General features: G+C 62.0%; 45 protein-coding genes, 1 tRNA gene and 6 pseudogenes (2 of these 52 running past the window's edge). 31 read left to right on the top strand and 21 right to left on the bottom strand.

What is annotated here, in order from left to right:
- A protein-coding gene (locus tag AB4N42_RS18735) for a sensor histidine kinase (RefSeq protein ID WP_460115140.1) crosses the window boundary here: on the top strand, positions 1-664 show its 3' portion. 704 nt of this gene lie to the left of the window's left edge; only the last 664 of its 1,368 coding nucleotides appear in the window; the start codon falls outside the window, past its left edge; it ends in the stop codon at positions 662-664.
- 12 nt (positions 665-676) lie between these two features.
- Here the strand turns inward: AB4N42_RS18735 and AB4N42_RS18730 are convergent, their stop codons facing one another.
- The 3 genes from AB4N42_RS18730 to AB4N42_RS18720 all read right to left on the bottom strand — a co-directional run bounded on the left by AB4N42_RS18730 (position 677) and on the right by AB4N42_RS18720 (position 2,714).
- On the bottom strand, positions 677-1,114 hold the full coding sequence (locus AB4N42_RS18730; protein WP_460115139.1) for a DUF6691 family protein: 438 nt from the start codon (positions 1,112-1,114) through the stop codon (positions 677-679).
- Between the two features lie 2 nt (positions 1,115-1,116).
- Complete coding sequence (locus AB4N42_RS18725) at positions 1,117-1,551, bottom strand: YeeE/YedE family protein (protein ID WP_198797320.1); 435 nt, start codon at positions 1,549-1,551, stop codon at positions 1,117-1,119.
- Between the two features lie 239 nt (positions 1,552-1,790).
- Positions 1,791-2,714, bottom strand: a complete 924-nt coding sequence (locus AB4N42_RS18720; RefSeq protein WP_407683711.1) for a universal stress protein — start codon at positions 2,712-2,714, stop codon at positions 1,791-1,793.
- Between AB4N42_RS18720 and AB4N42_RS18715 the strand changes: the two genes are divergently transcribed.
- The 3 genes from AB4N42_RS18715 to AB4N42_RS18705 all read left to right on the top strand — a co-directional run bounded on the left by AB4N42_RS18715 (position 2,707) and on the right by AB4N42_RS18705 (position 4,452).
- Positions 2,707-2,832 (top strand): hypothetical protein, encoded by a 126-nt coding sequence (locus AB4N42_RS18715; protein ID WP_460115138.1) that lies wholly within the window; start codon positions 2,707-2,709, stop codon positions 2,830-2,832. The genes AB4N42_RS18720 and AB4N42_RS18715 overlap by 8 nt on opposite strands.
- 131 nt (positions 2,833-2,963) lie before the next feature.
- Positions 2,964-3,191 (top strand): hypothetical protein, encoded by a 228-nt coding sequence (locus tag AB4N42_RS18710; protein ID WP_460115137.1) that lies wholly within the window; start codon positions 2,964-2,966, stop codon positions 3,189-3,191.
- 10 nt (positions 3,192-3,201) lie between these two features.
- Entirely contained in the window at positions 3,202-4,452 is a 1,251-nt protein-coding gene (locus tag AB4N42_RS18705) for an MgtC/SapB family protein (protein WP_431145553.1), read from the top strand.
- 176 nt (positions 4,453-4,628) lie between these two features.
- Here the strand turns inward: AB4N42_RS18705 and AB4N42_RS18700 are convergent, their stop codons facing one another.
- Positions 4,629-5,192 carry a GNAT family N-acetyltransferase gene (locus AB4N42_RS18700; RefSeq protein WP_431145552.1) on the bottom strand — a complete coding sequence of 188 codons (564 nt, stop codon included), beginning with the start codon at positions 5,190-5,192 and terminating at the stop codon, positions 4,629-4,631.
- Positions 5,193-5,410: 218 nt separating this feature from the next.
- Here AB4N42_RS18700 and AB4N42_RS18695 point away from each other — a divergent pair, with 218 nt between their 5' ends.
- Complete coding sequence (locus tag AB4N42_RS18695) at positions 5,411-6,304, top strand: universal stress protein (RefSeq protein WP_334597576.1); 894 nt, start codon at positions 5,411-5,413, stop codon at positions 6,302-6,304.
- 83 nt (positions 6,305-6,387) lie between these two features.
- Positions 6,388-7,278: a universal stress protein gene (locus tag AB4N42_RS18690; RefSeq protein WP_030138747.1), complete on the top strand. Its 891-nt coding sequence runs from the start codon at positions 6,388-6,390 to the stop codon at positions 7,276-7,278.
- Positions 7,279-7,412: 134 nt separating this feature from the next.
- Here the strand turns inward: AB4N42_RS18690 and fnr are convergent, their stop codons facing one another.
- Positions 7,413-8,165 carry a fumarate/nitrate reduction transcriptional regulator Fnr gene (fnr, locus tag AB4N42_RS18685; protein ID WP_431145551.1) on the bottom strand — a complete coding sequence of 251 codons (753 nt, stop codon included), beginning with the start codon at positions 8,163-8,165 and terminating at the stop codon, positions 7,413-7,415.
- 284 nt (positions 8,166-8,449) lie between these two features.
- Here fnr and AB4N42_RS18680 point away from each other — a divergent pair, with 284 nt between their 5' ends.
- The 8 genes and pseudogenes from AB4N42_RS18680 (at position 8,450) to AB4N42_RS18645 (ending at position 15,250) form a co-directional block, all read left to right on the top strand.
- Complete coding sequence (locus tag AB4N42_RS18680; protein WP_460115136.1) at positions 8,450-9,181, top strand: GntR family transcriptional regulator; 732 nt, start codon at positions 8,450-8,452, stop codon at positions 9,179-9,181.
- Between the two features lie 134 nt (positions 9,182-9,315).
- A pseudogene (locus tag AB4N42_RS18675) lies at positions 9,316-10,606 on the top strand (MFS transporter).
- 30 nt (positions 10,607-10,636) lie between these two features.
- Complete coding sequence (locus tag AB4N42_RS18670; protein ID WP_460115135.1) at positions 10,637-11,467, top strand: amidohydrolase family protein; 831 nt, start codon at positions 10,637-10,639, stop codon at positions 11,465-11,467.
- 190 nt (positions 11,468-11,657) lie between these two features.
- Positions 11,658-12,794, top strand: a pseudogene (locus AB4N42_RS18665) (PAS domain-containing protein); the annotation flags it as partial.
- A gap of 64 nt (positions 12,795-12,858) precedes the next feature.
- Positions 12,859-13,842 (top strand): HWE histidine kinase domain-containing protein, encoded by a 984-nt coding sequence (locus AB4N42_RS18660; RefSeq protein ID WP_460115134.1) that lies wholly within the window; start codon positions 12,859-12,861, stop codon positions 13,840-13,842.
- Positions 13,839-14,225, top strand: a complete 387-nt coding sequence (locus AB4N42_RS18655; RefSeq protein WP_030138752.1) for a response regulator — start codon at positions 13,839-13,841, stop codon at positions 14,223-14,225. Before AB4N42_RS18660 ends, AB4N42_RS18655 begins: the two co-directional genes overlap by 4 nt.
- Positions 14,222-14,665, top strand: a complete 444-nt coding sequence (locus AB4N42_RS18650) for an HIT family protein (protein ID WP_030138753.1) — start codon at positions 14,222-14,224, stop codon at positions 14,663-14,665. Before AB4N42_RS18655 ends, AB4N42_RS18650 begins: the two co-directional genes overlap by 4 nt.
- A 69-nt stretch (positions 14,666-14,734) precedes the next feature.
- Positions 14,735-15,250 (top strand): hypothetical protein, encoded by a 516-nt coding sequence (locus tag AB4N42_RS18645; protein ID WP_198797330.1) that lies wholly within the window; start codon positions 14,735-14,737, stop codon positions 15,248-15,250.
- Positions 15,251-15,268: 18 nt separating this feature from the next.
- On the opposite strand, the gene AB4N42_RS18640 is transcribed toward AB4N42_RS18645, so the two are convergent.
- Positions 15,269-16,138 (bottom strand): AraC family transcriptional regulator, encoded by an 870-nt coding sequence (locus AB4N42_RS18640; protein WP_460115133.1) that lies wholly within the window; start codon positions 16,136-16,138, stop codon positions 15,269-15,271.
- A gap of 250 nt (positions 16,139-16,388) precedes the next feature.
- On the opposite strand from AB4N42_RS18640, the pseudogene AB4N42_RS18635 reads away from it, so the two are divergent.
- Positions 16,389-17,551, top strand: a pseudogene (locus tag AB4N42_RS18635) ((R)-mandelonitrile lyase).
- Here AB4N42_RS18635 and AB4N42_RS18630 read toward each other — a convergent pair.
- From AB4N42_RS18630 to AB4N42_RS18615, 4 genes are all read right to left on the bottom strand, one after another.
- A complete protein-coding gene (locus tag AB4N42_RS18630; protein ID WP_460115132.1) occupies positions 17,539-18,432 on the bottom strand; it encodes a LysR family transcriptional regulator in 894 nt (297 codons plus the stop codon). The pseudogene AB4N42_RS18635 and the gene AB4N42_RS18630 sit on opposite strands and share 13 nt — an antisense overlap.
- 84 nt (positions 18,433-18,516) lie before the next feature.
- The gene (locus AB4N42_RS18625; RefSeq protein WP_460115131.1) at positions 18,517-18,810 is read right to left on the bottom strand and encodes a hypothetical protein; all 294 of its coding nucleotides are present in this window, start codon (positions 18,808-18,810) and stop codon (positions 18,517-18,519) included.
- A gap of 30 nt (positions 18,811-18,840) precedes the next feature.
- Complete coding sequence (locus tag AB4N42_RS18620; protein ID WP_460115130.1) at positions 18,841-19,869, bottom strand: alpha/beta hydrolase; 1,029 nt, start codon at positions 19,867-19,869, stop codon at positions 18,841-18,843.
- Positions 19,870-19,894: 25 nt separating this feature from the next.
- Positions 19,895-20,341: a cyclophilin-like fold protein gene (locus tag AB4N42_RS18615; RefSeq protein ID WP_460115129.1), complete on the bottom strand. Its 447-nt coding sequence runs from the start codon at positions 20,339-20,341 to the stop codon at positions 19,895-19,897.
- A 127-nt stretch (positions 20,342-20,468) separates the two neighbouring features.
- Between AB4N42_RS18615 and AB4N42_RS18610 the strand changes: the two genes are divergently transcribed.
- The 5 genes and pseudogenes from AB4N42_RS18610 (at position 20,469) to AB4N42_RS18590 (ending at position 26,768) form a co-directional block, all read left to right on the top strand.
- Positions 20,469-21,398, top strand: coding sequence for a LysR family transcriptional regulator (locus AB4N42_RS18610; RefSeq protein ID WP_431145543.1), 930 nt, complete (start codon positions 20,469-20,471; stop codon positions 21,396-21,398).
- A gap of 240 nt (positions 21,399-21,638) precedes the next feature.
- Positions 21,639-22,121 (top strand): formate dehydrogenase subunit gamma, encoded by a 483-nt coding sequence (locus AB4N42_RS18605; protein ID WP_030138762.1) that lies wholly within the window; start codon positions 21,639-21,641, stop codon positions 22,119-22,121.
- 24 nt (positions 22,122-22,145) lie between these two features.
- Positions 22,146-23,677, top strand: a pseudogene (locus AB4N42_RS18600) (formate dehydrogenase beta subunit).
- Positions 23,674-26,550: a formate dehydrogenase subunit alpha gene (fdhF, locus tag AB4N42_RS18595; RefSeq protein ID WP_460115128.1), complete on the top strand. Its 2,877-nt coding sequence runs from the start codon at positions 23,674-23,676 to the stop codon at positions 26,548-26,550. The pseudogene AB4N42_RS18600 and the gene fdhF overlap by 4 nt, the downstream one beginning before the upstream one ends.
- Entirely contained in the window at positions 26,547-26,768 is a 222-nt protein-coding gene (locus tag AB4N42_RS18590; RefSeq protein WP_030138765.1) for a formate dehydrogenase subunit delta, read from the top strand. The genes fdhF and AB4N42_RS18590 overlap by 4 nt, the downstream gene beginning before the upstream one ends.
- Positions 26,769-26,971: 203 nt before the next feature.
- Here AB4N42_RS18590 and AB4N42_RS18585 read toward each other — a convergent pair whose 3' ends face one another.
- Positions 26,972-27,292 (bottom strand): isochorismate lyase, encoded by a 321-nt coding sequence (locus AB4N42_RS18585; protein WP_217859355.1) that lies wholly within the window; start codon positions 27,290-27,292, stop codon positions 26,972-26,974.
- Positions 27,293-27,522: 230 nt separating this feature from the next.
- Positions 27,523-27,804: a hypothetical protein gene (locus AB4N42_RS18580; RefSeq protein ID WP_030138768.1), complete on the bottom strand. Its 282-nt coding sequence runs from the start codon at positions 27,802-27,804 to the stop codon at positions 27,523-27,525.
- A 528-nt stretch (positions 27,805-28,332) separates the two neighbouring features.
- Between AB4N42_RS18580 and AB4N42_RS18575 the strand changes: the two genes are divergently transcribed.
- The 3 genes from AB4N42_RS18575 (at position 28,333) to AB4N42_RS18565 (ending at position 30,746) form a co-directional block, all read left to right on the top strand.
- Positions 28,333-28,407, top strand: a tRNA-Lys gene (locus AB4N42_RS18575).
- A 24-nt stretch (positions 28,408-28,431) separates the two neighbouring features.
- Positions 28,432-29,727: a hypothetical protein gene (locus AB4N42_RS18570; protein WP_460115127.1), complete on the top strand. Its 1,296-nt coding sequence runs from the start codon at positions 28,432-28,434 to the stop codon at positions 29,725-29,727.
- A 44-nt stretch (positions 29,728-29,771) separates the two neighbouring features.
- Positions 29,772-30,746, top strand: a complete 975-nt coding sequence (locus tag AB4N42_RS18565) for a hypothetical protein (protein ID WP_460115126.1) — start codon at positions 29,772-29,774, stop codon at positions 30,744-30,746.
- Positions 30,747-30,810: 64 nt separating this feature from the next.
- Here AB4N42_RS18565 and AB4N42_RS18560 read toward each other — a convergent pair whose 3' ends face one another.
- The 3 genes from AB4N42_RS18560 to AB4N42_RS18550 all read right to left on the bottom strand — a co-directional run bounded on the left by AB4N42_RS18560 (position 30,811) and on the right by AB4N42_RS18550 (position 34,074).
- Entirely contained in the window at positions 30,811-31,950 is a 1,140-nt protein-coding gene (locus AB4N42_RS18560) for an epoxide hydrolase family protein (protein WP_460115125.1), read from the bottom strand.
- 21 nt (positions 31,951-31,971) lie between these two features.
- Positions 31,972-32,685 (bottom strand): hypothetical protein, encoded by a 714-nt coding sequence (locus AB4N42_RS18555; RefSeq protein WP_460115124.1) that lies wholly within the window; start codon positions 32,683-32,685, stop codon positions 31,972-31,974.
- A 144-nt stretch (positions 32,686-32,829) separates the two neighbouring features.
- Complete coding sequence (locus AB4N42_RS18550) at positions 32,830-34,074, bottom strand: acyl-CoA dehydrogenase family protein (RefSeq protein ID WP_334597585.1); 1,245 nt, start codon at positions 34,072-34,074, stop codon at positions 32,830-32,832.
- Between the two features lie 382 nt (positions 34,075-34,456).
- Here AB4N42_RS18550 and sfnG point away from each other — a divergent pair, with 382 nt between their 5' ends.
- Positions 34,457-35,554, top strand: coding sequence for a dimethylsulfone monooxygenase SfnG (gene sfnG, locus AB4N42_RS18545; protein WP_323155284.1), 1,098 nt, complete (start codon positions 34,457-34,459; stop codon positions 35,552-35,554).
- Positions 35,555-35,728: 174 nt separating this feature from the next.
- Here the strand turns inward: sfnG and AB4N42_RS18540 are convergent, their stop codons facing one another.
- From AB4N42_RS18540 to AB4N42_RS18520, 5 genes are all read right to left on the bottom strand, one after another.
- Entirely contained in the window at positions 35,729-36,832 is a 1,104-nt protein-coding gene (locus AB4N42_RS18540; protein ID WP_460115123.1) for a sigma-54 interaction domain-containing protein, read from the bottom strand.
- Positions 36,833-37,028: 196 nt separating this feature from the next.
- The gene (locus AB4N42_RS18535) at positions 37,029-38,060 is read right to left on the bottom strand and encodes an HlyD family secretion protein (protein WP_460115122.1); all 1,032 of its coding nucleotides are present in this window, start codon (positions 38,058-38,060) and stop codon (positions 37,029-37,031) included.
- A gap of 6 nt (positions 38,061-38,066) precedes the next feature.
- Positions 38,067-39,632: an MFS transporter gene (locus AB4N42_RS18530; protein ID WP_323155286.1), complete on the bottom strand. Its 1,566-nt coding sequence runs from the start codon at positions 39,630-39,632 to the stop codon at positions 38,067-38,069.
- On the bottom strand, positions 39,629-41,167 hold the full coding sequence (locus AB4N42_RS18525; protein WP_431145535.1) for an efflux transporter outer membrane subunit: 1,539 nt from the start codon (positions 41,165-41,167) through the stop codon (positions 39,629-39,631). The genes AB4N42_RS18530 and AB4N42_RS18525 overlap by 4 nt, the downstream gene beginning before the upstream one ends.
- Positions 41,168-41,302: 135 nt before the next feature.
- Positions 41,303-41,680 carry a response regulator transcription factor gene (locus tag AB4N42_RS18520; protein ID WP_030138778.1) on the bottom strand — a complete coding sequence of 126 codons (378 nt, stop codon included), beginning with the start codon at positions 41,678-41,680 and terminating at the stop codon, positions 41,303-41,305.
- Between the two features lie 437 nt (positions 41,681-42,117).
- On the opposite strand from AB4N42_RS18520, the pseudogene AB4N42_RS18515 reads away from it, so the two are divergent.
- From AB4N42_RS18515 to AB4N42_RS18485, 7 genes and pseudogenes are all read left to right on the top strand, one after another.
- Positions 42,118-47,591: pseudogene (locus AB4N42_RS18515) on the top strand (trifunctional serine/threonine-protein kinase/ATP-binding protein/sensor histidine kinase).
- Between the two features lie 255 nt (positions 47,592-47,846).
- A complete protein-coding gene (locus AB4N42_RS18510; protein WP_030138780.1) occupies positions 47,847-48,446 on the top strand; it encodes a lecithin retinol acyltransferase family protein in 600 nt (199 codons plus the stop codon).
- Between the two features lie 81 nt (positions 48,447-48,527).
- On the top strand, positions 48,528-49,175 hold the full coding sequence (locus tag AB4N42_RS18505; RefSeq protein WP_030138781.1) for a response regulator transcription factor: 648 nt from the start codon (positions 48,528-48,530) through the stop codon (positions 49,173-49,175).
- Between the two features lie 224 nt (positions 49,176-49,399).
- Positions 49,400-50,800, top strand: coding sequence for an amino acid permease (locus AB4N42_RS18500; protein WP_460115121.1), 1,401 nt, complete (start codon positions 49,400-49,402; stop codon positions 50,798-50,800).
- Between the two features lie 360 nt (positions 50,801-51,160).
- Positions 51,161-52,882, top strand: coding sequence for a type I secretion system permease/ATPase (locus AB4N42_RS18495; protein ID WP_217859382.1), 1,722 nt, complete (start codon positions 51,161-51,163; stop codon positions 52,880-52,882).
- On the top strand, positions 52,875-54,245 hold the full coding sequence (locus AB4N42_RS18490) for an HlyD family type I secretion periplasmic adaptor subunit (protein ID WP_431145533.1): 1,371 nt from the start codon (positions 52,875-52,877) through the stop codon (positions 54,243-54,245). Before AB4N42_RS18495 ends, AB4N42_RS18490 begins: the two co-directional genes overlap by 8 nt.
- A gap of 2 nt (positions 54,246-54,247) precedes the next feature.
- Entirely contained in the window at positions 54,248-55,597 is a 1,350-nt protein-coding gene (locus AB4N42_RS18485) for a TolC family outer membrane protein (RefSeq protein ID WP_030138785.1), read from the top strand.
- Positions 55,598-56,036: 439 nt separating this feature from the next.
- Here the strand turns inward: AB4N42_RS18485 and AB4N42_RS18480 are convergent.
- A pseudogene (locus AB4N42_RS18480) lies at positions 56,037-57,671 on the bottom strand (putative Ig domain-containing protein) (it continues 3,979 nt past the right edge of the window).

Raw genomic sequence — 57,671 nt, 5'->3', positions numbered from 1 at the left:
CATGGGTCGTGAGCGGCGTTTCATCGCTGATGCTGCCCATGAGATGCGCACGCCCTTGGCCGTGCTTCGCGTGCATGCGCAGAACCTGATGGAGGCGGGGAGCGAGCAAAGCCGTCGCGAGTCCTTGGAACATCTGGTCGCCGGTGTCGATCGCACCACGCGCCTGGTCAACCAACTGCTCACCATGGCGCGGCTTGAACCGCAGGCGACTGCCGATGCGGCGGTTCCCATCGATCTGCCGGCCACGGTGCGTGAGAGCCTGGTGCAGATGACGCCGTGGTTATTGAGCAAAGGGCTCGAGCCGGTGCTGGACATCAGCGATAACGTCGGTCCTGTTCGTATCGATCCGGTGGCCATCGATATCGCCTTGAACAACCTGGTGACCAATGCCGCGAATTTTTCGCCCGCGAACGGCACGATTACCGTGCGATTGGTCAAGAAGGGCGACCATTACGAGCTGTCCGTTGAAGATCAAGGGCCGGGCATCGACGAGGCCGAGCGTGAACGGCTGTTCGAACGGTTCTACAGCCGTGGCAATGACCAGGGCGCGGGGTTGGGCCTGACCATCGTGCGCACGATCGCCGATCGCCTGGGCGGTCAGGTCCGTTTGAAAAATCGCCCCGAAGGCGGGTTGTCCGCGACGCTGGAGATAGGTCGCTGTTGAGCGCGAAGCAGCCTATCTGCGATTCAGCTCCGTTGGCCCCCGGCGATTTTCCTGCGCGTTGAACACCAGCATCCCGGCCAGCATCGCCACCATGAACACCAGGACTTGCCAATGCCCGGTCAGCAGAATGGCGACAGCCGGGCCAGGACAGATACCGGCGATGCCCCAGCCGATGCCGAACACCAGGCTCCCGCCAATCAGCCGCCGGTCCAATTCGCGCTTGGCCGGTAGTTGCATCGGGTTGCCCAGCACGGAATGAGTGCGTTTGCGCGCCCACGCCAACGGGGCAATGGCGGTGCCAATCGCGCCGATCATCACCAGCGCCAGGGATGGATCCCAGGTGCCGGCAAGGTCCAGGAAACCCAACACTTTTTTCGGGTTGGCCATGCCCGCCAGGAGCAGGCCGAGGCCGAAGAGCAGGCCGGCGATGAGTGCCGTCAGTTTGCGCATGTTCAAAATCCCATCAGGTGGCGCAGGACAAACACAGTCGCAAAACCGCTGAGCATGAAACACGCCGTGGCAACCAACGAGCGCGGTGAAAGGCGTGACAGGCCGCAGACGCCGTGGCCGCTGGTACAGCCCGAACCGTAACGGGTACCGACACCCACCAACAGGCCCGCGACAGCGAGGCCGAACCCTCCACTCTGGAATTCGATCGGCGGCAACGTCGCAAACATCCCCCACAACAGCGGCGCGACGAGCAAGCCCAGCAGAAACAGGGCCTTTTCCCCAAGCCCCTCGCCGCCACGCTGCAGAAGGCTGCCGAGCAGGCCGCTGATGCCGGCGATCCGGCCGTTGGCGACCACGAACAGGCTGGCAGCCAGGCCGATCAACATACCGCCGGCCAGGGATGACCATGGCGTGAAGTTGAGCCAATCAAGATCCATCACCGTCCTCCGGCAACCACTAATCGTTTGCAAGCTGCCTGATGGCCGGCCCGTAAAGCAAGCGGCAAATGCTCAGCGAGGGGAAAAGCACGGCGGTCAGGGGCGAGGGCGGCGAATCGGGACGCGTTCATGGCTCATTTTCCTTGCTGGGGCAGGAAATGGTGGCTATCGGGCCTGCTGCTTATCGGCGGCGTTCCCAGGCGGTCGGAACCGTTGCTCCGCCGACCTTCGTGGCGCTCTCAATCAGTCTGCTGCGGCGCAATCACCCACAGGCTGCACGGCATCTTGTACAGCAGGCTTTCCAAGGTGCTGCCGATCAGTTTGTCCAGGCCGCTATGGCGCACGCGTCCCATGACGATGACGTCGATGTCATGGGCTCCGGCGTAACTGGCGAGCACCCTTGCCGGATCGCCCATGATCATGCGTCGTTGTTCCGGGGCGATGCCGTTGCGTTCAGCCAAGGCGTCGAACGCCTCGCCCTGGGACTCGTAGAGCTGTCGGGCCAGCGTGGATGAGAAGAAGGTCGAGCCGCTGCCAAAGCCGTATTCGGAGGCAGTGATGGAGGAAAGATCGTAGGCGTAGATGACTTCCAGTTCCGCATCGCAGCTCGCCGCCAGTTTGTTGGCTTCACCCAGGATCCGGTCATTGAGGCCTTGGTAGCGGCCGTCGCGATGGAACGGGTCGATGGCCGCGAGGATCTTGCGCGGGCGCGCGTGGGCCACTTTGTTGACGAAGTGCAATGGCACGTTGCACTCGCGCAACAAGTGCACGTCCAGCGGCGTGAACATCAGGCGCGAGAACCAGGATTCGGGATCCACCGTCTTGATCAGCGCCTCCATCGGCGTTTCCTTTAGGTGCACCAGGATTTCCTGCAGGGGACGCTCGACCCACGTCACTTCAGTCGTGACCTGAATGCCGAGCTTGCGCAAGGGCCTGGCTTTCTCTTCCAGCCAGTCGCGATGGCGCTCGATGTAGCCCAGGCGCATCTGTTCCAGCGCCTGCTCATTCACCAGCCCGGCCGTGGCCAGGCCTTCCAGATAATCAAAAGCAACGATGTGCAACGCGGCGCCTTCGGCCTGGGCAAGGGCGGCGGCCCGGTCAAACGCGGGGTTGTGTTCCATCAGTGGCGAAACCACCAGCATCAAGCGAGATTGCATGGACATGACATACCTCCTGGGCAAGGACCTGCCGGCGCGGTACGACGTCCGCGCGGGCATTGACTTGGTATCGATCATGGGCGCGCTGAGCCTTGGTGACTTGACTTGCGTCAAACACTCTTGAAAGCGCCGATCGACCTCGATGTCGAATGCGCCACAGCGAAACATTGATCATGGTCAATCCGCCCGGTTCAATCGGGCGCAGGCTGATGCTTGCTCCTCAAATCCAAGCTCACCCGTGATGAGAGGTTGGTCATGATTATTCGGCTCGAAGAGCAGCAGCCAGGAACGCGCTGCCTGGTGCATTTGGATGACTGGTGCGTGGACTTCAAGAACGTTGATGACGCGCTGTTGTTTACCAGGACGTTGCAGGCTCGAATCGACGCCCCCCATGTCTGGCCACAAGGCATGGTCACGCGCATGAATGGCGCACATATAGTGCAAGCGGCGCCCCTGCGAACGCCTGCTCACGTGTCGCCGTAGCACCACGGCCATGACCGAAGCCCTGGGCTTTGTCAACGCCGGCGCGGCGCTGGGAATCGGCCTGTTGGTGGGCCTTGAGCGGGAGCGGCGCAAGGGGGAAGGGGACAGGCGCGATTCTGCCGGCCTGCGCACGTTTGCGATTACCTCGCTATTGGGGTACGCCACGATCCGGGCCGGTGGCCCTTTATTATTGGGGTTCGTCGCGCTGGCGTTGGGCGCACTGGTCACCCTGGCGTATTGGAAAAACCTCGACAAGGATCCTGGCATCACCAGCGAGGTGGCGTTGTTTGCGGTGTTGGTGTTGGGCGCCCTGTGCGTCAGCGCTCCGGCCTTGGCCACCGCGATAGGCGTAGTGATGTCGGGGCTGCTGGCCAGCCGCCAAGTGCTGCATCACTTTGCTCGCAGCCAATTGACCGCTGTTGAGTTGCGCGATGGCCTGATGCTGTTGATCGCCGCTTTGGTCATATTGCCGCTTGCCCCGGATCGTTACCTGGGGCCTTACAACGCCATCAACCTTCGCACCCTGTGCTCCCTGACGGTCATGTTGATGGCGGTGGGCGCCCTGGGGCACGTTGCGGTTCGCACCCTTGGCACTCGCTATGGCTACGCTCTAGGCGCCATTGCGTCGGGGTTTGCCTCCGCGACGATGACCGTCGCGGCCATGGGGCACCTCGCCGCGAAGGAACCGGCCAATGTGAAAATGCTGAGCGCGGCCGCCCTGTTGGCCAACGTGGCGACCCTTGCGCAAATCGCGTTAATCGTTGGAGCGGTGGAACCTGGCTTGCTGCGTTGGATAGGTTGGCCGCTGCTGTGCGGGTTGCTGACGGTGTCGGTCTATGCCGGCGCGCTGTTGTTTGCTCGACCCAGCGTGCGGGTCGAGGAGGCGATCCAGCACGGCGGGGCCTTCAGCCTGAAACTGGCGTTGACGGTGGTCGTGGCGATGACCTCACTCACCGTTCTGTCGTCGGCAATGCTCGACGAATTCGGGCGGGTTGGCATGATCGTGACTGCCACTTTCAGCGGGTTGGCCGACGCCCATGCGTCTGCGGCTTCCATAGCTTCCCTGGCCAAGTCCGGGCTATTGCCCTTCGATGACGCCGCCATGCCGCTCTTGATGGCAATGAGCAGCAACTCCGTGAGCAAATGCCTGGTTGCCTGGCTCAGCGGTGGAAGGCGGTTTGCCGGGTATGTGATTCCTGGCCAGGTATTGATGACGCTGGCGATCTGGGCGGGGCTACTACTGCCGAACCTGCCACGCTGAATGATGACCGAATGGCCGCTGGCGTTGATCATCGAGGATGCGTAGCCGGAGCCGGCGATGAAACGGGTCTTCTTCACTCCGCAGCGGGCGTCTTACAGCGGCTGGGCGATCAAGCCGCAGGCGTGGCGGTAAACCCTTGCGCGGGACCGCGATGCGGCACCCGCGCAATGTCGCGGCTAAATATAAAGACGATGGATGACCTGTCGAGTGTCGTCGGGGTCGCTGCGGGTTTCGAACCCCAGGCTGTGGGCCAGGTCCCGCATGGGGGCGTTGCTGGCGGCATCGATGGAATACATCTGGCGATAGCCATTTTTTCGAGCTGCGGCGATCAGATGCTCCATCAACAATGTCCCCAATCCTAAATGCTGCCAGTGATCGGCAACGGTCACGGCGCACTCGCATTCATGTTCAGAGGTGGCGCAGTAGCGACTGACGCCGATTTCGATCAATTGGCCATTGTCATGGACTAAGGCAACGTAGGCCAGTCGCGTCTTGCAATCGACGTCCATCAAATGATCGAGCAGGGCTGCTCCGGGTTCGTTGATTTGTGCCAGGAAACGCATGTGCCGCGACTCGGGCGAGAGGCGCTTGATGAAGTCATATTCGCGCTGGCGATCCTCTTCCCGCAGCGGCCTGATCAGCACGTGCCGGCCGTCTTTCAGCGCCTGGATCCAGTGCTTGCCACTGATGCTGGCATACAGCGCGGCGGCGCGTTCGTTGTGGTCCTTGACTGTGAGCATGGAGGCCTCCATCGGGTATGAGCGTACGGTTCGGCAAACCTACGCATTCATCTCTGTTCTACGCCTTTGGCGGCAATCGATTCTGATCTGGATCAGTCCCTGCGTAGCCGTCCGTTGATTGCGCTGTAGTTGATTCAGATCAAACTGCAGGGGGCATCGCCGGGCGCACGCTGCAAAGGGAGTCGCAGATGAATTGAACAAACCGGTGGAGGTGTGCGATGGGCCAGTACCAGCGTCTGCTATTGATCGTCGAGCCCGATTTGCATCCCTCCGCAGCCATGCGCAGGGCCTGCGCCCTGGCCCGTGCCAGCGGGGCGGTGTTGCGCCTGTGCGTGTTTGTCCAACCGCCGCCTCGCACACATCTGTGGGGCGCAAAAAACGACGAGGTGACCATCCAGGGATATTTGCATCGTTATCGGCGCTGGATGGTGGAGGAAGCGACAATGCTCAGGGAGGAGGGGTTGCAAGTGGATACCGAGGTGGTCTGGACCACGCACCCGCTGCTCGACATTCTTCGCCATGTCGAGCAGTTCAAACCCGACCTGTTGATCAAGGACGTGACCTTCGAACCTTTGCTCAAGCGTGTCTTCATCACACCGCTCGATTGTCATCTGCTGCGCGAATGCACGGTACCGGTGCTGCTGGTCAACCAGGCGGAGCATGGCTTGCCACGTCGGGTGGTGGCCGCGGTTGACCCCTCGGATCCTCATGCCAGTGCCTTGAACGAACGAATCGTGCAAACCGCCTCCATGCTGGCCGCACAATGTGACGCCGCGTTGCATCTGTTGTATGCCTGCGACCTGTCGCCTGCAGTCAATGGCGATACCGCGTTGTTGGCTGGCGCCTGGGATGACGAGTTTGCCGATGATTTGCGTGAGTCATTGCACATGGCGTTTATCAACCTGGCCGAGCGCTGTGGCGTGCCGGCCGAGCGTCGACATTTCATCCTTGGCCTGCCGGTGCCAGTTATCCATGAGTTCGTCGACGAGATCGAGGCTGACGTGATGGTGATGGGAACCGCGCACCGCGTCGGCCTGGAGCGGTTGATTGGCAGCACCACGGAGCGGGCGCTCTATGCATTGCCGGGCAGTCTTTTGGCGGTCAGGGGATAAACCCCAGGCCATGGCGGTCGTTCCCTAATCCCGGCATCGAGCGCCAATATGTGGCGTTCGAGTCCGGACCTGGAGATTTCATCATGAGCCAGTACCAACGCTTGTTGTTGATCCTCAACCCGGCGCAACGACACTCCGCCGCGCTTCATCACGCCGCCGCCCTGGCGGCAGCCAGCGAGGCACACTTGCACATCACTGCATTGATTCCTTCGCTGGATATCTTGTCTTTGCTTGAGGAGGGGCATCGTGAAACTGCGCGGCAGCAATATTTCCAGGACCAAAGTGATTGGCTGGAGGGAGAGGCCGACAAAATGCGCCGTCGAGGCCTGGGCGTCACCACGGAGATGGCATGGGTGGACGACATGCGCGAGCAGGTTCTGGAACATGTCGTACGTTTCCAGCCGGACTTGCTGATCAAGCAGGTCCAGCATGAATCCCTGCTCAAGCGCGCGTTCTTCACGCCGCTGGATTGGCATCTGCTACGCGAGTGCCCCATTGCGTTGTACATGGTCGGCGCAGCCGGTCACGCCTTGCCGCGCAAGGTGGTCGCGGCGGTAGACCCCTCCAGTGCGTTTGCACAGAACAGCGGGCTCAACGACCGGGTCATTCGCCAGGCTCTGGGCTTGGCGCTGCAATGTGACGCCGAGTTGCATCTGGTTTACGCCGCTGAGGTGTCCTCGGTCTACCTGAGCGATGTGGGCGGCGGCGGCCTGGCGCTGTCGCAGCTCAGCAAGGAATTGCGGCGAAGACTGGAGAAAACCTTACTCGAACTGGCCAACCTGTTCGGCGTGCCTGCCGAACGCCGGCACTTTCTACTGGGGCACCCGGTGTCGGCGCTCAGCGAGTTTGCCTTGGAGCATGACGTTGATGTGATTGTCATGGGCAGATCCCAGCACAAAGATTCGTTTGGGCTGTTGGGCAGCACGACAGAACACATCCTGTACCAGGCGCAGTGCAGTGTCCTGGCGGTCTGAGGAAACGGCCCTGGCGCAAACGATACGAGGTACCGCGACACCGTGGAGATCTGAGCGAGCGCCTTGCCGCGCTGGCCACATGTCTTGGGGTGGGCTGAAGGTGAGGTAAATCGCAGGTCACGCAAAAACAGGCATCACAGCTCGGCATTACGATTACAACCGGCAACCTTATGCTTGAGGCCGGGCAAATCCAGGATCGTGACATTGCGCCCATGGATGTCCACCAGTTCTTCCTGGCGCAGGTGGGCGATGCACCGACAGATGGTTTCCAGGCGCAGGCCCAGGTAGGAGCCGATGGCCTCGCGGCTCATGCGCAGGACAAATTCCCGGGAGGAATAGCCGCGCATGTTGAGCCGTTGCGACAGGTTCAGCAGGAACGCCGCCAGGCGCTCGTCGGCATTCATGTTGCCGAGCATCAGCAACATGCTGTGGTCGCGCACGATTTCCCGGCTCAGGAGTTTGTTCAGGTTGTGCTGCAACGAGGGCAAGTCATGGGCGAGTTTTTCCAAGAGGTTGAAATGCAACGGGCAGACCTCGCTATCCTCCAACGCAATGGCGTTACAGGCGTAGTGATCGGTGCTGATGGCGTCCAGTCCGAGCATTTCGCCTGGCATCTGGAAGCCGGTAACTTGCTCGCGACCGTCCACTGACAGGACGCTGGTCTTGAAGAAGCCCAATCTCACCGCATACAACGAGCGCAATGGATCGTCGGTGCGATACAACGCTACTCCCTTCTTGACCTTCACCCGCTGCGCGATGAGGGTGTCGAGGCGTTCGACCTCACCGCCGGTCAGGCCAATAGGCAGGCACAGTTCAAGCACGCTGCAGTTCGAGCAAGCGGCCTTGAGGGCCTGCGCCTGTAGAAGTCGCGGTTCGATCTCGGCCATGGCGAAGCTCCTTTGGTTGGGGCAAGCATAGAAGAGCAACGCAGCCGTGCTTGTTTTTCTCAATTCAGGCGACACCCATTGTCGACAGCCACAGCGCAGCTATCCAGGATGGGGCACCTGGGGTGGCTATTCTCCAGCCGCCCTTGGCCGCGACATTGGCGCAAGCGTCGCGACAGCGCCGTTTATCACCTCAACCACCCCCACATTCTTGACAATCGTCGAAGCGAGGCAAATACTCGCCGCCAATATTCATATAGATGACTATATAAAAAGGCCAAAATCTTATGAACCCACTGCCCAGCGATACCCGCCTGCCGCTCTACCAACGTTTGCGCGACCAGTTGGCCGAGCAGATCGCCAACAATCGTTGGCGCCCGGGAGAGGCGATTCCCACTGAGGCGGCGCTTTCAGCCGAATACGGGCTGTCCACCGGGACGGTGCGCAAGGCGATCGACGCGTTGGTTGCCGAGGGCATCCTGGAGCGCCAGCAAGGGCGCGGTACGTTCATTCGCCGGCCGCAGTTCCAATCGTCACTGTTCCGTTTCTTCCGTTTTCAATCCGCCTCCGGTGAACGCCGGGTTCCGGAGAGCCGGATCTTGTCGGTAGAACCTGTGGCCGCGCCGTCGGCGGTGGCCCAGGCGTTGGGGCTGCCGGTGGACGCGCCGGTGATCCGCATTGTCCGGCTGCGTCTGCTGGAGGTGGAGCCGGTGTTGGCCGAGGAGATCTGGCTGCCGCGCACTCGGTTCCAGGCGCTCCTGGAGATCGACCTGAACCAGAAAGGCCCGCTGCTTTATCCGATCTATGAAGAAACCTGCGGGCAGGTCGTGGCCTACGCGCAGGAAACGCTCACCGCCGAGTCGGTCAACGAGGTGTACGCCCGTTTGTTGCAGGTCCCGGTGAACAGCCCGGTGGTAGTGATCGAGCGCCTGGCGCGGGACTACGCCGGCAACCCGCTGGAGTGGCGCCGCTCACGCGGGCATGCCGAGCATTTCCGCTACAGCGTCGAGATCCGCTGACCTTGGCGGGCTAGCGGATCCTGCGGCGACCAGTCGGTCGTCGCTGGCCTTGTCGTTTTGTTGTTCCTGACTGGCCTTGCAGCGGCACGGTACGCGCTCGGCTGCCTTTCGTTCCATTTATAAGGATAAAAATCATGTTCAGCTGGTATCGCCAAATCACTTCGCGGGAGCGTAAAACGTTTTGGGCGTGTTTCGGCGGATGGTCGCTCGACGCGCTGGAAGTCCAGATGTTCGGCCTGGCGATACCGGCGCTGATTGCCGCGTTCGCCTTGTCCAAGGGCGATGCCGGATTGATCAGCGGCGTCACGCTGGTCACCTCGGCCCTGGGCGGTTGGGTCGGCGGCACGTTGTCCGATCGTTACGGTCGGGTGCGCACGCTGCAATGGATGATCTTGTGGTTTTCCTTCTTCACCTTCCTGTCGGCGTTCGTCACCGGTTTCCACTCGTTGTTGATCGTCAAGGCCTTGCAGGGCTTCGGCATCGGTGGCGAGTGGGCCGCGCGGCGCGGTGTTGATGGCCGAGACCATCAACCCGAAATACCGCGGCAAGGTCATGGGCACGGTCCAGAGTGCCTGGGCGGTGGGCTGGGGACTGGCGGTCGGGGTCTTTACGCTGATCTATTCTTTCGTACCGCAGGATATGGCCTGGCGGGTGATGTTCATCGTCGGCCTGCTGCCGTCGTTCCTGATCATCTGGGTACGCCGCAACGTCGAGGAGCCGGACAGCTTCCAGCGCCTGCAAAAGGAACAGGCCATCCCGCAGAGTTTCTTTAAGTCCCTGGCCGGCATCTTTCGTCCCGAGTTGATTCGCGTCACGTTGTTCGGTGGATTGCTCGGGCTGGGCGCCCACGGTGGCTATCACGCGGTGATGACTTGGCTGCCGACCTTCCTCAAGACCGAGCGCAATCTGTCGGTGCTTAACTCGGGTGGCTACCTGGCGGTGATCATCTTTGCCTTCTGGTGCGGTTGCGTGGTCAGTGGCTTGTTGATCGATCGCATCGGCCGACGCAAGAACATCTTGCTCTTCGCGTTGTGCTGCGTGATCACCGTGCAGTGCTACGTGTTCATGCCGCTGAGCAATACCCAGATGCTCTTCCTGGGCTTTCCGCTGGGCTTCTTCGCGGCGGGTATCCCGGCGAGTCTCGGGGCGTTCTTCAATGAGCTGTACCCGGCGGACGTACGCGGTGCCGGCGTCGGTTTCTGCTACAACTTCGGCCGGGTGCTGTCGGCAGTGTTCCCGTTCCTGGTCGGCCACATGAGCGACTCGATGTCCCTGGGCTCGGCCATTGGCATCGACGCCGGCATTGCCTACGGCGTGGCGGTGCTTGCGGCGTTGTGCCTACCGGAAACCCGAGGCCGGAGCCTGGAAGCCACTGCGCCTGCGGCGTCCGACCCGGCACCCGGCGGCGAGCGCGCCCGGGCCTGATTATTTCTCATTTACGCCAGATGAAGACTCATGGTTGATCTCACCAAGACGCCGGTTACCGGCATCGATTGCCACGCTCATGTGTTCTGCCGGGAGCTGGAGTGGGCGACGGTGCGGCGCTACACACCGGACTACGACGCCACGCTCGGGCAGTACCTGGACCACTTGCAAACCCACGGCCTCAGCCACGGCGTGTTGGTGCAGCCGAGCTTTCTCGGCACGGATAACCGCTACCTGCTGGCCGCCCTACGACAAGCGCCGGAGCAGTTGCGCGGGGTTGTGGTGGTGGAGCCGGGTATCGGCCGCGCTACGCTGGAGCACATGGCCCGGCTGGGGGTGGTCGGCGTTCGCTTGAACCTGATGGGCAAGGCCTTGCCCGATTTTCGCGAAGCCGCCTGGAAGGAATTGCTTGGCCATCTCGCGATATTGGGCTGGCACGTGGAATTGCATGCCCCGGTGGCGGAGCTGCCAAGCTTGATTCGTCAGTTGATTCCGTTTGGCGTGCAGGTGGTCATCGACCATTTCGGTCGCCCGGATGCGCGTCTGGGCATCGATCAACCTGGTTTTGCCGAGTTGTTGGCGCTGGGGCTCGGCGGACACGTATGGGTGAAAGTCTCGGGCATTTATCGGCTGGCGGGGACGGACCGGCGGAACCTGGAATTTGCCCGCGCCGCACTGGCCTTGCTTGAGCAGAATTTCGGCCGCCAGCGTCTGGTATGGGGCAGTGACTGGCCCCATACACAACATGAGGCCAGCGTCGGCTTCGATACCGTGATGCAACAGTTGCGGGCGTTGGAGTGTGCGGGTCCGCTCATGCGTGCGCTGATGGTCGAAACACCGCGTGCATTGTTCGGGTTCTGATGCCAGCGGAGGTGCCGTCGAATTTTCCTGAACTCGCGGGTTGGATAGGGATCTAGAATCCATTGCAGCTGCATGAAAAAATCCGCGCCATAGGCGTATGAAAGGATTTATCCGGGCCGGGATCGCGCCTCGGGTTTTGACCGCAAGCGCTGTGTAGCAGGCATCCAGCCAGGCGGATTGAGGATCAGTAATGTCGAATATTGAAGCGTTTCCCCTGGAGACGCGCACGCCGAGCGAGTACGAAAGTCTCGTGTCCATGGGGGCCAACGCGCTCGATGCGATTCCTGGCGCAGTGTATCTCTGCGACCGCCAGGGCTGGCTGGTCCGCTACAACAGCGAGGCAGCAACCCTGTGGGGACGCACGCCAATAGTGGGTGAGGGCGGCGACCGGTTTTGCGGTTCCTATCGTCTCTACCTGCCCGACGGTACGCCGCTGGCGTTCGAAGATTGCCCGATGGCCTCGGCACTTGAAGACGGCGCGGCGACGCGTAACCAGGAAGTGCTCATCGAGCGTCCGGACGGAACGCGGATCGTGGCACTGGTCAACATCCGCGCCTTGAAAGATGGTCATGGAATCATTCAAGGGGCAATCAACTGTTTCCAGGACGTCTCGGCGCACCACGCCCTGGAGCAAGAGCTGCGGCGCAAGAATGCCGACCTGGAAGACTTCTTCGAAAACAGCGCCGTCGGCCTGCACATCGTCAGTGGCGACGGCATCATCCTGCGTGCCAACAAGGCCGAATTGGCCCTGCTGGGGTATTCGGCGGACGAATACATTGGCCGGCCCATCGCTGATTTTCATGTCGATGAGCCGGTGATTGGCGACATCCTGGGCAAATTGAGCAGTGGCGAGTGCCTGGAAAGTTATCCCGCGCGATTGAAGGCCAAGGACGGTTCGATCAAGTACGTCACCATCACCTCCAATGGCCGGTTCGAGGACGGCAAGCTGTTCAATACGCGCTGCTTCACGGTTGACATGACCTGTGTCCACCTGGCCGAGGCGGCGCGCCAGGAGAGCGATGATCGGTTGTCCGCGACGTACGAAGCGGCAACGATTGGCATCGCCGAGGCGGGGGCGGACGGCCGACTGCTGCGCGTGAATGACGCCCTCTGCAACATGCTCGGTCGCTCCCGCGAAGAACTGCTGGACATGACGTTCCTGGACTACACCCACACCGACAGCCACGACCAGGACGCGGCCTTGTATGCGCGCCAGGTGGCGGGCGAGCTGGACCACTATGTGCTGCGCAAGCGCGCCTTCAAGCCTGATGGCGAGACTGTCTACCTGGACATCCACAGCTCCTCCGTGCGGGATACGCATGGCGGATTCCGCTATGGCGTGCGGGTACTCCAGGACGTCACGCTGGCGCGGCGGATGGAAAACCAGGTCCGTGAAAGCGAACGGCACATGCGCAATCTGCTCGAGGCATTGCCGCGCGGCGGTCTACACCACCGACGCCCAAGGACGCATCACTTTTTTCAACCGGGCGGCTATCGAGTTGTCGGGGCGCACGCCTCAATTGGGCGACCTGTGGTGCGTGACCTGGAAATTGTTCAACACCGACGGAAGCTTCCTGCCCCACGACCAATGCCCGATGGCCGTCGCCCTGAAGGAAAACCGACCGATACGCGGGGTCGAGGCCATCGCGGAGCGTCCCGACGGCAGTCGCGTGCCGTTCACACCATACCCGACGCCGCTGCACGATGCCGAGGGCAACCTGGTGGGCGCGATCAACATGTTGGTGGACATCACCGAGCGCAAGCAGGCCGAAGACCGGCAGAAAACCCTGATCGACGAGCTCAACCATCGGGTCAAGAACACCCTCGCCACCGTGCAATCCCTGGCGGCCCAAACCTCACGCAACGCGGAAAGCGCCAAGGAGGGCTACAACCGCTTCGAGGCACGCCTGCTCGCCTTGTCGCGCGCCCACGATCTCCTGACGAGGCGGCATTGGGGACAGACGCCCCTGGCGTCGCTGGCCCAGGAAGTACTGCTGCCGATATTCGGCGCCGAGCCCGGCCGTGTCACGATCGAAGGCGATGCCATTGATGTCGATACCCGCGTAGCGCTCAGCCTCACGATGACCCTCAACGAACTGGCAATCAACGCCCTCAAGTACGGCGCGATGTCCGTCGAGACAGGCAGGCTTTCGGTGAATTGGAACGTCCAGGCGCAATCGAACGGAAACTTGTTGACCTTGGATTGGCGTGAGCAGGGCGGGCCCCCGGTGTCACCGCCGGAACGCGAAGGGCTGGGATCGCGTTTGATGAAGCGCTGCATCGAGCGCGACCTGAGTGGGATATTCGTGCTGACCTATGCCCCAGAGGGCGTTCTCTGTCGCTTCTCGTTCATGGTCACTGAGCATTCGGCATGACCCTTTTTGCAGGTATCAGGGTCCTGCTAGTGGAGGACGAAGGCACGGTCGCGATGTTGATCGAGGAAATGCTTGAGGACCTGGGATGCACAGTGGTGGCGTCCGTGCCACGGCTCGCCCTGGCACGGGAGAAGGCGGGTACGGCGCAAGTCGACCTGGCGATCCTAGACGTCAATCTCGCCGGGGAACGAGTCTTCCCGGTGGCTGAAATCCTGCGTGGGCGTGGGGTTCCGTTCCTGTTCAGCACCGGATACGGCGCGAGCGGCCTGCCCGAGGAGTTTGCGCAAAGTCCGGTTTTGCACAAGCCGTTTTCAGAAAACGAATTACAGCTGAAGATAGCGCTGACATTAAACAAACAAGCACGGTCCAAGGAGCAACCATGAGTTTGAACGGCCAATACGATTCGCAGAATATCTTCGCGATGATTCTTCGCGGTGAAGCACCCGCCTACAAGATTTACGAGGACGCCGATGTATTGGCCTTCCTGGATATTTTCCCTCAGTCGCGCGGCCATGTGCTGGTGATTCCCAAGGCATCCCAGGCTCGCAACATCCTCGAAGTGGAACCCGCGGTTCTCGGCACGTTGATGTCAGCCGTGCAGCGCCTGACCCGCGTCATCGTTGACGAATTGCAGCCGGACGGTGTGCAGATCGCTCAGTTCAACGGCGCACCGGCCGGGCAGACGGTCTATCACATCCATGTGCACATCATTCCGCGCTGGGAAGGCGAGGCGCCTGGCGCCCACGGGCAGGGGAAGGCCGATCCGCAGGAGCTTGAGGCGTTGCAGGCGCGGTTGGTGGAGCGTGTTCGTTCGGCGGGCTGAGGCCGTAGCGCTTGTCTGGTTTGGACGCTAACATCCGCGCTGACCTCCCAACACCGCGGACCCCACTCGATGAAATTGCGCCTGCTCACAGCTGCCTTGTTTTTCGCCTGCACCCTGGCCCACGCCGCCGAGCCGAAAATCCCCAAAGCCCTGGAACAGCAGGTCGGGCACTTGGTGGCGCTGCTCAAGGACAGCTATGCCACCGGCTACCCCGAAGCGACGCTGGTGCAGACCCTGGACACCGGTGAGGACAGCCAGGTCACGCTCGCGGTCTTTACCCTCGAGGGTTTCGGGATGGGTAACAACTACAGCCAGTACCTGGCGGTCTTCAATCCCGAGGAGAACGAAGAAGGCGTGCCGCATTACAGTCTGTTGGACGTGATGCGCATCGGCGGTGACAGCTGGCGGGCGATCGATAAGCTGGACGCCAAGCTGGTCAGCGACCCGGCGGGTGAGCAGACCTTGATCGACATCCCCGTGATGGAAAATACCGACGACGATGCGCCGAATTTCCCCAGCAGGGCGGCGGTCATCCACCTTTCCCTGGATGGCTCACCCTCCCTGCGGTTGATGGAGATCAAATAAGGCGATGTCGTGATGCCGCTATTGCAGCGGAACATACACATCGGTTTGCCATTGATCCTGTGGCGTCTCCGGATAGACGCTCAGGTAGCGGAAGAACAGCGGCTGGTCCCGCAGCTCTTCGCCGCTCGCGGGAAGCCAGTCGCGGTAGATCGGGTAGACCGTTTCGCCGATGTGATCCGGTGACCCCGCGTGGCGAACCACGACATAGCGGCCGCCAGGTATGACGAGCGGCTGGACGCCGAACTCGTTCGGCGCCACTTCCTCGTCAATCTCACCACAGATCGCGAAGCGGAAGGCCTGTGGCGGTGTCGTATCGGGATTGCCGTAAGGGATGCCGAACGTGCGGCTTGTTGCCACCGGCGATTGTCCGCTGCGCACGCGCCACTCGATGAACTGGCGCACGCTTTCATTGACGAGCCCCGGAGGTCCGCGGTGCTCAAGCGTCGCTACCTTGATTTCAGGGCATTCAACGATTCGAACCTGCATGAGGATATTCCTTGAGAAATGGGGGATGGCAAACACCGTATTCCAGACCTGCCAGTTCGGGTTCTTCCTGAACACACTCGGCGCCATGCCGAACGCTCGTCCGAACGCCCGGCTAAAGGCTTCGGGACTTTGAAAGCCTGCATCCAGTGTCGCGTCCAATACCGAGCAATCTGCGTTTGCAATCAGGCGATGTGCCGCGCGTCGCAGCCGCATCAGTTGCACATAACGTGAAACGGGTACGCCCGTGAACGCCGTAAACTGCCGATGGAAGTGAAACACCGAGAAGTTCGCCACATCACTCAGCGCCTTTACCGACAGATCCCCTTCGAGATGGGTATCGATGTAGGCCAGGACGGCGGCGAAGCGTTTTGTGTAAGCGAAATCGCTCGGTTGTTCAGGCACGGGTAAAGGCTCTTGGAGGTGCGGTCGGCGTAGAGTCTTCGATTGGCCATGGGCCTGCCTAGCCGCGTTTGCTCAAAAGAGCGTAGCTCGGCCGTCGAGATTGGGGGCGTTCGCCAACGAGCGTCAATGACGATCAGCGGTTATACGAATTTATGTAGTTTTGATATGAGTCCTATGCCATTGGCACGGTTTATCGATCAATGCTGCGTGGGTAGTTTGTTCTCGACGATATCCATCGAGAGGCAACCCAATGAAGGCAAGCACCTTGTATTTCGCGTTATGCGCGGCGGCGCCTTTGCCGACGCCGCCGGCCAGGAAGGCGCCGGCGGGTCGCGCACGTCACAGCAGATCAGCCGAGCGGGCAGCCAGGCCTCGGCCGCAGGGCCTGAGGATTATTTCACCGGTCGCGTGCGGGTTGATCCGTTGTTTCCTGCCACAGGCGAAATCAATGCCTCCGCGGCCTACGTCAGCTTTGAACCTGGCGCGCGCTCGGCCTGGCATACACATCCCGCCGGCCAGCGATTGGTGGTGGTATCCGGCATTGGCCTGACGCAGGAGTGGGGCAAACCGGTGCAGCAGATTCGCCCGGGAGACGTGATTGTCTGTCCGCCGGGCGTCAAGCATTGGCACGGCGCTGCGCCAGACAGCGCCATGACCCACCTGGCCGTGACCGGCACGGTGGATGGCAAGAATGTGCAATGGATGGAAAAAGTCAGCGAAGAGCAATACGAAACCGGCGCAACACCGACGCCGCCGACCGCGCCGGATAACGTGACGGTTTCACAAACCCTGTCGGCCAAGCAGCAAGCCATCCCGGTGATTGCCGCCGCCATGGCGACGAGCAACATGCCGGCGCTCAATACCGCATTGAATCAAGGGCTGGATGCGGGCCTGACCGTCAGCGAGGCCAAGGAAATCCTGGTGCAGCTCTACGCCTACAGTGGTTTTCCCCGCAGTCTCAACGCGCTGGGTGAACTGATGAAAGTCGTGGAGGCGCGCAAGCAACGTGGCGTGCAGGACGAGCCGGGGCGTGAACCCGCTGGCCCGATTCCCACCGCCGACGCATTGCTGGCGGCAGGCAAGGCCAATCAGACGCGCATTGCCGGCGCCCCCGTCCAGGGGCCGTTGTTCGACTTCGTTCCGGTCATCAACCAATACCTGCAGACGCATTTGTTTGGCGATATTTTCGAACGCGACAATCTGGATTGGCAAAGCCGTGAGCTGGCGACGGTCGCCGCGCTGGCGGTTACCCCAGGCGTGGAGTCACAACTGCGCTCGCACATGGCCGCCAGCCTGCGAGTCGGCCTGAGCGCGGCGCAATTGCGGCAAGTGATCCAGTTATTGGAGGAGCAGGGCGACGCCGCTGCGGCCAAGCGTGCTGCTCAAGCGTTGGACGCCAGTCAGTCCTCGTAGCGCAAGGCGTCGCGCAACAGCGTGAAGGCCGGCGAATTCTGGCGGCGGCTGGGGTAATAGAGGTGATAGCCGGAAAACGGCTCGCACCAATCCTCCAGCACGCGGATCAACCGGCCTTGCGCCACGGCGTCCTCTACCAGATCCTCAGGCATGAACGCCAGGCCCAATCCCTGGATCGCGGCCTCCAGGCGCATGGCAATCGTGTTGAATACCAGTTGGCCCTCCACCCGCACTTGCACTTCCTGAGCGTTTTTCTCGAATTCCCAGACGTAGAGGCCGCCATGAGTCGGCATGCGCAGGTTGATGCAATTGTGGGCCGTAAGGTCATTGGGACTCCGAGGCACGGCGTGCCGGGCGAAATACGCCGGGGAGCCCACGACTGCCATGCGCATGTCCGGGCCGATGCGCAGGGCGATCATGTCCTTGGCGACCTGGGGACCCAGCCGCACCCCGGCGTCGAAACCCTCTGCGACGATATCCGTAAAGCCGTAGTCAACGATGATTTCGATATTGAGGTCGGGATTGTCGGGTAACAGCTTGGCGAGAACGGGCTGCAAAACAGTGATTGCCGAGTGCTCGCCCGTGGTGATGCGCAACTTGCCGGCCGGCTTGTCGCGAAACTCACTGAGCATCGCCATCTCCTGGTCGATCTCCTCAAGCCTCGGCGCGACCACCTGCAATAGTCGTTCGCCCGCTTCGGTCGGCGCGACACTGCGCGTGGTCCGCGACAACAACCTGACCCCCAGCCGCTCCTCCAACTGACGCATCGCCCGGCTCAGCGCTGGTTGCGACATGCCGAGCTTGGCGGCGGCGCGGGTGAAGCTGCGCTCCCGGGCGACGACGGAGAAGATGGCGAGTTGGTCGTAGCGTTCTGTGGTCATTGATCCGCCTCGGGTATGAGCAGGCAGGGATTATGAACAGGAACGACTGGAATGACCCAGCCCCGAATCATCGAAAAGTCAGGGTTACGCACATCCAATATGCACGCGGTACCGGATACACCGGTCAAACCGGTCTTCCGGGTTTTCGTAAGCTTCCAACTTTTCCAGAAAACCCGTGCGCTCAAGAACGGCCAAGTCCTCGAGCGTCCAGTCAAAAGGAAAGTCGCCGGAGAACGTCTTGCCTTGATGTTCAACCCAATGATCGACGGGGAAGGGCAGGTAGCCGAGCCATTCGGATTGATAGGTTATTTCGTCCGAGCCGCCTGCGACCACAACAGCGCGGATCTGTTTTTTGAGGACGGCAACACGTTCATCCATGGCTTTTTTGATCTCGGTTGACGCTCGATATCACTTCAGGTTGTTTTGAAAGAAACTCGTCAACTTGTCAAACGGAATCAGATCGACCCGATCATAAAGATCAACATGCCCAGCCCCAGGAATGATTACCAGTTCCTTGGGCTGGCCGGCGAGCTTGTAGGCCTCTTCGCTGAACTCCCTGGAGTGCGCATTGGCGCCGGCGATGAACAGCATGGGGTGAGGCGAAATGGTCTCGATGTCGTTGAGTGGATAGAAGTTCATGAACTTGATGTTGCTGGTCAGCGTCGGGTGCGTGGTCAGGTCTTTCGACGAGCTGGCCGGCGTGAACTCGCCGCGCGGGGTGCGGTAGAAGTCGTAGAACTCCCGTTGGATCGGGTGGGTATTTTCATCCAGCTCATGCACCGTACCGCTGGTGTACAGAGTTTCGCCGCCGGCGAACTCGACATTACGCTGCTGTGTCGCTTGAGCGATGACGGCCCGGCGTTGATCGAGCGTCTGGGAATGCTTCAACCCGTTGCGATTGACGCCGCCCATGTCATACATGCTCACGGTGGCGATGGCTTTCATGCGCGGGTCGATCTTCGCGGCGCTGATGACGAAGCTGCCGCTGCCACAAATACCGATGGCACCAATGCGCTCCTTGTCGACGAAGGGCTGGGCGCTGAGAAAGTCCACCGCCGCGCTGAAGTCCTCGGCGTAGATATCCGGCGAGACCGCATTGCGCGGCTGGCCCGCGCTTTCGCCCCAGAATGAAAGATCCAGGGAGAGGGCCACGAAGCCTTTTTCCGCCATCTTCGTCGCATATAGATTCGCGCTCTGTTCCTTCACAGCGCCCATTGGATGGCCCACGACAATCGCCGGATTGCTTTTCTTGCCATTGAGGTTCTTCGGAATGAACAGGTTTCCCGCGACGTTCATTTGATACTGGTTCTTGAAGTTGACCTTTTGCACGGTGACTTCGTCGCTGGTGTAGAAGTTGTCTGCGCCGTTGGACATATCGGCTCCTATTGCTGAAAGGGAACTGAACAGAAGGGTTAATAAAACGATGATCTTTTTCATGGGGAATCCTGTCGGTGCGGAGTAATCAGTTCTGGGAAAACGTCACCTGCACGTCTCGCCGGCCCAACGCTTGCGCCAGTCTTGCGGCATCGCCTATATGGCCCAGGCGGGTGTAGGCGTAGGTTGAGTCGAAGGTCGTGTAGAAAATGACCAGGGTGTCGGTGCTGTACAGCATCAGGTCGCCGTTGTGGATCGTTCCCGGCTTGCTCGCTTGGGCGGGGAGCGCCTGGGGGAGGGAGGCGTATTTCTCGTTGCGGTTGAGATCACTCATCTCCAACGTCAGCGGTAATAACGTGACAAATGCACGGGTGGCCGCGTTGTCAGCCAAGGAAATGGCAAAGCGTTGTTCGCCCACGGTCATCCACATCTCAGGTTGCTCCGTTATCGAAGGTGCCGAGGCGGCACCGGAAATTGTCCCGTAGCTGCCAAGCATCAACGCTGACGCCAGCAAACCCAGCCAGACCGGTCTCATCGCGATGCCCCGAATTCGTTTCTGTTCATGGGAACAATGGTGACGCGCGGGCACTTGCGCGACTAGCTAATGAATGCTTAAAGAGGCTATAAGCACAGCTAATCAATAGCCTTTGAAGCGTTTCGCCATGGTCAGAAGAAATCTCAACGATCTACTGTCTTTCGTGACGGTGGCGCGCGAAGGCAGTTTCACCCGTGCCGCCAATGCGCTGGGCGTCACGCAATCGGCGCTGAGCCAGGCCATCAACGGCCTGGAATCGCGCTTGCAAATCAGGCTGCTGACGCGGACCACCCGCAGCGTTTCGCCAACCCTCGCCGGCGAACGCTTGCTTCAGGCCATCGGCAATCGCTTCGACGAGATAGAGGCCGAACTGGACAGGCTCACGGAGCTGCGCGACAAGCCCGCCGGCACCGTGCGCATCACCTGCGGCGATCATGTCCTGCGCACGACCTTGCTGCCGAAACTGACCGGGATGCTGCACGAATACCCGGACATCAACGTCGAGTTTGATGTCAGCTACGGCTTTCGCGACATCGTCGCGGACCGTTTTGATGCTGGGGTGCGTTTGGGCGACACCATCGACAAGGACATGGTGGCGGTGCCGATCGGCCCACCCTTGCGGATGGCCGCGGTGGCTTCGCCAGCGTACTTCGCCAGCCGCGCCATCCCCGGGCATCCTCGCGACCTGATGAACCATCGCTGCATCAACCAGCGCATGCCGACCTCCGGCGGGCTTTATGTCTGGGATTTCGAGCAGCGAGGCAAGCAAGTGAACGTACGCGTGGACGGCCAGCTCATCTTCAACACGTCGACGCACATCGTGCAGGCGGCAGTGGCCGGGCTGGGCATTGCCTACCTGCCGGAAGAAGAATTTGAACCGTATCTTCAGGACGGCCGATTGGTGCGGGTGTTGGAAGCGTGGTGCCCGCCATTCTCAGGCTACTATTTGTACTATCCGAGCCGGCGCCAACCGTCACCTGCGTTTACACTGGTTGCCAATGCGTTGCGCAAGGACATCCAGGGGGATGCCTCGAAACCTTTGCCTGCTGGCCCATAAGGCTAAAAAGCACCAGTCGTCGTTTTCAGGATACGTTTAGTCGTCCATATGCAATCGCCAGTCCCCGGGAGTGGCAAGCTGTGAAGATGCCCCGGACCAAGTGCGCCAAAGACACCTGGCCGGAGAGCGAGAATGGCGATCGGAATGCCACGCTACCGTGACGTGGGCCGGACGCCGCCGCCAAGACTCCGAACGACCAGCGCCACGCGGCGTTGTCGTTCGAGATGCCGAGGTACGTTTATGCCTGATGAGACGCTTCACCTGCCTCTGATCCACAGCGTGCTGGCGCGCGAGAAGGACACCCCCGGTGCCTTGTTGCCGATCCTCCATGCCATCCAGGAAGGTTGCGGGTACGTTCCCGACGCCGCCGTCCCTGAAATCGCCCATGCCCTCAACCTCAGCCAGGCTGAAGTGCGCGGTGTGATCAGCTTCTACCACGACTTTCGCACCACGCCACCGGCGCGCCACACCCTGCGCCTGTGCCGGGCCGAGTCGTGCCAGAGCATGGGGGCCGAGGGCCTGGCGGCGCAGTTGCGCGAACAGCTTTCGCTGGACGATCACGGCACCAGCGCCGACGGGGCCATCAGTCTGCGACCGGTCTATTGCCTCGGCGCCTGTGTCTGCTCGCCGGCCCTGGAACTGGATGGGGAACTGCACGCGCGGTTGACCCCGGAACGCCTGCGCCAGTTGGTGAATGGTTGCCTGGAGGACGGTCCATGCTGACCCTCTGCATTCCCCCGTGATTCAGTGGCCCGTGCCGTCGGTGCGGACAAGGTGGCCGATGCGCTGGTCCGCGAGGCCGAGCGGCGTCAGTTGCCGCTGGAGGTGTTGCGCACCAGTTCCCGTGGGCTTTATTGGCTGGAACCGTTGGTGGAGCTGGAGACGCCTGAAGGGCGCTTGGGTTTTGGCCCGGTCACGGCCCAGGACGTACCGGGCCTGCTCGATGCGCTGGCGAGTGATCCTGGCAGCCATCCATCGGCATTGGGATTGGTTGAGCACATTCCTTACCTCAAGAGCCAACAACGCCTGTTGTTTGCCCGTGCCGGCATCACCCAGCCGTTGTCCCTCGATGACTACCGCGCCCAAGGCGGCTTCCTCGGCCTGGCCCGGGCGATCCAGACGGAGGGCGCCGAGGTGGTTGCCCAAGTGTTGGATTCCGGCCTGCGTGGCCGGGGCGGGGCGGCGTTCCCGGCGGGCATCAAGTGGCGCACCGTGCGCGACGCCCCGGGACCGCAGAAATACGTGGTCTGCAATGCCGACGAAGGCGACTCCGGCACCTTTGCCGACCGCATGCTGATGGAAGGCGACCCGTTCCTGCTGATCGAAGGCATGATCATCGCCGGTATCGCCGTGGGCGCGACGATGGGCTACATCTACGTGCGTTCGGAATACCCGGACGCCGTCAGCACCCTGAACCAAGCACTGCGCATTGCCCGCGAGGCCGGTTACCTGGGCGTGGATGTGGGGGGCAGTGGCCGCGCCTTCGAACTTGAAGTCCGGGTCGGCGCCGGTGCCTACATCTGTGGCGAGGAAACCGCGCTGCTCGAATCCCTCGAAGGCAAGCGCGGCACGGTGCGCGCCAAGCCGCCGCTGCCGCGCGTTGCAAGGACTGTTTGGTTTGCCGACGCTGGTGCATAACGTGGTGACGCTGGCCTCGGTGCCGGTGATCCTGGAGAAAGGCGCGCAGTTCTATCGTGACTTTGGCATGGGCCGTTCCCTGGGCACCATGCCGTTCCAATTGGCCGGCAACGTGCGTCGTGGCGGCCTGGTGGAGCGGGCGTTCGGCCTGAGCCTGCGCGAATTGGTGGAAGAGTACGGCGGCGGCACCGCCAGCGGTCGTCCGCTGAAGGCGGCGCAAGTCGGCGGGCCGTTGGGCGCCTGGGTGCCGCGCGGCGCAGTTCGATACGCCGCTGGACTACGAAGCGTTCGCCGCCATGGGTGCGATGCTCGGCCACGGTGGCGTGGTGGTCGCCGATGACAGCCTGGACATGGCCAAGATGGCCCGGTTCGCCTTGCAGTTCTGCGCCGAGGAATCCTGCGGCAAATGCACGCCGTGCCGTATCGGTTCGACCCGTGGCGTCGAGGTGGTGGATCGCCTGCTCGCCAGCACCGATGCCAATGCCCGCCAGGAACAGGCGTTGTTGCTGCATGACCTTTGCGACACGCTGCAATACGGCTCGCTCTGTGCCCTCGGTGGGATGACGTCCTACCCCGTCGCCAGCGCCCTCAAGCATTTCCCCGCCGACTTCGGTCTGGCGACTACGGAGGCCGACCAATGATCACCATCTTCGATCCAGCCAGCGACATCGACCTGGGCACCCCGGCCCGCGAAAGCGACGTGCAGGTCAGCCTGACCATCGACGGGCGTGAAATCAGCGTTCCCTCCGGCACCTCGGTGATGCGCGCGGCGGCCTTGCTCGGCACGACCATTCCCAAACTGTGCGCCACCGACAGCATGGAAGCCTTCGGCTCCTGCCGCATGTGCCTGGTGGAGATCGACGGCATGCGCGGCTATCCAGCCTCCTGCACGACGCCGGTGACCGCGGGCATGGTGGTGCGCACGCAAACGTCCAAGCTCGCCACGCTGCGGCGCAACGTGATGGAGCTGTACATTTCCGACCACCCGCTGGACTGCCTGACGTGCCCGGCCAACGGCAACTGCGAATTGCAGACCGTGGCGGGGCAGGTGGGCTTGCGCGAGGTGCGTTACGGCTACGAAGGCGCCAATCACCTCGCCGAAGCCAAGGACGTGTCCAACCCGTATTTCGATTACGACCCGAGCAAGTGCATCGTCTGCAGTCGCTGCGTACGCGCCTGCGAGGAAATCCAGGGCACCTTCGCCCTGACCATCAGCGGGCGCGGCTTCGATTCCCGGGTGGAAGCGGCCGGCGGCGAGAACTTCCTCGATTCCGAATGCGTGTCTTGTGGCGCCTGCGTCCAGGCCTGCCCGACGGCCACGCTGATCGACAAAAGCGTCGTGGAAATCGGCCAGCCGGAGCGCAGCGTCATCACCACCTGCGCCTATTGCGGCGTGGGTTGCTCGTTCCGCGCCGAGATGAAAGGTGAACAGCTGGTGCGCATGGTCCCGGACAAGAACGGCCAGGCCAACCACGGCCACTCCTGCGTCAAGGGCCGCTTCGCCTGGGGCTACGCGACGCACCCGGATCGCATCACCAAGCCGATGATCCGCAAGCACATCAACGACCCGTGGCAGGAAGTCAGCTGGGACGAGGCGGTCACCTACGCCGCCAGTGAACTGCGGCGCATCCAGTTCAAGTACGGGCGCGACTCCATTGGCGGCATCACCTCCAGCCGCTGCACCAACGAAGAAACCTATCTGGTGCAGAAACTGGTGCGCACGGCGTTCGGCAACAACAACGTCGACACCTGTGCCCGGGTCTGCCATTCGCCGACCGGCTATGGCCTCAAGCAAACCTTGGGTGAATCCGCCGGTACCCAGAATTTCGATTCGGTGATGAAAGCCGACGTCATCCTGGTGATGGGCGCCAACCCCACCGACGCGCACCCGGTGTTCGGTTCGCAACTCAAGCGCCGCCTGCGCCAGGGCGCGCGGTTGATCGTCATCGACCCACGGCGCATCGACCTGGTGGATTCGCCCCACGCCCGCGCCGAACTGCACTTGCAACTGCGTCCGGGCACCAACGTGGCGATGCTCAACGCGTTGGCCCATGTGATCGTTACTGAAGGCCTTGTTGACGAGCCTTTCGTCAAGGCGCGTTGCGAGGCGACGGACTTTGCCCGCTGGCGCGATTTTGTCAGCCTGCCGGAAAACTCGCCCGAGGAACTCGGCCCGGTCTGCGGCGTGCCTGCCGAACAGATCCGCACCGCCGCGCGGGTCTACGCCACGGGTGGCAACGCGGCCATCTACTATGGCCTCGGCGTCACCGAGCACAGCCAGGGCAGCACCTCGGTGATGGGTATCGCCAACCTCGCCATGGCCACCGGCAATATTGGTCGCGAAGGCGTCGGCGTGAACCCGTTGCGGGGGCAGAACAACGTCCAGGGCTCCTGCGACATGGGCTCGTTCCCCCACGAACTGCCCGGCTACCGGCACATCTCCAATGAAGCGGTCCGCGCCCAGTTCGAGCAGGCCTGGAACGTGACCCTGCAACCCGACCCCGGCCTGCGCATCCCGAACATGTTCGAGGCGGCGCTGGACGGCACCTTCAAGGCGCTTTACTGCCAAGGCGAGGACATCGCCCAGAGTGATCCGAACACCCAGCACGTGACCGCTGCACTGTCCGCGTTGGAATGCGTGATCGTCCAGGACATCTTCCTCAACGAAACGGCCAAGTTCGCCCACGTGTTCCTGCCGGGCAGCTCGTTCCTGGAGAAGGACGGCACCTTCACCAACGCCGAACGCCGCATCTCCCGCGTGCGCAAGGTGATGGACCCGTTGGCCGGCAAGGCCGACTGGGAAGCCACCATCGCCCTGGCCGAGGCCTTGGGCTACAAGATGGATTACCGCCATCCTTCGGAAATCATGGATGAAATCGCCCGTTTGACGCCGACCTTCAGCCGCGTCAGTTACGCCGAACTGGAGCGCCACGGCAGCCTGCAATGGCCGTGCAACGACGCCGCGCCGGACGGCACGCCGACCATGCACATCGACGAGTTCGTGCGCGGCAAAGGGCGCTTCATGCTCACCGGCTATGTGCCCACCGAAGAGAAGGTCAACAGCCGTTATCCGCTGTTGCTGACCACCGGGCGCATCCTCAGCCAGTACAACGTCGGCGCCCAGACCCGGCGCACCGACAACGTCGCCTGGCATGAGGAAGATCGCCTGGAAATCCATCCGACCGACGCCGAGAACCGCGGGATTGTCGACGAAGACTGGGTCGGCATCGGCAGCCGCGCCGGGCAGACCGTGCTGCGGGCCAAGGTGACCGAGCGGGTGGCGCCGGGCGTGGTCTACACCACGTTCCACTTCCCCGAATCGGGGGCCAACGTGATCACCACCGACAACTCCGACTGGGCCACCAACTGCCCGGAATACAAGGTGACGGCGGTGGAAATCGTGCGGGTCAGCCAGCCTTCGGAATGGCAGAAGCGTTACCAGGCCTTCAGCGATGAACAAAGTCGTCTGCTCAAGGAACGTCGCCATGCCGAAAAAGCCGAGGTGCGCCGATGAGCTCGCAGAACCTGATCAAGATGGCCAACGAGATCGCCCGGTACTTCGCCACCGAGCCTGACCAGGCGCTGGCGGTGAATGGAATCCGCCAGCACATCAAGAACTTCTGGACGCCGGGCATGCGCCGGGACCTGGGGGCGTGGCAGGAAAAACATCCGGATGCGGTGCTGCATCCGTTGGTGTTGGCGGCGTTGAAAGAGCCGGAGGGAGCCACTTAAGCAAAACTATCTGTGCCCCTGTGCCCCTGTGCCCCTGTGCCCTTGTGGCGAGGGGATTTATCCCCGCTCGGCTGCGCAGCAGTCGTAACCAGTCAGCACGGTTCATTAGATGCAACGCGGTGCCTGGTATGGGGTTGCTGCGCAACCCAGCGGGGCGGTGCGACGTTTCGCTAAATCCCCTCGCCACAGTATTATGAGATGGCTCAGGTCTGGGGCTGCTGCGCCGTCCAGTGTTTCATCTCTTCAGCAATAAAATGATTCACCAGGTCGCTGTACATTTTCTCGATGGCATCCGGGCTCAATCCCTCGGCCTCGGCCCATTCCCGCCGAGTCGTCAACATTGCCTTGAAGCGCTCCGGTGCACGTACCGACGTGGCCGATGTCTTGAACTTCGACGCCGCGAGCACGTACTGAAAGCGTTTGCCCAGCAGCTTGATGACGTCTCGGTCGAGGGTATCTATTTCCTGGCGGATTTCTTCCATGCCGGTGCATTGCGCAGGGGATAGCTGGTTTTTTACTTCCATTTAGGTTTATTCCATTTGTGGTAGATGGTCTATTTGCTGTGGCAGCTTACTCGGGATATTGGCTCTACAGTCGGCCTGGATGTTTTTGGGTTTGGCGTAACCGACCTGATTCTTACGGTCATACTCCGATCCATTGTGGGAGCGAGCCTGCTCGCGAAAGCGGTGGGTCAGCTTGCATCTGCATTCGCTGTGCCGCCGTCATCGCGAGCAAGCTCGCTCCCACAGTGCTGTTAGCCTTCTAGGCCGCGTTGTTCGATGACGCCGAATACGTCCGTCGCGTCTTGCACGAGGATCCGGGCAACGTTGGTCAGGGTGTTGATGTCGCTGGTGGAGGAGTCGCGCAGGCTGGAGCAGGCTACGAGGGTCAGGAAATCGAGCGTGGCGTGCAGGCGTTCGCTGACGCAGGCGTGAAGTTCGGGCAGTGGGGCTTGAGTGTCGATCAGCAGGACGGGCTGGGTCGTAGCGGTTTGGGTCAGAGGGGTGTAGCGGGGTAACTGTTGATTAGCTGTCATGAGATTACTTCCTTCAATAAAAGAAATGCCCCCTTTTCGCTGCGAAACAAATGGGTGGCAGTTGCGCGCAGGTTCGCAGACCGAGGAAGGAAAACTCGGCAGACCCGAAAGTCTCCCGCGCGCAACCGCCATAAAATGAAAGCGGGCAAGTTTGCCTGAATTTCACTCGACGGTGCATTTCCTTTGTGATCGGGCTGCGAAACCCAGTCACTGACGAAAGCCAGCGACGCCCCAACTATAGAAGTCGATCCCACCCCCCACAACCGACTTGTAGGACGCCCCCGATCCCCCGTGGCGAGGGAGCTTGCTCCCGCTCGGAGGCGCAGCCGCCGCAAAACCGGGCTATGCGGTGTACCTGGACAAATGGAATCGCTGATTTGGGGCCGCTTCGCAGCCCAGCGGGAGCAAGCTCCCTCGCCACGGGTCGTCATTTCCTACGAGATTTTCGGACCGCAAAATCGCGCCACATATCCTGTCATCCAAGACGCTTCACATCTCGGTGATGCTGACCGACAATGCCCGCTCTGCTCCGGGGTAGTTCAGCGGTAGAACACCTGGCTCTTAACCGGGTGGGCGCTGGTTCGAATCCAGCCCCCGGACCCATTATTCGCAGGGTCATCAGCACGTATGCTCACGGACGACACCGAATCTGACGGAACACAGGGCATCGGCGTGGGCTATGCGGCCTTCCAATTGTCCAAGGCACTCGTCGCCCAAAGCGCCGATCCCGAGCCAGAAGCCCAGGCCAAAGTGGCTCAGCGGATCGCCCGTTGGCAGCAGGTATTGGCGCATGCCGCGCAAGGGACTCTGCGGTACGGCGCCCGGATGCCGATAGCCAATATTCCTGTCTGGGTGACGCTGGAAGTTGCCACGGGCGGATTTGCCACGGGGCAGCTGCTGGCCGGTGGTGAGCTGAATGAGCACGAGCAAGCGCTGGCTGCATCGATCCCGGGTATCCGTTCCGGCTTCGAACGTCTGGACCTCAATGCGTGGTATCTGACGGATGAAGGGCTCGACGTATTGCGGAGCTATCTGGCGACGGGCAATTACCGTGTCGACGTTCCGGAGGAGTCGGCCCTGCTGGGCGTTGCGTGGCTGCTGGACCACCGTCAAGTGGATGAAGCCTGGGCACTCATCGAGACCATCACCCCGTTCTTCGATCGGCTGCGCTTCTTTCCATCGCCTTGTGCAAAACCGCAATCTTCTTCGGCGCAAGTCCATGTCTTCAATGTCGGTGATATTCGCCAGCGGCTCTTGAAGTTGCGGGCTCAGCCACGACTGGCGGTCCAGAAGCAGGTGATCGAAATCTGCCTGCCACTGTACGACGCCGCTGTCTCCCATTTCCTTTTGACTTACCAGGACGAGTGGCCGTGCAGGGTTTATCCCGAGGGCTGGCGCGAACGGGCCGCTTCGCTTTGCACGCGTTTCTATGCGTTCCGCGATGCCGAAGGGCACACCATTGGCCCTTCTAAACCACGCCTCTCGGAACTGTTCGCACTGCTCGAACAGTGCTCTGGCGATCCAAGCTCGCTGACAGGCCGGCAAGTCGGCCGGATTCGTCAGATCGTTGGAGATTTCGTGCGCAAGCATGGTCTGCCCGACTCCAGCGTTCATCGTGAGTACCGGTCAAGACAGTGCGAGGATGTAGCCGCGCCGGGGCATCACGTGCTCGCCAAGGCGGTTGCCAAGCGAATGGAGCGTTATCCGGCCGATGACGGCGTATCGGACCTGACGCCCTTGCTTGAGCCGATCACCGCAGAGGAGGCAGCCGTATTCGCCCTTGCCGACGGGGCTGACCTTCCGAAGTCGATTCGCCAGCGCGTGGAGCGCTGCGGTAGCGGTACGATTGCCGAACTGATCGAACGCGGCTTGATTACGTCGGGCGACACCGTCGCGCGGGTATTGCTCGGCGATGACCGCTGACATACGTAGCGCCGGGTTTCCCGACCCGATACTGGGCAATCTCTATGCGGCGACTTATCGTGCTTTTCGTGCGGCGCCGCTCGTTGTTATTGGTCGATCTTCAAAGCCAGGTCAGGCTGGACGAGTTGCCCTGGGTGGCGCTCATGGAAGGCCAGCGCCAACGTCATTCGCTCGACGCGGACATCGCTCGCCAGGCGCTTATCGAGGCATCAGCGCTGACGCTGACTGCCTTTCCCCAGGCGATCCTGCCCAACAAGCTGCTCAAGGAGCTGCGTACCCTCGCCGAAACAGCGGGGCTGGACGTTCCATTCGTGGACGAAGTCGCTTCGGACATCTTCATGGGCGAGTTTTCCAACAAATTCATCGACGCCGCCAGGCGGGCGGGCAGGGCGCTGACCGGTACCCTGTACGCCCGTTACTACGATATCGATACCCCTATGCTGGCGACGCTTCCCGACAAACCCAAGTCGAGATCGAGCCAACCCTTCTGGCGACGTTCGTCAGCAAGCACCGACGCCTTGACGACCTTGTGCGCGCGGCGTGCAAACGCAGAGCTGGGTACCTGGCGTCCCGCAACCAACGGCACCATCATCGAACAGCAGCAGATTTTGACTACGCAGAATCTCTCGATGCTGTTCTGCGAACTTGATCTGAAAACGTTGTTGTATCCGCGCTTGAACGCACTCGCCCAGGCCTGTTTCGAATGGATCTGCAGACGCCAGCAGATGCGTATCGAGCACTATCACGGGCGCTTGATCATGCTCAAGAACACGGCGTATGCCTGGCGCCAGATGATTTTTTACCTGTCGATGCTCGACGAATCCGAAAGGGAGTCGGCTATCGAAGGCATCGAAGCGCATTTCGTTAGCCAGCCGGCGGCTTTTCAGGAGAAGTTTCGACCTGTGATGGTTGGGCTGCGCCTTGCAGCAGCGGGACGTCGCTTGCCGCAACAGAATCGAACCATCGAAGGTGCACGCGTTTTCCTGGGGTGGACAACTGAGTCGCATTGGTTGCGATAAGACGTGCGCTGACGAAGGGCAAGCCGGCTGAAGATTGCCCTGCTCATCGCAAGGCACTAGGTGCTTAACGGTAGTCCCGGAAAAACCCCCGAATATCCTCCGCCAACAACTCAGGCTGCTCCAACGCCGCAAAATGACCGCCCCGGGGCATCTGCGTCCAGCGCTGGACGTTGTAGCCACGCTCCACCCAACTGCGTGGCGGCAGCGGCAGCTCCTTGGGAAACAGCGCGACCCCCAACGGCGGCTTTATTCGCTCACCGCTGGCAAGCACCAGAGGTCGGCGGCTGCCTTCAACGTAGGGGCGAAACGACGAGCCAATGCAGTTGGTCAGCCAGTAGAGCGTCACATTGGTCAGCAACCACTCGCGGTCGATGGGGGCGCTCGGATCGCACCACGACAAAATCTTCTCGCCCATCCAGGCGAGCAATCCCGCAGGTGAGTCATTCAAGCCCACGGCCAGGCTTTGCGGCTTGGTGCGCTGGATGTGCGCATAGGCACCTTCGGCTTCGCTGAAGGCCGCAGCGCGTTGCTGAAACGCGGTTTCTTCTTCGGTCAAAGGTGGGTCGGTTTCGCCCAGGGGCGGGCGGTAGGCGCCGGGGATGTAGTTGAGGTGGATGCCGGTCAGGCGCTCGGGAAAGCGCACGCCCAACCAACTGGTGACCGCCGCGCCCACATCGCCACCCTGGGCACCGAACTGCTCATAACCGAGCCCGGCCATCAGCTCGCGCCACAAACCGGCCACTTCATAAGGCCCGCAACCGGTTTGCTTGAACGGCGCGGAAAAGGTGTAGCCCGGCAAGGACGGCACCACTACGTCAAAGGCATCGGCCGGGTCGCCGCCATGGCTGGCGGGGTCCGTCAGCAGTTCGATGATGCGCTGCATCTCGATGAACGAGCCGGGCCAGCCATGGGTGAGCACCAGCGGCATGGGATTGGGCCCGATCCCGCGCTGGTGGACGAAATGAATCTCTTGCTCGCCCAGGGTGGCGAGGAACTGTGGCAGGCGATTGAGTGCTGCTTCCTGAGCGCGCCAGTCGAAGGTTGTCGACCAGTGGGTGATGAGGTCGCGCAGCACGTCCGCGTCCATGCCTTCGTTCCAGCCCACGCTGGCCAAGGGCTGCGGCAACCGGGTGTTTCGCAGGCGATCTTTCAAGTCAGCGAGCATGCTTTCAGGCGTGTCGATGACAAAAGGTCTGGCGAACATGTTTTCCTCCAAACAGCCGGATCAGGAACCGAAGCGTGCTTTCTGCCGGGTCCAGGCCAGTTTTATGGCTTCGATGTTCGGCACGAACCTGGACATATGCCGAACTCCCACTACCGGTACCTTGCGGTCGTTGATGGTGGCGGTAAACCCGTACGTGGCGCGGTAGGACGAAGAATCGATATGGTCGAGCGGTGCTTCGTTCCCGAATGCTTCCCACAGAATCCGCGCGGCCGACGGGCTGCCCAGGCCATTGCTGTAGGCGATGATCAGCTCAGGCTCGGCGAGGGGTACGGTTACGCGCTGGAAGAAATCCATGGATTTTCGAGTCAACGATTCAAGGCTGGCCGCAGAGGACTGGCGCGCCACTTTCTGGATGGCCGCGGCGTCGGCGGAGCAAAGCAGCAAGGCGTTGGTGTAGATCGTGTCGCGCCAGTCGAAGCCCAGGTCGGCAGGCAGTTGTGTCAGGCGCCGGGCCAGGGTTTTGGTGCCCCAGCCACCTTCCAATCCATGGGCGACGTTGGAAAAGGACGGTTGGTCATAGCCGGCGTGGATGGCTCCCGCGTTGGTGTGAATGGCGTCGGCGAGTGAGCCGTTGAAGCCGACCATGATCAATCGTTTGCGACTCGCTGGCGCGGCAATCAGCTCGAAGGCGCAGTCAAAGGGGCGGGCCGGGAAGTCGCCGATATCCAGCTCTTCCAGTGCCGCAAGAATCAAATCGCGGGTTTTCAGCGGCATGTTGCATCCGTTCGTGGCTCGTAATGGTCGGGGGCGGGCCAAGGCAGGCGACTGCAGTCGTTTTTGTCTTGGCCCGCTGGCAGGCCGATTCAGGCGCCTAGGGTAGGCGATTTGAACAGGCACCGGCAATTGGCCACGCCCCGTTCAACGCTGTTTCGACCCCCCACCAATCTGCCAGACATACGGCGGTTCCGTCCCATTGATCTCCCAATCCCCAATGATGCGTTCCTTGTAGATCAGCGGATTATGGGACGCCGCGGTGCGGGCGTTGCGCCAGTGGCGGTCGAGGGCTTTGCCGGTGCTGGTGGCGGATGCGCCGAGGGCGTTGAACAGGTCGCTGGTGGCGCGCAGCGTCAGGTCGGCGACCACCACTTGGGCCTGGGCCGATTCGAGTTCGGCGAGGATGTTGGCGGTGTGCTCGGCTTCGGTGTCCTGGCCGAAGCGACGTTCATAGGCTCGCTGCGAGGCGCTGGCGGCGCGCAGGGTCGTGGCTTCGGCGGCGTAGACCTGGGCTGATGCCTTGCCGATCACTTGCTGTACTTGGACGTCCTGGCTCACTTCGCTGGCGTTGCCGGTGCTGAACACGCGGGTGCGTTGGCGCACGTGTTCGCTGAAGTCCTGGACGGCGGCGCGGCCGGCGCCCGTCTGCACGGCGAGCAGGACCAGTTGATAGAACGCGGTCTGGTATTTGAAACGGGTGGAAAAATCGATGAGGTTTTCAGCCTCCACCACGGCATTCTCGAACACCGATGTGCCGCTGCCGGTGGTGCGCTGGCCGAAACCGTCCCAGTCATCGCTTTGCTTGACACCCGGTTGGTGGACATTGACGGCGGCGATCACATCGGCACCGTTGTCGTCGCGTTGGGCATAGAGGTCGATCCAGTCGGCGAAGATGCTGCCGGTGCTGTAGTACTTGGTGCCGTTGGCCACCCATTGCCCGCCCTGGCGGGATACGCGAGTGATGACCTGGCCGAGTTTCACCGCGCCGATTTCGGTCCAGGCGTTGCCCACCAGGTCACCGTCGACGAAGCGCTTGAACCAGACGTCTTGCGGGCTGCTGGCGTGGGCATTGAGACGATCCTCGACAAAGGCGAAGTGGCCGCGCAGGGCCTGGGGCAGGTTGGAGTCGGCCTCGGCCAGTTCGATCAGCAGGTGCAACAGCTGCGGCAACGAAGCCCCGGCGCCGCCGAATTCGACCGGAATCCGCACGGCACCGAAGCCCGCTTCCTTCAACCATTTCACCTGTTCGAACGGCAGGCTGCGTGATTGTTCACGCTCCAGGGCGCCGGCCTGGATGCGCGCGAAAATCGGCCGGAACCGCTCGGCCAGGGTTTCATAGTCGGTGCCGGTGGAAAGGACTGGTGGCAAGTGTTGTTGCTGTGCGGTCATGGCGGTGTTCCTTCTGATGGCGAGGGGACGGGCGGGGTGAAAACCTGCCGTTGGCGACAACCTTTGCACGCTCCATGCCCGGCGCTTGAAGCCAACGAAAACGGGGCGTTCGCCGGGTTTCCCAGCACAAAGGCTGTCGTCCGGCGGACAATCTGTTGGGTGACTGTGTGTCAGGCAACAATGCGTATTTCCAGCAGCGGCACGCCGGGTGTTGGCTGTGCAACAGCGATCCAACAGCCTGCCTGTCGCACGACAGCCATGAAAATCAGAAAACTGACTAAACTGTTGAAAATAAAGGATAAATATAAGTGGCACGGTTGCTGCTCTAGCCGTTGTACAGAGGCGACGACGCCTATATCTCAACGAGCTGGGAGTACACGCAATGAGCCAGGACACGATCAAGTTTGCCTACTGGGTGCCTAACGTCAGCGGCGGACTGGTGGTCAGCAAGATCCCGCAGCGCACCGACTGGGGCATTGACTACAACCGCAAGCTGGCGCAGATCGCCGAGGACGCCGGTTTTGACTATGCCCTGACCCAGATCCGTTTCACTGCCGGTTACGGCGCCGAATACCAGCACGAATCGGTGGCGTTCAGTCACGCGCTGCTGGCGTCCACCACGCGCCTCAAAGTCATCGCGGCGGTATTGCCGGGGCCGTGGACGCCTTCGGTGCTGGCCAAGCAGATCGCAACCATCGACCAGCTCACCGGCGGGCGCGTGGCGATCAACGTGGTGTCCGGCTGGTTCAAGGGCGAATTCACCGCCATTGGCGAACCCTGGCTGGAGCACGACGAACGTTATCGCCGCTCCGAGGAATTCATCACCACGCTCAAGGGCATCTGGACCACCGACAACTACACCTTTCGCGGTGATTTCTATCGTTTCAACGGCTACACCCTCAAGCCCAAACCGTTGCAACAGCATCCGGAGATTTTCCAGGGTGGCAGTTCCCGCGCCGCGCGGGACATGGCCGCCCGAGTCTCGGACTGGTACTTCACCAATGGCAACACGGTGGAAGGGGTCAAGGCTCAGGTCGATGACCTGCGGGCCAAGGCGGCGGCGAACAATCACACGGTCAAGGTCGGGGTGAATGCTTTCATCATTGCCCGCGACACCGAGGAAGAAGCCCGCGCGGTGCTGGCCCAGATCATCGACCAGGCCGACCCCGAAGCCGTCAACGCGTTTGGCGACGCCGCCAAGCAGGCCGGCAAGGCCAGCCCGGAAGGCGAGGGCAACTGGGCCAAGTCCAGCTTCGAAGACCTGGTGCAGTATAACGATGGCTTCAAGACCAACCTGATCGGCACGCCCCGGCAAATCGCCGAGCGCATCGTGGCGTTGAAAGCCGTGGGTGTGGATCTGGTGCTTGCCGCGTTCCTGCACTTCCAGGAGGAAGTGGAGTATTTCGGCCAACGAGTCCTGCCGCTGGTGCGTGAGTTGGAGAAGGGCAAGGTGCAGGCTAAAGCGGCGGCGGTGGCCTAGCGAAGAAACAGGAGGTTCCGTGGCGAGGGAGCTTGCTCCCGCTGGGTCGGTCCGACATCTCGGGCGCAGCTGCCCGGACCTTCACGGCGGAGTATCAGGGGGCTCAATCAGCTTCATTGGGGGCGCTGCGCACCCCAGCGGGAGCAAGCTCCCTCGCCACGGGTGAGCGTTGGCTCAGGTTGAAAGGTTCACCACCCGACCATCCCGCGTGCTCAGCGCGCCGCGGCGTTTGTTGACCACCAACTCACCGATCCGAATCAGCAGGCTGCGGGTGACGTTTCGGCTCAGGCCCAGCAAGCTGGCGGTGTGGACCTGGTTGCAACTGGCGTAGCGGTAGGCGGTGCGCAGCAGGGCGGCTTCGACCTTTTCATGGACATCGCCTTGCGCTTGCTCGAGCAATTGCACAAAGGCTTTTTCCAGCAATGCTTCCGCCGTTTGCGGCGCGCTGTCCTGTGATAGATCCTGGCGCTCGATGCGAAAGTTGGACAGGTGGAGATCCTGCACGCCGATCACTGGGTTGCGGCAGATCAGCAGCGTGTGATGGATGACGTTCTCCAGTTCGCGAATATTCCCCGGCCAGGAATAATCGAGCAATTTGCGCTGGGCCTGGGCATCCAGAGTGACCTCGCCATGACCCAGCCTGCGGCTGTATTCGGCAATGAAATGACGGATCAGCGGCAGGATGTCGCCGGGCCGTTCGCGCAAGGGCTTGAGCACCAGGCTCACCACATTCAAGCGGTAATACAGGTCCTCGCGAAAGTGCCCGGCGTTGATGGCTCTTTCCAATTGCACGTTGGTGGCCGCCAGCACCCGCACGTTGATCTTGATGCTCTTGCGCGAGCCCAGGCGGACGACTTCGCGCTCTTGTAGAACGCGCAGCAACTTGACCTGGATCGGCAGCGGCAAGTCACCGATTTCATCCAGGAACAGCGTGCCGCCATCGGCCTCTTCGAACCACCCGGCCTTGGCCGTCAATGCGCCGGTGAACGCGCCTTTCTCATGGCCGAACAGCTCGGCTTCCACCAGCGTCTCGGAAAACGCCCCGCAGTTCACTGCCACGAACGGCTTGTCGCGCCGAGCGCTGAGGCTATGGACGTGGCGCGCGACCAACTCCTTGCCGGTGCCGGTCTGGCCGATAATCAATACGCTGGCGTCGCTGGGGGCCACCTGTTGCAAATGGGCCAAGAGTGCCTGGGAGTTGGGGTCTGCGAAAACCTGGGCCGTGGCGCGAATCGAAGTGGCCAGACCGGGGGACGGGGGAAGGGTTAGAAGCTGCATGGCGAAGGCCCGTAAATGAGTGCGTGATGAGGTGACAACCAGCGTTTCTTGCTGGCATTACCGTGCGAAGCCATTGGGCTTGATGGCTAATCTATATGATCTAAAAACGGCAATAAAAATAACTTTAAGCTATATGCTTAAGTCGGGAGGTCCCGTCAAAACCACAATTAGTGGACCCACCGCACTCCAGCTCCAATCACTCACCCACACGAATACGCGGGGTAACGGACATCCCAACGCGCAACCTCGTCGCATCGGGCTGGTCAGGATCGATGTGGATACGCACGGGCAGGCGCTGGACAATCTTGGTGAAGTTGCCGGTGGCGTTATGCGGCGCTACGGCTGAATAGCTGACGCCGCTGGCCGGCCCCAGGCTTTGTACCGTGCCCCGCAGCACCTTGCCCGGCAACGCATCCACTTCGATTTCCACGGTTTGTCCAGCCTCCACGCGATCCAGTTGCGTTTCGCGAAAGTTCGCCGTGATGTAGACGGCGTCGAGCGGGACGATTGCCAGCAAGGGTTTTCCCGCATTGACGAACGCACCGACCCGTACCGATTTCTGCCCGATCGTACCGCTGATCGGTGCCGTAATCCGAGTGTAGGAAAGCTTCAGTTCCGCGATGGCTTGGGTGGCCTCGGCATGGGCGAGGGTCGCCCTGGCTTTTTCCAGGTCGGCCTTGAGCACATCCACTTGTTGCCGGGCGGCCTGTAGTCCCGCCTCGCTTTTGTCCCGGCGAGCCCGTTGGATGCTCAGTTGCGCTTCGGCCTGTTGCCGCGCCTGCACGGTGCCTGAGCCGTCATCGGCCAGGTTGCGATATCGCGTCTGGTTGACAGCCGCCAGCTTGAGCGCGGCTTCGTCTGCGGCAAGTGCCGCTTGTGCCTGGCGAATGGCGGTGGCCTGTCGGGCCAGGTACGCTTGCAGGCTCGCGATGCCGGCGCGGGCACTGGCGACTTGGGCTTTCGCCGCGTTAACGGCTGCGACGAAATCACGATCATCGATGGTCGCCAGCAGGTCGCCTTTGTTCACCGGCTGGTTATCTTCGATCAACACCGAATGCACCGTACCTGACACCTGCGGCGCTACCGTAGTGAAATCAGCATGGACATAGGCATCGTCAGTGGACTGGACTGCGGCGGCGGATTCGGGGCGATTGAGGACGACAGCCCCGCTGACCGCGATGGCGAGCAACATTGCACTGATGAGCTTGGCTTTTTTTGGTAATGCCATGATGGGTCACCCGTTTGAGGACGAAGGGGGCGAGTTGGCCTGGATGACAGGAGCGGGGATGAAGGTCATGCGCAGCACCAGCGGAATCAGCAGCAGGGCCAGCAGGCCAAGCGCGCGGTAGGCATCGGCGATCGACAGCACTAATGATTCCCCGCCGATGACGATCATCAGCTGTTGCGGATCGGGCGCGGACGGCAAGGCGCCGCCCACCATGGCCGCATGGTCCAGCAACATCTCCGAGTGAAAACGTCCGCGCAAGACCATCAGTTGTCCAACCACGGCAGCGCCGGCCAGTGATCCGAAGGCGCGCACTGTATTGATGGTGCCGGAGAAAAAAGGCCCTTCGGCAGGCTGCACCACGCTGGTGATCAGGAACAGCATCGACACCACGGCCATGGGTTGCCCCAAGGCTTGCAGCGTTTGCGCCATGACGAATTGGTCGCGGTTCCAGTCGCTGGTTAGCTGCGCGCCACACAGGCACGCCAAGGCGATCAGGCACAACCCGGCGGCAAAGACCAGCCGCGCATCGACCCACTTCTGGTACAGCAGCAGCGCCACCAGGGGCCCGAGGATCAACTGCGGCAACGCGACGATCAGGCCGATGGAGGCCATCTGGAACGGCCGGTAATCTTGCAGCGTGGCCAGATAACTGGCGGGCAACAGTGAGCTGGACATCAGCACCACCAGCAGGAAGAAAAACAAGGTACAGCCCAGCCCCAGGTTGCGACGCCCCAGGATCTGCAATTTGATGAAGGGCGCGGGGTGATGCCACTCGGTCAGCAAGTAGATCGCCAGCAATGCCAGGCCGGCCACCAGCGAAGCAGTCACCAGCGGCGAATTGAACCAGTCCAGGCGTATGCCTTGGTCCAGCGCGATGGTGATGAGGCCGAAGGCCGGCACCGCGCAGGCCATGCCCAGCCAGTTGGCTCGACCGAAGCGCTGGGGTTGGATGGGTTCCTTGGGCAATCCCCAGCCGATCAATGCCGCAGCGATACAAGCGAGGGGGATGATTTGCCAATAAACCCAGCGCCAATCTTGCAGGCTGTCGGTCCAGTGACCGGCCAGCCAGATGGACAGGTTGGGGGCGAAGGTGGCGGTCATTGCATACAGTGCCAGCCCATATAGCCGTATCGGCGGCGGCAGGAATTTCAGCGCCGCCATCATCAGCAAGGGAATCGTCGTGCCGCTGGCGAGGCCTTGGACAAAGCGCAATGCCAAAAGCAGGTCCAGGTCCCGAATGAAAGGCAACATCGCCGCCAGCGCGGTGCACGTGCCCAATACCCACAGTTCGAGACGGCGGACCGAAAGCGTAATGGCAAACCAGGCCGCAAAAGGCATGGCAATCAACTCTCCGGCGCTGTATGCCGTGGTGAGCCAGGACGCATCGTCCAGGCCGAAGCCCAACGCGCCCCGCACGTCCGCCAGGGCCAATGCACCGACGCGGATGTTCAATCCCGCCATCATTGCCGCCAGGAAAATCCCCAGCAGCCCCACCAGCGGCCGTTTCGAGCCCTCGGCGCGGGGCGCTTCGCTGATAGCGATGGCCGTGGCTCGCAAGGCCACGCTGTTCATCGAGCCTGCTCCGGATCCCAACCGCCGCCCAGGGACTTATAAAGATTGACCACGGTCAGGGTGGCATTGGTTGCACTGGTATTGAGGCGGGTCTGGCTGGCGAGCAGGTTGAGTTGCGCGGTGAGGACGCTGAGATAGTCGGCGGCGCCTTGTTGATAGCCGCGTTCTGCCGCGCCCAGGGCCTCTTTGTTCTGTTGATACGAAACCAGCAGCTCGTCGTGCTGGCGGCGTTGGGCAGCCCAGGCATCCAGGGCGTTGTCGACTTCGTGCCAGGCTTGCAAGACGGTTTGCCGATAAGCGAGGGCCGCGTTTTTTTGCCGCGATTCGTTCAGGGCCAGGCGCTGCATCAGGCGTCCACCCTGGAAGATGGGCAGGTAGACCGTTGGCCCGACGGAAAACATCCGCGAGTCCCAACTGGCGAGGTCGCCACTGTCGAAAGCCTCCACACCGATACGTCCTTTCAGGCCGATACGCGGATAGAAATCAGCCTTCGCCACGCCGATGGCCGCTGTGGCCGCGTGGAGTTGTGCTTCGGCGCGCAGGATGTCGGGGCGCCGTTGGGCCAGTTCAGACGCCACGCCGAGGGGAATGCGAGCGGGCAGCGACGGCAGGGGCATGGCCTGGCGCAGTTGGGCATCGAGGGCACGCGGTTGCTCGCCCATAAGCAGGGCGAGGGCGTTCATCTGCGCATTGCGACGCTGGGCCAGCTCGGGAAGCATGGCCTTGACCGTCGCCAACTGCGCGCGGGCCGATGAGGTTTCGAAGCGTGTCGCCACGCCATTACGCTCGCGACTTTCAGCCAGGGCCAGGGTGCGTTCGGCAACCACTTGGTTTTGGCGGGCGATGTCCAGTTGCGCCTGGGTGCCGCGCAACTGGAGATAAGTGCGTGCCACTTCGGCGGCCAGCGCCACCCTGGCGGCTTCACGGTCGTACACAGAGGCCACGACCATCGCCTGGGCGCCTTCGCGCGAGCGCCGGGCGCGGCCCCATAGGTCGATTTCCCAGCTGGCGTCGAAACCCAACTGCCAAAAATTACTGGGGTCGGTGGGAGCGCCCAGCGCTGCGAATTTGCCATGCTCGCTCAGCGCCTCCCGGGCGTAGCTGGCGTTGGCGCCGACAGTGGGCAACAACTGCGACGCGGCGATGCCCAGCCGTGCGCGGCTTTGCTCGATGCGTTCGGCGGCCAGTTGCAAGTCAAGGTTTCCCTTCAGCGTCCGCGCCAGCAACTCGGTGAGCAGGGCGTCGTTGAACAGCTGCCACCATTGCATGGGCACAGCGGCGGTGGAGGCACGAGGGTCGCCGCTGTGTTCTTGGCGAGGCGTCAGTTGCGCGGCGTTCAGCTCGTCTTCAGGCCGGGTGAAATCCGGGCCCACCATGCAACCCGCCAGGCATGCAGCGCCGAGCGCCGCAGTGATGACGCTCAAGCGTGCACAGAGGCGTTGAGGTAAATCGTCGAAGCCCGACATAGCCAGATCCCCGCAATGTTTCGGCGTCGCCCGAAGAGCGTCCGCCATGGGGTCGATAGATTCATGCATGACGATTCGCTCGCCATGGATCGATGTTATCGACGGGCTGCTCCGGCCACACGCCTACATCGGTTCAGCGAAACCATACGTTGAATGGAGAAAGGTATACGCAGGTATGTCGTAGGCAGCGGACAGCGCCGCCGGTCAGTGCGATTGGCGCAGGGCGACGTCGATACAGGCCAGCAGGTTGTTGCCGTCGCAAGGTTTTGGCAGACAGGCAACCAACCCCGGAACATTTGCGGCCAGTTGCGGGTAGGCGGTAATGAACAGCGTGGGGATGCGCCAGCCTTGTTCAAGCAGATGTTGATGCAACTCGATGCCACTCATGCCCGGCATCTGTATGTCGCATACCAGGCAATGTGTTTGCGCGGGCGCTTTCGAAACAAGGAATTCCATGGCGCCGCAATAGGTGCGCACTTCGTAACCGCTGGATCGCAACAGGCTATTGAGCGCGGTGCGAACCGATTCATCGTCATCGACGACTGCAATCGTCGCTTTGTCGCGCATGGGAGTGTCTGGCATGAGGATCGCTCGTAATGGAGCCTGTCTTTACTTCACCATACGCGGTCCGGGCATGTGCAAAAGTATACTTGCGTATATCCCGCTAAGACCAAAGATGCGGAGCCGGATACCTGGATAGTAATGATCGTGGCGCAGTTTCAAATAGACTGGCGCCGCATCGTCGACTGGCCTGGCCATCCCAACCTCCGTACCGGTTATCTGCGCGCCCGGATTTATTCTGCAAAGAAATTGGGAAGGAAACTGGCGAGACGCTAATCTGGACGATGGCAATACAACCCGTCCCGGAACCCGACATTGCGTTCATCGCCGGGCTGCCGGCGCAGCCATGGAAAACGCGGCCAAGCGGCAGCAACGGCAATTGCGACATGACACTGGACGCCAGCTCGACGGCAAATGCGACAGAAACTCCTTTTGCTCCAGTGCCGATGGAAACCCGCATGCAAACACAATGGGACGATGGCGAGCGTATCTTCTGCCGGGAACGACGCCTAGGTGCCGACGGCGATAACCCTGTCCTGGTGGTGCGGCCTGCCAACCGGCAACCGCGCCCCGACTGCCTTGAGCGTCTCGCCCACGAATTCAGCCTGAGGGATGAGCTGGACGCCTCGTGGTGCGTACACCCCCTGGACTGGATAAGTGAAGGCCCTCAGGTGCAACTGGTGCTCAGCGATCCGGGCGGCTTGCCCCTGGTGCAATTGCTGACCTCGCCCCTGGAGACAACCCGGTTCTTGCAGCTCGCGGTGAGCATTGCCATGGCGCTGGGCAAGCTGCATGAGCGAGGCCTGGTTCATAAGGACATCAAACCCAGCCATATCCTGGTGGATTGCGACGACGGCCAGGCTCGGCTCACCGGGTTCGGCATGACGTCGCGTTTGCCGCGCGAGCGCCAGGCCCCCGAGACGCTTGCCGGGACGTTGGCCTACATGGCGCCCGAACAGACTGGCAGGATGAATCGCTCGATCGACTCGCGCAGCGATCTCTATTCCTTCGGCGTCACGCTCTACCAGATGCTGACCGGCTCGCTGCCGTTCACGGCCTCCGACCCGATCGAATGGGTGCATTGCCATATCGCCAAGAGGCCCTTGGCGCCCCGCGAGCGCATCGAAACCATTCCCGACATGCTTTCTCGCGTCATCATGAAGCTGCTCGCCAAGACCGCCGAGGAGCGCTACCAGACGGCCGCAAGTGTGGAGCACGACCTGCGCCAATGCCTGGCGCATTGGCAGCAATGGCGGCGCATCGAGGCTTTTGCGTTGGGCGAGCAAGGTAGCTCGGACCGCCTGTTGATCCCGGAAAAACTCTATGGGCGCGAGCCCGAGGTCCAAGCCTTGGTTGGTGCGTTCAATCGGGTCGTTGAAACTGGCGCGCCCGAACTGGTATTGGTGACCGGCTATTCCGGGATCGGTAAATCTTCAGTGGTCAACGAGTTGCACAAGGTGCTCGTGCCGCCAAGGGGGTTGTTCGCCCGTGGCAAGTTCGATCAGTACCGGCGCGATATTCCCTATTCGACGCTGATACAGGCGTTCCAGAGCCTGGTGCGCACGCTGTTGGGCAAGAGTGATGCCGAGTTGGCCGGTTGGCGCGAGGCACTGCGCCAGGCCCTGGACCCCAACGCTCGGCTGATGACGGACCTGATTCCCGAACTGAGGCTGATCATCGGCGAGCCGCCTGCCGTGCAGGCACTCGATCCCCAGCAAGAGCAGCGGCGCTTCCTGCTGGTGTTCCGGCGTTTCATCGGTGTCTTCGCCCGCCGCGAGCATCCTCTTGCGCTATTTCTCGACGACTTGCAATGGCTCGACGCGGCGACGCTCGACCTGCTGGACGACCTGCTGACCAGCGATGACGTGCGTTATCTGCTGCTGGTCGGTGCCTACCGCAGCAATGAAGTGGATTCGACGCATCCGCTGGCGGGCAAACTCAAGACGTTGCGCAGCGTCGGCGCCAAGGTCAGCGAAATCATGCTCTCACCGCTCGCCAAGGCGCATATCGAGCAATTGATCGCCGAGGCGCTCCATGACCAGCCTGATCGCATCGAGCCGCTGGCGCAGCTGGTGCTCGACAAGACTGCGGGCAATCCGTTTTTCGTGATCCAGTTTTTGCAGGCCCTCGCCGACGAGCAATTGCTGGCCTTCGATCATGGCCGCCAGCACTGGTGGTGGGACCCGGACCGGATCCACGCCAAGGGGTACACCGACAACATCGTCGACTTGATGAGCGGCAAGCTCGCGCGCCTGCCTACCCAGACGCAGCAGGCCTTGCAGCTGCTTGCGTGCATGGGGAATGTCTGCGGGATGAACGCGCTGGCGATTATCCTCGAGGTCCCCAGGGCGCAAATCCGGACGGTCCTCTGGGAGGCGATTCGCCAGGAGTTGGTGGAACGCCGTGACGGTGCGTACGGGTTTGTCCACGACCGTATCCATGAAGCGGCCTACTCGATGATCCCCCTGGGGTCACGCGCCTCGACTCACTTGAAAATCGGCCGGATGTTGGTTCGGCGGATTCCTCCCCAGCATCGCGACGAGGTGATATTCGACATCGTGGGCCAACTCAACCTCGGCGCCGAATTGCTCATCGACCAGGCCGAGCGAGAGGAACTGGCCGCCCTCAACCTGCTCGCGGGTCAGCGGGCCAAGGCGTCGACGGCTTATGCGTCGGCGCTCAATTACTTGGCCATCGGGGCCGAGCTGCTGGCCGATGACAGCTGGACGCATCGGCACGGTTTGAATTTCGCGTTGGAACTGAACAGGGCCGAATGTGAGTTCCTGACCGGCCAGCTCGCCACGGCCGACGAGCGGCTGACGGCACTGTCGGACCGTGCCGTGACGGTGAGCGAGCGGGCCAGCGTCGCTTGCCTGTTGATGGATGTCTACCTGCTGATGGATCGCAGCGACGGCGCGGTGGCGGTGTGTCTCGCGTATCTGCGGCATGTCGGCATCAACTGGGCCGCCCAGCCGAGTGACGAGGCCGTGCGCCAGGAATACGACCGCATCGCGACATTGCTTGGTGACCGGGCCATTGAGGACTTGATCGACGTGCCCTTGATGGAAGATGCGACCGCGTTGGAGACGGTCAATGCGCTGAGCAAGCTCTTCGCCCCCGCCCTGCAAAGTGACGCGAACCTGGCGGATCTGTTGATCTGCAAGGCGATTACCTTGAGCCTGGAACGCGGCAACTGCGATGCGTCCTGTGTGCTCTATGCCAATCTGTATAGGGTCGCGGGCCGGCGGTTCGGTGATCATGAGGTGGGGTTTCGCTTCGGGCAACTGGGCTGTGACCTCGTCGAGCGCCGTGGCATGACTCGATTCGAGGCCAGTACGTACCTGTGTTTCTCCTGCTTTGCCGTGCGCTGGATGAGACCCGTCGGACAATGCCGCGACCTGCTGCGTCGTTCGTTTGCGGCGGCAAATCGGATCGGAGACTTGCCGTATGGTGCCTATGCGGGCAACAACCTCACCGCAGACCTGCTCTTCGCCGGCGAACCGTTGCCCAAGGTCCAAGATGAGGCCGAGCGTGGCCTGGCCTATGCGAGAAAGGTGCGTTTCGGGCTGGTGACGGATTTCATCGTCACGCAATTGCTGCTGATCCGGATGTTTCGCGGCCAGACGTCGATCTTCGGCCGCCTGGAGGACGACGAATTGGACGAGGCCACCACTGAATCCCATCTGTCCAGCAGCCCGGACCTGGTCCTGGCTGAATGCCTGTACTGGGTTCGCAAGCTACAGGCCCGTTGTATGGCCGACGAGCCTGAAGCGGCCTTGGTCGCCGCCGAAAAAGCGCAGCGATTGCTCTGGGTTTGCCAATCGTTCTTCGAGGAAGCTGAATATTACTTTTTTCAGCCCTGGCTCATGCTGCCGTTTTTGAGAAAACCCCCGCGGATGAACGCAAGGCGCATCTGGGCGCAATCAGGGAAGGGCATCGGCAGCTCCAGGCCTGGGCGCAGCAGTGCCCAGACAACTTTGCGAGCCGCGCCGCACTGGTGGGTGCCGAGATTGCCCGCATCGAAGGCCGGCCAATCGATGCCGAGCTGCTTTACGAACAGGCCATGGACGCCGCGCGGGAAAGCGGCTTCGTTCATGTCGAGGCGCTTGCCAACGAACTCGCTTCACGTTTCTACGCCGCCCGTGGCCTCGAAAGAATAGCCCGGATGTACATGCAGGACGCCTGTTACGGCTATCTGCGTTGGGGAGCCGATGGCAAGGTTCGGCAGCTCGAAGCCCAATATCCATGGCTGCGGGAAAAAGAGCCCGCACCTGGCCCCGCGACCACAATGGCGACGCCGGTGGAGCACCTGGACATCGCGACCGTGCTCAAGGTCTCCCAGGCCGTGTCGGGTGAAATTGTCCTGGAGAAGTTGATCGATCGGGTGATGGCCACGGCCATCGAGCAGGCCGGCGCCGAGCGCGGCCTGTTGATCCTGTCCACTGGCGAGGGACATCGGATCGCGGCGCAAGCGACGACCGGCGGGAGCACGACGCAACTGCGTGACGCACCGGTCAACTCGACGCTGTTGCCGGAGTCGATTCTTTACCATGTGCTGCGAACCCAGGAGAGCGTGTTTCTGGACGACGCCATGGCTCCGGCAGGCGCTGCTTTTGCCGCCGATCCGTACTTTCGCCAACGTCCCGTGCGTTCGATCCTGTGCCTCCCGCTGATCAACCAGGCTACGCTGGTGGGCGTGCTCTATCTGGAAAACAGCCTTGCCGCCCACGTATTCAGTCCGAATCGGCTTGCCATCCTGAATCTGGTGGCGTCGCGCGCGGCCATCTCCCTTGAAAACGCTCGGCTGTACCGTGAGGTGGCCGAACGGGAGGCGAAAATCCGTCGTCTGGTCGAGGCCAACATCATTGGAATTCTCGTCTGGAATGCCGAGGGCGACATCATCGAGGCCAATGATGCATTCCTGCGCATGGTGGGGTACGAGCGGGAAGATCTTGCGTCGGGCTGCCTGCGCTGGAGAGACTTGACGGTACCGGAGCATCGAGAACTGAGCGAGCGTTCGTTGGCTCAGGCCTTGCGCACGGGGCAAGCCTCTCCGTACGAGAAAGAGTATTTCAGGAAGGACGGCAGCCGGCTGCCGGTGATCGTCGGCCTGGCCATGTTCGAAGCCAGCAGCCGGGAAGGCGTGGCGTTTGTGCTGGACCTGACCGAGCGTCGGCAGGCGGAGGAGAAAATCCGCGAAAGCGAGCGTCGTTATCGTGAGGTGCAGACCGAATTGGCCCATGCAAACCGGGTCGCGACCATGGGCCAGTTGGTCGCCTCGATTGCCCATGAGGTCAATCAGCCGATTGCCGCGACCATCCTAAACGCCGACGCCGCGCTGCGTTGGCTCAACGCCCAGCCGCCGGAAATCGAGGAAGTCCGGCAGATCCTCGGTCATCTGGTTTTCGACGCCAATCGAGCCGCCGATGTGCTGGGGCGAATCCGCGAGCACATCCGCAAGGCGCCCCCGCAGAAAGGGCCGCTGGATATCAACGCGGCGATCGAGGAAATGGTCGAGTTCACCCGCAGCCAGATCATCAAGAACGGTGCCTCGATACACGCCCAACTGGCCGGCGCACTGCCTTGCGTGAACGGGGATCGCGTGGAACTGCAACAGGTGCTGCTCAACCTGATCATGAACGCATTGGAGGCCATGAGCGGCGTCGATGAAGGCGAACGGCACTTGTCGATCAGCACCGGGCTGGACGATGCCGGTTGCGTGCGGGTGAGCGTCAGCGATACGGGGCCGGGTTTTGCCTCGGGGTGCGCGGAGCAAGTGTTCGCATCGTTCTACACCACCAAGGCTTCAGGGCTTGGGCTGGGTTTATCCATTTGTCGATCGATCATCGAAGCCCATGGCGGCTGTTTACAGGCAGCCGCCAATCAGCCTCGCGGGGCCGTGGTCGAATTTTCGCTGCCCATCGCACGCTAGGCTCTGTACGAAATGTATCCGCACTCACCCATACTGCGTTGAAACGGGGCTCGGAATGCTCATGTACTCCAGTACACTCCGCTTCCTCGCCCCGTTTCGCCTTGTCTGGCTTTCGCGCGAACACATTTCGTACGGACCCTAATACCAAGGTTTACAGGGCGCATATCAATCGATCAGTGCGCCAATCCCAGGTACAAATGATCTCCGCCAACCCGAGCGATACAGTGATTGCCATGGGTTGCGGAGTATCTGGCAATGAAACTGACAGGCATCGCGGCGGATGAATTTTCGTCACTTCGTTCAATAGTGCTTATCTGCCTGGCGTTGGTCACCGCCAACGTCTCCTATCGCGTGACCGAGCCTGCGCAGGCGGGCGTGGCCCCGGAACCCCTCCACGGCACCAAAAGGCCAGGAGCGCTGGCAGTTGAGTCGTTGAAGCGGGTCGATATCGAGGCCCTGGACGAAGTGCCCGTCGGGGCGCATTTGATCAGTCCGCGCCGGTTCTATATCCATCATGGGATTTACCTGGGCGCTGGTGCCGTTGCCCATTATTCGGGATTCAGCGGCGCGCTTGAAGCGGGCCCCATCGAAGTGACCGACCTGGAACATTTCGCCAGTGGCAGGCCCGTGTGGATCGTCGAGCAACCCGCCCGTTATCCGGCCAATGAGGTTGCCCATCGGGCCCGTTCGAGACTGGGTGAAAACCGCTACAGTCTCTTTGCCAACAACTGCGAACACTTCTGCAGCTGGTGCCTGACCGGGGAGAGCTACAGTGCTCAGGTCCGTGCGTACTGGCAGCGCCCGCGCGAATTCCTGGCAACGATTACCGTGCTGAACGCTCACTTCGTTGCTTGAGGGTCACGGCACATCAGGTCCACTTCGGCGTCGGAGGCGCTGTGCTAGGCTTTTTCAATCCACCACCCTAGAGGATCGTGCATGAACGGCAATTCGAAAACTCATTCGCCGGGCAGCGAAGGTCCCGTTGTGTTCGTCCTGGACGACGACGCCTCCATACGATGTGCATTGAGCAACCTCCTGCGCTCTGTCGGCATGCGCGTCGAGACCTTTGCGTCCACCGCCGAGTTTCTCCAATGGCCCAAGCCTGACTGCGCCAGTTGCCTGGTGCTCGATGTCCGATTGCAGGGCAGCAGCGGACTGGATTTCCAGCGCCAGTTGGCGGCATCGAATATCAGGATTCCCATCATCTTTATCACCGGTCACGGCGACATTGAAATGTCCGTCAAGGCGATGAAAGCCGGTGCCATGGATTTCCTGGCCAAACCTTTTCGCGAACAGGACTTGCTGGACGCCGTCTCAGCGGCACTCCAGGCCGACGTCAAGCGAAGGGAAGTAGAGCAGCAACTTTCAGGCCTGCACGCCCGTTACCAGACACTGACGGCCCGCGAGAAAGAAGTCATGGCCCTGGCGGCCAAGGGACTGATGAACAAGCAGATCGCCGGGCAGATGAACCTGAGCGAGATCACCGTGAAAATCCATCGCGCCCACGCCATGAAAAAAATGCATGCCAAGTCGTTCGCCGACTTGGTGCGAATGGCTGAAACCCTCGGCGCAGAGCCTGCTTGACGGGCCAAACGCCATTACTCGTTGGCGAAATCAGGCAAAAAGGCGGCGCTCACAGGTAACTGACTCGGGCGTGTAGGCGGGTAACGTGGCTCAACGGTTTACCGCAGAGCCAACTTCACGAGGGATTGGATCAGACATCCAGGGTGTGCCGCTTTCAGGAGGAGCGAAAACCAACCAGCACCGACAGTCCCTCGATACGCCTCACTGTCGATAAGAGAACAACAATGACCAGCCCGACCTTCAAGGATTCGAACGGCCACCTGGCGCAGGGCTTCAAGCCTCGTCACGTCACCATGCTTTCAATTGCCGGGATTATCGGCGCAGGCCTGTTTGTCGGATCGGGCCATGCCATCGCCGCCGCAGGCCCCGCCGTGATGCTGGCGTATCTTTTTTCCGGCCTGCTGGTGGTGCTCGTCATGCGCATGCTCGGCGAGATGGCGGTGGCGCGGCCGGATACCGGCTCCTTTTCCACCTACGCCGACCAGGCGATCGGGCGCTGGGCCGGCTTCACCATCGGTTGGCTGTATTGGTGGTTCTGGGTACTGGTGATTCCCATCGAGGCACTGGCCGCCGGTCATGTGCTGAACCAATGGTTTCCCTCCGTCGATGCGTGGCTGTTCGCTTCGGTGTCGATCATCGCCTTGGCGGTGACGAACCTGTTCAGCGTCTCCAAATACGGTGAATTCGAGTTCTGGTTCGCCATGGCCAAGGTGGTGGCGATCATCGGTTTCATCTCCCTGGGCTTCGCGGTCTTGATGGGCTGGATTCCCGAGCGCGAGGCCAGCGGCTTGAGTCGCTTGATGGACGAATATGGCGGCTTCGCGCCCAATGGCTTGTCTGCCGTGGTCGGAGCCTTCATCACCATCATGTTCAGCTTCATCGGCACGGAAGCGGTGACCATTGCTGCCGCCGAATCCAGCAACCCCGCGCAGAACATTGCCAAGGCCACCCGCTCGGTGATCTGGCGTATCGGCGTTTTCTACCTGCTGTCGATCTTCGTGGTTATTTCCGTGGTGCCGTGGAACGATCCGCAGTTGGCGTCGGTGGGTTCCTATCAAAGGGCCTTGGAACTGATGAACATTCCCCATGCCAAGTTCATGGTAGACGTGGTGGTGCTGATCGCCGTGGCCAGTTGCATGAACTCCTCGATCTACATCGCCTCGCGCATGCTCTATTCCCTGGGCCGGCGAGGCGATGCGCCGAAGGCGGCGGAAGTGACCTCGGCCGCTGGGGTACCCAGGGCCGCAGTGATTGCCAGTACGGTGTTGGGGTTGGGCATCACCGTGTTCAGCTATTTCATGCCGGCCGGGTTGTTCCAGTTCCTGCTCGCCAGCTCCGGCGCCATCGCGCTGCTGGTGTACCTGGCGATCGCCGTGTCGCAGTTGCGCATGCGCCGCAAGCTGGTCCGGCAAGGCGTCGAGCTGGGCTTTCGCATGTGGTTGTTCCCGTGGCTCACCTGGGCGGTGATCGTGTTCATCTGCGCGGCCCTGGCGGTGATGATGGTGACGCCCGAGCACCGCAGCGAGGTGAGCACCACCCTTGGCCTGGCCTTGGTCATTTCCTTTATCGGCCTGGTGACGTCGCGGCAATCGGCGCAGCCTGAAGAAGCGGTGTCCCTGGGTTAGCACTACAAACCTGTGGGAGCGAGCTTGCTCGCGATAGCGGTGTGGCAGTCAAATCCCAGCCACTGACCCGACGCCATCGTCGGATCGCCGCCCGGAGCAAGCTCGCTCCCACAGGGAATCTCCGTTTCAACCCCGCCGTGGCGAGGGTGCTTGCTCCCGCTTTGCATGGCCCCCGAAAATCCCTCATCCGCCTCTGGCACTTACCCCAGGCTGCGTTGTCAGTAGTTGGCGCCCGTACGGGTGGAGTTCGCCACAGATGGCGACAATGTCAGCAGGATGACGCTCTTTTTTGACGCCTTCGGGCGAATGACTCGCATGGATTGCATCGGGACGGTTATTTCTTTTGCGGGTTGACACTCTATGGGTTTGCTCCTTGATCCACGGCACGACATCGACGCCGCATTGTTGAGCTATCGCCGGGTGTTCTGGTCCCTGGCGTTGTTCAGTGGCGTGATCAATCTGCTGGTGCTGGTGCCGTCGCTCTACATGATGCAGGTCTACGACCGGGTCCTCACCAGTCGCAACGAAACCACGCTGTTCATGCTGACCTTGATCGCCCTCGGGCTGTTCATGTTCAGTGCGCTGATCGAGTGGGTGCGCGGCGAGGTGATGATCCGCATGAGCGCCGGGTTGGACGACGCCTTGGGCGAGCGGATCTTCGACGCGGCGTTTGCCCGCAGCCTGCGCGAGCACAACGCCAACCCGGCGCAAGTGCTCACCGACCTTGCCACCTTGCGACAACTGATCACCGGCCAGGGCCTGATCGCCTTGCTCGATGCGCCGTGGCTGCCGATCTTCCTGCTGGTGGCGTTCATCTTCCACCCGTGGTTCGGCGTGCTGACCCTGGTGCTCGCGTTGACGCTGATCGGCCTGGCGCTGTGGGGCGAACTGGCGACCCGAGGGCGCCTGGGGGAGGCCAACCGGCTGGGGGTGCAGTCGTCGATCTACGTCAACAGCACGCTGCAGAACGCCGAAGTCATCCAGGCCCTGGGCATGCTCGGGCCGCTACGCCAGCGTTGGAGCCTGTTGCAACAACGCATCATCGCGGCGCAGGCCCACGCCAGCGATCGCGGTGCGCGCATCACCTCGGCGACGCGGTTCGTGCGGATTTCCGGGCAATCCCTGGCCTTGGGATTGGGCGCGCTCCTGGTGCTCGAAGGGCAGTTGTCGGCGGGGATGATGATCGCCATGTCGTTGCTGTTGGGGCGTGCCCTGGCGCCGGTGGAAATCGCCATCGGCTCGTGGAAGCAATTCAACAGCGGCCGCCAGAGCTACCAGCGCCTGAGCCAACTGTTGGCGCAACACCCCCGTGATCGCTTGCGCATGCCGCTGCCGCCGCCGACCGGCGCGCTGCGCCTGGAGCAAGTGTATGTGGGGCCGCCCGGGGCTTCGCAGCCGATTTTGCGGGGCATCAATTTCAGCCTGGGCAAGGGCGAAGTGCTCGCGGTGGTCGGCCCCAGTGCCAGCGGCAAGTCGACCTTGGCTCGCGCGTTGGTGGGCGTGTGGCCGGCCATCGGTGGATCGGTGCGCCTGGACGATGCCGAGATCAGCCAGTGGTCCCATGATGCGCTGGGGCCGTACCTCGGCTATCTGCCCCAGGACATCGAGCTGTTCGATGGCAGCGTCGCCGACAACATCGCCCGTTTCGGCGAGCAGGACGCCGACAAGATCATCGCCGCCAGCCGCCACGCGGGCATCCACGAAATGATCCTGCGATTCCCCAAGGGTTACGACACGCCGCTGGGGCCTGGTGGACTTGGCCTGTCCGGCGGCCAGAAGCAACGCCTGGGCCTGGCCCGCGCGCTGTATGGCAGCCCGTCGCTGATCGTACTCGACGAACCCAACTCCAATCTGGATGAAGCCGGCGAACTGGCGCTGGTGCAGGCCATCGGCGTGCTCAAGGCTGCCGGCAGCACCGTGGTGTTGATCACCCATCGGCCCAACGTGCTGGCTGTGGTCGATCATATCCTGGTGTTGAAGGACGGCACTCAACAAGCGTTTGGCCCTCGGGACCGGGTGCTCAAGGCGCTGATGCCGGGACCGAGGCCGGCGGCTGTGCGGGAGGCAAGCAAGGATGCGTGATTTGAAATCGGCCGCACCGGCCCAAGGTGAGCATGGCCTGAGTGTGCTCAGCAGCAACACGTTGCCCAGCGCCAGCACTGATGCGGGTGGGGCGGCGCGCTACGGCGTGGTGTTCCTCGCCCTGGCCCTTGGCGGCTTTCTGCTTTGGGCGTGCCTGGCACCGCTCGACCAGGGCGTGGTGGGCAGCGGCACCGTAGTGGTGGCGGGTGAACGCAAGGCCGTGCAGTCGCTGGTTGGTGGGGTCGTGGAAAAACTGCTGGTCAGTGACGGTGACCGCGTCAGTCAAGGGCAATTGTTGGTGCAGCTCAACACGGTGCAGGCGCAATCGCAGCTGGACGTGACCCTCGGCAAGCTGCTCAACGATCGCAGCATCGAGGCGCGGTTGATGGCCGAGCGTTTGGGCGCCGATGACATCCAGTGGCCGCAGCAATTGCTGGAGCGCGCTGACGAGCCCCGCGTCAAGGCGGCCATGGCCCTCCAGAGCCAACTGTTCCTGACCCGTCGCGCCGAGCTCGGCAGTCGCTTGCAGATCATCGAGCATGAAATCGGCGCCTTGCAGCAGCAGTTGCAGGGCTATGAAGGCGTCAAGCGCAACTACGATGCGCAGATGCGGTTCCAGCAGCAGGAACTCGTCGGCCTGCGTGACCTGGCCCGGGAGGGCTACGTGCCGCGCAACAAGCTCTTCGAGGCCGAGCGCAATGCGGCGCAACTGGCCGGGCAGATCGCCTCGGGTGTCGGTGATGTCGGCCGCACGCGCCAGGCCATCAATGAAAGTCGGCTCAAGGCCTTGCAGGCGCAGCAGGAGTTCCGGCGTGATGCTGAAACCCAGCTCAGCGAGGTGTCGGCCGAGGCCGCGGGGTATGCCGATCAGATCCGAGCCTTGCAGTTCGAAGTCGACAATGGCGCGATCCGCGCGCCCGTGGCGGGGCAGGTCATGGACTTGGCCATCCACACGGTGGGCGGTGTTGCCCAGGCCGGACAGACCTTGATGCAGGTAGTGCCACTGGACGCGCCGATGGCGATCACCGCGCGTTTCGAGCCGCTGATGGCCAACAAACTGCGCCCCGGTTTGCCGGTGCATGTGCATTTCACCGCGCTGCAACGGGTGGACACGCCGACCGTGACCGGCACGGTCACCACCGTGTCGGCGGATCAGTTGATCGACCAGCAGACGCACCAGCCGTACTTCTCCGCCAAGGTCGAGATTCCCGCCGAGACCGTTGTCTCGCTGCAGGACGCCGGGCTGCTGGTGCGTCCGGGGATGCTCGCCGACGTCACCGTGGTGACGGGTGAACGGACCTTGATGAATTACCTGATGAAACCGTTGCGCGAACGCTTGCTGGCTGCCTTCAAAGAGGAATGAGCATGACCGACCGTTGCCGTTACGGCGTCCGTGTGCTGTTGAGCTTGTGCACCAGTTGGGCGGTGATCGGCCCGGCCTGGGCGGCCGAGGGTGGGCTGAGCCTGACGGCCGCCTACGACGCTTCGCGCCTCAACGATCCGACCTTGCAAACCGCGACCCATGCCTTCGACGCGTCGCGCCAGGAAGAGGCGATTGGTCGGGGTGGGCTTTATCCGCAGGTGTCGTTGTCGTCGCGCTATGGGTATGGGGGGCGTACCGATGGCGGTGACGACCGCAGCTATGTCAACAGCAACGACTACCAGGCGAACAGCGTGACGCTGGCGGCGCAGCAACCGCTCTATGACAAGGGGCGCTGGGCGGCCTATCAAGAAGGCAAGGCGCGGGGCGCGCTGGGCAGCCAGCAGTTCGACGTGGCCGGCCAGGCCTTGTTCGATCGGGTCGCCAAGGGCTATTTCGATGTCGCCCGTGCCGAGAACGAACTCAAGCTGATCGCCCAGCAAAAAGCCGCGATCCGTGGCTTGGTCGTCCAGAGCAAAAAACTCTATGAGGGCGGCCAAGGGGCGATCACCGACATCGACGAAGCCCAGGCCCGGCTCGATCTGGTGGAGGCCCAGGAAACCGAAGCCCAGGCCCGTCGCGTGGCGGCGTTGCGGGCGCTGTCCGGGCGGGCGAGCGTGCCCATCGACGACATCCAGCCGATGCGCGAAGAGTTGCCCGCCGGCACGCCTATCCCGCCGGAGCAGGATTTGCCGTACTGGACGGCGATCGCCCGTGAAGCCAGCCCTGAATTGGCGGCGCGGTTGGCGGCCGTGAAAGTCGCCGAGGCCCAGGCCGACAGCCAGCGCGCCGGGCACTATCCGACGCTGTCGCTGACCACGCAGTTGACCCGCCGGGAAACCCGCCAGTACCAGGAACTCGATCCGCGCCAGGACTCGTACTACGTTGGGGTGCAGCTGGACATTCCGCTGTATCGCGGCGGCGCGGTGCGCGCTTCGGTGGCCAAGGCCGAGGCGCAACTGGCCGGCGCCCAGTCCGACTACGACGTGCAGCGTCAGCAATTGGCCGAGTCCATCGAGACCGATTACCTGGGCGTGGTGGCGGGGTTCGCCAAGAGCAAGGCCATGCAACGGGCGGTGGAGTCCAACCAGCGGGCGCTGACCTCTACCGAAAAGGGTTTCCAGGGCGGCGTGCGTTCGACCGTCGACATCCTCGATGCCCAGCAACGACTCTTCCAGGCCCGCCGGGATTTGCTCAGCACCAAGCTGGACATGCTGCAAAGCTACGTGAGCCTGCACACCCACACGGGCCAGATGAACCGCGCGGTGCTGGAACAGGTGCAAAGTTTGTTCTGAAATCTTGGCCGATGGTGCAATGCCCTTGTGGCGAGGGGATTTAGCGAAGCGTCGCACCGCCCCGCTGGGCTGCGAAGCAGCCCCCAAACCAATCACTGCGGTGTGTCAGGTTAGTCCCGACTGGCCTTTTTGGGTCTGCTGCGCAGCCCAGCGGGAGCAAGCTCCCTCGCCACGACAGCATCGGTGTATCAGTTACAAGTGGCAGAACAGGCTTTTTGTGGCGAGGGGATTTAGCGAAGCGTCGCACCGCCCCGCTGGGCTGCGAAGCGGCCCCCAAGCCAAGCACTGCGGTGTGTCAGGTTAGTCCCGACTGGCCTTTTTTGGGTCTGCTGCGCAGCCCAGCGGGAGCCAGCTCCCTCGCCACAGATTGCGGGCGGCATGACCCACCGTGGCGAGGGAGCTTGCTCCCGCTGGCTGCGAAGCAGCCTCAAAAGCTCAATCAGGCAGTGAAGTCGCTGGCATGCAGCTCCTTGACGCCCACCAGGGCGAGTTCGAACTCGGCGGTGGCGTCGGCGTTGGTACTGCCGTAGAGGATGCCGTCGACAAACCGCAACTGGCCAGTGGCGTTGGTGGTGTCGAAGGCGTTGCTGCCGATGAAGGTGAACGCATCGTGGGTGGCGGTCAGCGGGTTGGCGTCCAGGCCGGTGAGGTCCAGCTTGTCCAGCTCGGTGGTCTTGAACCCGTTGATCACGTCCCGTGCCGCCCCGACGCCCATGTCCGACAGCGCGCCAAACGCATACGTATCGGCGCCCGTGCCCCCCGTGAGGTTATCGGTGCCCGCGCCGCCAATCAGCCGGTCATCGCCCGAGCCGCCCACCAAGGTGTCGTTGCCCGCGCCACCGTTGAGGATGTTCCCGGCGCTGTTACCCGACAGCGTGTCAGCGTAGGCACTGCCGGTCAGGTTCTCGATGAACTTCAAGGTGTCCAGCCCCGAACCCCCCGTGTTTTGCTGGGCGGAGGTTGATAGATTCACGGTCACCCCAGCCAGGGCCCGCTCGAACGACACCGTGTCGTTGCCATCGCGTCCGTCGAGGATGTTGTCGCCGGCACCGGCGAACAGCGTGTTGTCCAGTGCGTTACCGGTCCCGTTGGCGGCGCTGGCGCTGTCGATGTACAGGTTCTCGACGTTGTTGCCCAAGGTGTAGGCCGCCAGGCTGCTGTGGACGCTGTCCTTGCCGCCGGACACCGGATTGCTGCTGGTCTCGATCACCGTATCGCTGGCGTTGTCGACGTAGTACGTGTCGTTACCATCGCCACCGCTCATGCTGTCGGCCCCCGCAGCGCCATCGAGCACGTTGTTGGCAACGTTGCCGGTGATGAAGTTGCGCCGCTCGTTGCCGGTGCCGTCGATGTCCGATACGCCGGTCAGCACCAGGTTTTCCAGGTTGGCGCCAAGGGTCCAACTCACCGACGCCTGCACCGTATCGATCTGCGAGGTCGAAGTGTTGGTTTCCACCACGCTGTCGAACGCGTTGTCGACGATGTAGATGTCGTTGCCATCGCCACCGGTCAAGGTGTCGGCGCCCAAGTCACCGTCCAGCGTGTCGTTACCGGCGCTGCCCACCAGCGTATCGTCCTGGTCGGTACCGAAGATTTTCCCACCCTCGTTCTGCGCGCCGTCGAAAATGTCCTGCACGCTATTGTTGTCGTTAGGGTTGCCTTGGAAACCGAGGTCATCGGCGATGTAGTCCGCCAGGCGCTGGCCGACGATTTCCGCCGACTCTTCGTGCAAGTGCCAGACGTCATCGGGATACACCAGCGGGTCGACTTCATAGCGCAAGGGCAGGTCGGTGTAGTCCACGGCCAACTTGACGTCGGCGCGCTCGGCGGCGATGGCTTCCTGGGTGGCGCGGACATAGCCGACACCGTCGACGATGGCGGCGATCTTGTCTTCGGCATAACCACGGGCACGTGCCGCGTCCTGCTCGTAGTGACCGGTCTCCATCATGTACACGGTGAAATTGCCAAACTGGGCGTGCAGGTAATCGAAAACCTTCAACGTCGCCGCCTTATAGGCCGCCGCAGCCGCTGCCTTGTCCGTGGCCCGGGCGATTTCCTGGGCGGCTTCCTCGCC

The organism is Pseudomonas sp. H2_D02, from assembly GCF_054677635.1.
This window is presented reverse-complemented; position numbering and strand designations above follow the sequence as displayed.

Excerpts from the sequence above, each read along its gene's own strand:
- AB4N42_RS18730 (WP_460115139.1), bottom strand. The coding sequence starts at position 1,114 with ATGCGCAAACTGACGGCACTCATCGCCGGCCTGCTCTTCGGCCTCGGC.
- AB4N42_RS18725 (WP_198797320.1), bottom strand. The coding sequence starts at position 1,551 with ATGGATCTTGATTGGCTCAACTTCACGCCATGGTCATCCCTGGCCGGC.
- AB4N42_RS18715 (WP_460115138.1), top strand. The coding sequence starts at position 2,707 with ATGGACATGACATACCTCCTGGGCAAGGACCTGCCGGCGCGGTACGAC.
- AB4N42_RS18720 (WP_407683711.1), bottom strand. The coding sequence starts at position 2,714 with ATGTCCATGCAATCTCGCTTGATGCTGGTGGTTTCGCCACTGATGGAA.
- AB4N42_RS18710 (WP_460115137.1), top strand. The coding sequence starts at position 2,964 with ATGATTATTCGGCTCGAAGAGCAGCAGCCAGGAACGCGCTGCCTGGTG.
- AB4N42_RS18705 (WP_431145553.1), top strand. The coding sequence starts at position 3,202 with ATGACCGAAGCCCTGGGCTTTGTCAACGCCGGCGCGGCGCTGGGAATC.
- AB4N42_RS18700 (WP_431145552.1), bottom strand. The coding sequence starts at position 5,192 with ATGCTCACAGTCAAGGACCACAACGAACGCGCCGCCGCGCTGTATGCC.
- AB4N42_RS18695 (WP_334597576.1), top strand. The coding sequence starts at position 5,411 with ATGGGCCAGTACCAGCGTCTGCTATTGATCGTCGAGCCCGATTTGCAT.
- AB4N42_RS18690 (WP_030138747.1), top strand. The coding sequence starts at position 6,388 with ATGAGCCAGTACCAACGCTTGTTGTTGATCCTCAACCCGGCGCAACGA.
- fnr (WP_431145551.1), bottom strand. The coding sequence starts at position 8,165 with ATGGCCGAGATCGAACCGCGACTTCTACAGGCGCAGGCCCTCAAGGCC.
- AB4N42_RS18680 (WP_460115136.1), top strand. The coding sequence starts at position 8,450 with ATGAACCCACTGCCCAGCGATACCCGCCTGCCGCTCTACCAACGTTTG.
- AB4N42_RS18670 (WP_460115135.1), top strand. The coding sequence starts at position 10,637 with ATGGTTGATCTCACCAAGACGCCGGTTACCGGCATCGATTGCCACGCT.
- AB4N42_RS18655 (WP_030138752.1), top strand. The coding sequence starts at position 13,839 with ATGACCCTTTTTGCAGGTATCAGGGTCCTGCTAGTGGAGGACGAAGGC.
- AB4N42_RS18650 (WP_030138753.1), top strand. The coding sequence starts at position 14,222 with ATGAGTTTGAACGGCCAATACGATTCGCAGAATATCTTCGCGATGATT.
- AB4N42_RS18645 (WP_198797330.1), top strand. The coding sequence starts at position 14,735 with ATGAAATTGCGCCTGCTCACAGCTGCCTTGTTTTTCGCCTGCACCCTG.
- AB4N42_RS18630 (WP_460115132.1), bottom strand. The coding sequence starts at position 18,432 with ATGACCACAGAACGCTACGACCAACTCGCCATCTTCTCCGTCGTCGCC.
- AB4N42_RS18625 (WP_460115131.1), bottom strand. The coding sequence starts at position 18,810 with ATGGATGAACGTGTTGCCGTCCTCAAAAAACAGATCCGCGCTGTTGTG.
- AB4N42_RS18620 (WP_460115130.1), bottom strand. The coding sequence starts at position 19,869 with ATGAAAAAGATCATCGTTTTATTAACCCTTCTGTTCAGTTCCCTTTCA.
- AB4N42_RS18615 (WP_460115129.1), bottom strand. The coding sequence starts at position 20,341 with ATGAGACCGGTCTGGCTGGGTTTGCTGGCGTCAGCGTTGATGCTTGGC.
- AB4N42_RS18610 (WP_431145543.1), top strand. The coding sequence starts at position 20,469 with ATGGTCAGAAGAAATCTCAACGATCTACTGTCTTTCGTGACGGTGGCG.
- AB4N42_RS18605 (WP_030138762.1), top strand. The coding sequence starts at position 21,639 with ATGCCTGATGAGACGCTTCACCTGCCTCTGATCCACAGCGTGCTGGCG.
- fdhF (WP_460115128.1), top strand. The coding sequence starts at position 23,674 with ATGATCACCATCTTCGATCCAGCCAGCGACATCGACCTGGGCACCCCG.
- AB4N42_RS18590 (WP_030138765.1), top strand. The coding sequence starts at position 26,547 with ATGAGCTCGCAGAACCTGATCAAGATGGCCAACGAGATCGCCCGGTAC.
- AB4N42_RS18585 (WP_217859355.1), bottom strand. The coding sequence starts at position 27,292 with ATGGAAGTAAAAAACCAGCTATCCCCTGCGCAATGCACCGGCATGGAA.
- AB4N42_RS18580 (WP_030138768.1), bottom strand. The coding sequence starts at position 27,804 with ATGACAGCTAATCAACAGTTACCCCGCTACACCCCTCTGACCCAAACC.
- AB4N42_RS18570 (WP_460115127.1), top strand. The coding sequence starts at position 28,432 with ATGCTCACGGACGACACCGAATCTGACGGAACACAGGGCATCGGCGTG.
- AB4N42_RS18565 (WP_460115126.1), top strand. The coding sequence starts at position 29,772 with ATGCGGCGACTTATCGTGCTTTTCGTGCGGCGCCGCTCGTTGTTATTG.
- AB4N42_RS18560 (WP_460115125.1), bottom strand. The coding sequence starts at position 31,950 with ATGTTCGCCAGACCTTTTGTCATCGACACGCCTGAAAGCATGCTCGCT.
- AB4N42_RS18555 (WP_460115124.1), bottom strand. The coding sequence starts at position 32,685 with ATGCCGCTGAAAACCCGCGATTTGATTCTTGCGGCACTGGAAGAGCTG.
- AB4N42_RS18550 (WP_334597585.1), bottom strand. The coding sequence starts at position 34,074 with ATGACCGCACAGCAACAACACTTGCCACCAGTCCTTTCCACCGGCACC.
- sfnG (WP_323155284.1), top strand. The coding sequence starts at position 34,457 with ATGAGCCAGGACACGATCAAGTTTGCCTACTGGGTGCCTAACGTCAGC.
- AB4N42_RS18540 (WP_460115123.1), bottom strand. The coding sequence starts at position 36,832 with ATGCAGCTTCTAACCCTTCCCCCGTCCCCCGGTCTGGCCACTTCGATT.
- AB4N42_RS18535 (WP_460115122.1), bottom strand. The coding sequence starts at position 38,060 with ATGGCATTACCAAAAAAAGCCAAGCTCATCAGTGCAATGTTGCTCGCC.
- AB4N42_RS18530 (WP_323155286.1), bottom strand. The coding sequence starts at position 39,632 with ATGAACAGCGTGGCCTTGCGAGCCACGGCCATCGCTATCAGCGAAGCG.
- AB4N42_RS18525 (WP_431145535.1), bottom strand. The coding sequence starts at position 41,167 with ATGCATGAATCTATCGACCCCATGGCGGACGCTCTTCGGGCGACGCCG.
- AB4N42_RS18520 (WP_030138778.1), bottom strand. The coding sequence starts at position 41,680 with ATGCCAGACACTCCCATGCGCGACAAAGCGACGATTGCAGTCGTCGAT.
- AB4N42_RS18510 (WP_030138780.1), top strand. The coding sequence starts at position 47,847 with ATGAAACTGACAGGCATCGCGGCGGATGAATTTTCGTCACTTCGTTCA.
- AB4N42_RS18505 (WP_030138781.1), top strand. The coding sequence starts at position 48,528 with ATGAACGGCAATTCGAAAACTCATTCGCCGGGCAGCGAAGGTCCCGTT.
- AB4N42_RS18500 (WP_460115121.1), top strand. The coding sequence starts at position 49,400 with ATGACCAGCCCGACCTTCAAGGATTCGAACGGCCACCTGGCGCAGGGC.
- AB4N42_RS18495 (WP_217859382.1), top strand. The coding sequence starts at position 51,161 with ATGGGTTTGCTCCTTGATCCACGGCACGACATCGACGCCGCATTGTTG.
- AB4N42_RS18490 (WP_431145533.1), top strand. The coding sequence starts at position 52,875 with ATGCGTGATTTGAAATCGGCCGCACCGGCCCAAGGTGAGCATGGCCTG.
- AB4N42_RS18485 (WP_030138785.1), top strand. The coding sequence starts at position 54,248 with ATGACCGACCGTTGCCGTTACGGCGTCCGTGTGCTGTTGAGCTTGTGC.